Origin of the sequence: Bacillus cereus group sp. BfR-BA-01360 (assembly GCF_022663595.1) — a bacterium.
In the GTDB taxonomy this organism is placed as follows: Bacteria; Bacillota; Bacilli; order Bacillales; family Bacillaceae_G; genus Bacillus_A; species Bacillus_A cytotoxicus.
Genome location: NZ_JAKUFV010000002.1, coordinates 288358 through 346028, shown reverse-complemented (window position 1 = coordinate 346028; position 57671 = coordinate 288358). Strand labels below are relative to the sequence as shown.

Below are 57671 nucleotides of genomic sequence, written 5' to 3'. Positions count from 1 at the left end.
TTATAGATGCAGATTGCTCCGCAACTATTGCCTTAACTTCTCAGTTTGTAAAGTATTTATTTTTACATAAAAATATAAACGATTCGCATCTAGCTGATGAAATTAAAGGGCGTTATTTTGGCTCATCGCAAAAGGCACTACTTGTAGCGTTAAAGGACGCACAGAAAAAATATAATCAGATTGCTGCTTTGTCTACTTCTTCATAGACAAAATCCAGCCGTAAGACGCTTTTCTTATGGCTGGATTTTTTTATTGGACAAAGAGGAAAGGGTGGGAAATTTGAAAATTATAGATGTAAAGGTAAAGCGCCGATTGATTGAACTTCATACTCCGTTTAAAACAGCGCTGCGCACTGTAACAGAGATTGAAAGTATTGACGTTTTTCTCCATATAGATAATGGAATGGTAGGAAGAGGAGCTGCTGCTCCAACTCCGGTTATTACAGGTGATTTTGCAAGTGGAATTGAAGAGGCGATTTTAGGACCGATTCGCTCTAGTTTAATAGGAAAAGAGATTGAGCAACTTCATTCCTTATTATCATATGTTCAAAAGAGTTGTATTGGAAATACGAGCGCGAAGGCAGCAGTAGATATTGCTTTATATGATGCGTATTGTCAATTTCATAACATCCCGCTTTATGCCTTATTGGGTGGAAAGAAGGAAATTTATACAGATATTACGGTAAGTGTTGATGATCCTATATCGATGGCAAAAGAAGCGAAAAAGCATGTGGAAAAAGGATTTCAAACGTTAAAGATTAAAGTTGGTCAATCCGCTCGGTTAGATTTAGAGCGAATTGAGGCCATTAAAAATATCATACCGAAGGATATTGCGCTTCGGTTGGATGCCAATCAAGGATGGGAACCGAAAGAGGCCGTTTCCATTATTAAAGAAATGGAAAAGAGAAATGTAAATATCGAATTTATCGAACAGCCTGTTCATGCGCAAGATTGGGAAGGACTGAAATATGTCAAGAATCATGTATATATACCAATTATGGCTGATGAAAGTATTTTTTCAGCGGAAGATGCATTAAAGCTTGTTCAAGGACATTATGTTGATTGCATAAACATTAAATTAATGAAATGTGGCGGGATACGCCAGGCGTGGAAAATTGCTGATGTCGCAGAAGCGGCAGGTGTGAAATGTATGATTGGCAGCATGATGGAATCATCGCTTTCTGTAACAGCCGCAGCGCATATAGCGGCTGCGCATCCGAATATTCATTATGTTGACCTTGATGCGCCGTTATGGCTAATGGAAGAGCCAGAAGGAATCAGTTATAGCGGAGCGAAGGTAAACTTACAATTTTAGAAGAGTTATTGTTTCAAAGAATGATAAACTAGCAAATGATTTTTTTAAGGAGGATTTGTATGAAAAAAGTGGGGACTACATTATTAACAAGTCTATTTCTCTTTTCATCTTTCTCAGCAGTAAGTGCGAAAGAAAGAATAGGAAATACAGCTTTCATTGATGTTGCCGCTGCAACGCTATGGACTGGTCCGAATCTACTTCGTCCCATTGATGAGCCGAGCGCAAGCAATCCTGTGGATCTATGGAAGTGGACGAAATCTATGACACTTGATGAAAAGCTTTGGTTAACAAATACAAATAAGCTGGAAACACAAGCGTTATTAGGGCAGGAAGTAACCGTTATTGAAAGGCAAGAAGAATGGGTGAAAGTCATTGTACATGGACAACCGACGCCAAGAAATGAACAAGGTTATCCAGGATGGATGCCAGAAAAACAACTAACGTATCACCAAGAATTTGCGGATAAGAAAAATCAGTCCTTTGTTTTAATTACAAAACCTACAGCCATCTTATATATCAATCCTTCCGACAAAAACAAATCGTTAGAGGTCAGTTATAATACACGTTTGCCACTTGTAAGCGAAGATACCATTTCATATCGTGTTCTATTACCAAATGGTCAAAAAGCTTGGTTACGTAAAAAAGATGGTACGGTATACCATTCACAAAATGATATACCGACGCCAACAGGGGACGATTTAGTGAATACAGGTAAATTATTTTTAGGACTGCCATATATATGGGCTGGTACAAGTGGATTTGGATTTGATTGCTCTGGATTTACACATACGATTTACCAATCACATGGTATTACCATTCCGCGTGATTCAGGCCCACAGTCAAAAGCTGGCATGGCGGTAGAAAAAGAACAGTTACAAAAAGGAGATTTAATTTTCTTTGCTCATGATGGTGGAAAAGGAAATGTTCATCATGTAGGAATGTACATTGGGGATGGAAAGATGATTCACTCTCCGAAAGCGGGAAGAACGGTTGAGATTATTCCGGTAGACACACCTGGATATATCGAAGAATATGCCGGAGCTCGGCGTTATTTACCATAATCAAAAATGATAGGAGGATGGAAATGAATCAGGTTATTCGTATTTCATTCATTAGTATGTTACTGGCTTCTTCCTTTTTAGTTGGTTGTAGTGCAGAACAATCAACGACGAATTCGAAAGAAGAGAAGAAAGTATTACAATTAACGGAAACAGGAGAAATCCCATCATTGAACTCAGGAAAAGTGACAGATGCGATTTCGTTTAACGTTTTAAACAATGTGATGGAAGGGCTATTTCGATTATCAAAAGATGATGAAGTCATTGCAGGAATGGCTCAAAATTATGAAGTGAGTCAAGATGGTAAAAGATATACATTTCATTTGCGTGAAGCAAAATGGTCAAATGGAGACCTTGTCACAGCACATGATTTTGTTTATGCATGGAAACAAGTGATCAATCCAGAAACAGCTTCACAATATGCTTATATTATGTATGATGTGAAAAATGCAGAAAAGATCAATAAACAGCAATTAGGATTAGACGAACTAGGGGTAAAAGCAATAGATAATAAAACTTTTGTTGTAGAATTAGAGCATCCTGTGCCGTACTTTACGAAGTTACTTTGTTTACCAACTTTTTATCCAATTCATGAAAAATATGCAAAGGAACAAAGAGAGAAATACGGTTTAGAAGCTGATAAAACTGTATATAATGGCCCGTTCACATTATCGGAGTGGAAACATGAAGCAAGTTTCACTATGAAAAAGAACAATCAATATTGGGATAAAAAAGAGGTAAAACTAGATGAAATCAACTATCAAATTGTAAAAGACATTTCAACTGTCGTGAATTTATATGAAACAAATAAAATTGATCGAGCTGTTATTTCAACAGAATTTGTTGATAAATATAAGAACAATAAAGAACTGAAACAATTTACGGACCCTATTATGTATTTCTTTCGTTTTAATGAAAGTGTACCGATTTTGAAAAATAAACATGCACGCCTAGCTTTAAGTATGGCTTTTGATAAAAAGGATCTTGCTACATCTTTTTTAAATGACGGATCAGAACCTGCCAATTACTATATTCCAAGTGGCTTCTTATTAGATTCAGATAATAAAGATTTTAGAGAAACGACGATGGAAATTAATAAAACAAATGTGAAACAGGCGAAAGAATATTGGGAAAAAGCAAAACAAGAAACAGGAACAAATGAAGTTACGATTGAGATGTTAAACTACGATTTAGAAAACTTTAAAAAAGTTGGAGAGTACATTAAAGAGCAGCTTGAAAAGAATCTTCCAGGTTTGACGATAAACGTAAAGTTACAACCTCATTCTCAAAAACTAGCATTAGAGAAAAAGAAAGAATATGAAATGTCATTATCACGTTGGTTACCAGATTATCCAGATCCCATGACATATTTAGAGGTTTTTCTTTCTGAAAATGGAGTGAATAATACGGGATATGCAAATCCAGAGTACGATGCATTACTGAAAAAGATAAAACTAGAGTTAGGAAATGATGAACAGGCACGCTGGAAAGCAATGCAAGATGCGGAAAAAATGTTGCTTGAAGATGCGGTCATTGCACCGGTATTTCAGCACGGATTATCGTATTTACAAAAGCCATACGTTAAGAATTTATACGTACATCAATTTGGACCAGCAACAACTTTAAAATGGACCGATATTAAAAAGTAAAGGTTATGATTTAAAGAGCAGACTTCGTTTTATACGATAGTCTGTTTTTATTTATAGATATACTTTCTCATTGCAGTGATGAAGGAGTTAGTATGGTATAATTTACTAATCTATCAGATAAAAGGGGAAATATACTTATGAGGAAGGATATAGAAACAAAGAGGCTATATATGAGACGACCAAGCATGGAAAATCGGGATGAGTTCTATGAAATCGTCAAACAAGAGGAAGTAGGTAAGTGGCTAGCAGTCGCAAGGGGAATGTTGCGAGAAGAAGCTGAGCAGTATATTGATCAACTCATTTCACATTAGAAGCAGAATGGATTTGGTGTATGGTTTTTATTTCATAAAATAAGCGGAGAATTACTTGGGCATTGCGGATTAAGATACATAGATGGAACAGAAGAGGTAGAGATTATGTATTTGCTTAATCCGAAGTTTTGGGGGAAAGGTTATGCGACTGAAGCAGCTTATGCAGCCATTCAATATGCTATTTATGATTTGAAGCTTACTACATTAAAGGCACGAATTAAAACGAAGAATATGAAGTCAAGAAATTTGTTAGAAAAGATAGGGTTTACGTATACGCATGATAGGAGGAAGAATGGGGATACATTATTACGCTTTGAGTATAAATATGTAGATTAGTGATAAATATTTTTCGGCCTAGTATATGTGTATGAAGTTGTGTTCGGAAAAAATAGGACTGGTAATAAGCTAATTTTTGTCAAAATTTTGATAGAAACAGTTTAAAATGGGGGAATTCAGATGGAGAAGTTATCACAAGAAATTATCAATTGGGTTCGAACAGAGGATAAACGAGTTGTAATCGGTATTGCAGGACATGGTGCTGCGGGAAAAACGACATTTGCGAATAAACTGAAAGAGCAATTTATGTCAAAAGAAGTAAACTATATTAATACAGATCCATATATTGTGAGTTCGAGTATTCGAAAGCACGCAATCATTCATTATACATATGAAAATAAAGAGCATCATTATAAAATGACAGCTTGCCATCCAGCTGCACATCATTTGGAATCTTTAGAAAGAGATGTTCAAATGGTTCGAGATGGACTGGATTTCTATACTATTGATACGCATTATATGGAACGTGAATTCATTTCTTCGAATCGTAAAGTGACGATTGTAGAAGGAATGAGTGTCGCATTTCTTAATTCCGATCTATTTGATTTGAAAATTTACTTTTATACAGATGGAGAAACAGAACTTATGAGAAGGACAAGTCGAGATGTTGCAGAAAGAGGGATGGACATTGAATATTTAAGGCAATCTCATGAGGAACGTCGCATACAGTATGAAGTATTCATGCACCCGTATCATGAGCGTTTGATATAATTATTAAAAATTCCGCTGAAGGATTTTGCATAGAAAAAAATACATCTGCAATATGAATAGAAAATAGGAGCAATTCTGCTCCTATTTTTGTATGGTCTTTATAAAGAGCTAGAAGAGCGAATCATAACAATGATAGCATATTTAATACACTTGTTGGGTACATATTTGATTCATGTTGAAGATAGACAATGTAGTCATCATGTTATTGGTTAGCTTTGTATTACGATAAAAAAATTATTGGTTGTTATTTTGTCTTTCATCTTGTTCTCGTTGTTCAGAAGGTTCCTCGGTTGGATCTGGTTCTTGTTCATCCTTCACGTTATTGCAACCAAATAATAGTCCTGAAGATATAACAGTAGCCATTAAAGCAAATAAATACTTTTTCTTTTTCATGGAATCGTCCCTCCTTTTTTAGTGTACTACTAGTAATGTTTCCTCAGAGATTTAAGACTATGTAAGTTTTTTATTAAAATGATTTTTTTATTTGAAATATAGGTTTGTCACAATGATAAGAGAAGGGCGTTATGATAGCGTGAATGAATTATTTTTGGAAGAGAAGAGTAATGGTTAGAGCTCAATCTGAGAATACAGATATTTTTATTTACATTTGAATGGGTTTTTGCTATACATAGAAGCAGAGGCGTATATCTTGCTCCTCTGCTTACGGTTTTACATCTAAGTTTTGTAAAAACAATGTTGCGGAAACGTATCGTTTTGCTAACATTTGTACATATGCAGTATGTACAGAAAGCGTCGCGATAATAATGGCGTTACGAATTGCTTCGCGCTGTTCATTGTTGATTTGATCAAATTGGCTGGCAATTTTGTCAGCTTTCTCTTTTACTATATTTTCAATTGTATGGATAGTGTCCGTTGCGTTTAATTGTAAACAGTTCCCTTGATTTAACTCTTCAAATAAAGAAGAGTACGCAACGTATAAATGAACGGGATTAATTAAATCATCGCTGCGGTCTGCTGGATCATTGACAATGAGTCTAAGCAGTTTCCGAATAGATTCAAAATCAAGTGCTGTTTTTAAATCTTCGACAATGAAAAGCAAAGCAGCTTGCTCAATGGAGTATTTTTTTCCCTTTTGCGGGGATCCAATCATTTCTTTTATATCGCGTTTTACCCAGTTTTGCATTGCAGTTACAGAAAAACTGGTATTTTCAATTTGATTACCAAGTGCAACGATTTCATTTAAAGAAAAGCCAACATCAGTATCTTCAATTTTTATCAACTTTTCGAAAATAGGTGAAAGTGCGGTTGTGATAAAAGCAGTTACGCTTTGTCCGCTTTCAATATCTTTTTTATGTGATTTTGCCCAAGCTTCTTGTAATATGCTAAGAGGCTTTTTTGTGTTCCATCCTCTTAAAGAAAGGAGGAGTGCTGCCATTTCGTTTCGTGTGAGATGAAATGTTTCCATCTTTTCACCTCCAAAATTATAAAAGTTCTTATGACCTTATAATATGTGTTGTTTTATGCAAAGTCAATTCCATTTTGTTTCATTTTTCCTTTGTTCTACAAAATATTAAGTAAATAACTTGCTTATTTCAAGAAAAGTTCATATAATAAGTTCATAAGAACTCTTTATATGAGTTTAAAATAAATCTATCATTCTTATTTTCAAGAAAGATAGATTTCACATATATCTATAGTAAAAGGAGAATGGATATACTATGTTGAAAAAACTCGTTTCAGTAATGACTGCATTCATGGTGATCTTTGGAGCTAGTAGCTTTGTTTTTGTAGATCATGCAGCAGCGAAAAGTTACAAATCTGGTAAAAAGTCATTTACACCAAGTTCTGGACAAAAGTCAAAAGTGAATTTAAACAAAAAAGATTCTAACGTAAATTCACAAAAGACAAATCCAGATACAAAAACGAAAGCTACAAATACAGCGCCCAAAAGTAATAAAGGAAGCTTTATGAAAGGGTTATTACTTGGTGGTTTAGGTGGGCTATTAATGGGAAGCCTATTCTCAAATATGGGCGCACTTGGTTCTATATTGGCGTTCATGGTAAATATGTTAGTAATGGCTGGTATCGTGATGTTGGCGATTCGAGCATTTAAATATTTTAAAGATCAGCGTAAGAAACAAGCGGAGGAAACAGCATGGAGAGGTTAAAGATTTCTGAACAGGAGCTAATTAATGCACTATGTGTATACATTGCTGAAAAAAGACAAGTTGCTCCTGAAGCTGTTTTAGTTGAACTGATGTACGATGATGACTATGGATTCTCCGCTGAAGTAGAAGTAAACGGTCGTCAGCAAATTTTAATCCAAGCGAATTTAATTGAAGCGCTTCGTCTATGGCTAGATCGAGAGTACAATCTCAATCCTTACGCAGCAAGACTACAGCTTGAATTAGATGATGAAGAAGGTATTATCGCATTGGCGAGTGTTAATCATTCAGATAACTAGAGTAAAAAGCTGTTGAGAGCAATCTCAACAGCTTTTTTAGTATGCACAATTTGCAAATTATTTCTGCTTAAAATGTAAGAGGGAGTGTTATTAAGTTTCGCTCGTATAAAACTGAAAAACGGGAAGTTTGAAAGGAATGATATTTTAAAATATTGTTAAAAGAACCTCGTATTTAAATGTTTTTAAGGAGTAAGTAAAATTCTTCCGCTAGTCTCTCTTCGTTCAACAGCTTCATGGGCGAGGTCAGCATCTGCAAGGGAGTAAGTTCGATCAATTTTAATAGAAAGTTTTCCGCTTTGAACCCATGTAACAAAATCGCGAATATATTGAGACCAATATTTCATATAGGGAAGACCATTTGTTCTTGTTATAAAGAGAGAACCTTTTTCTTGAAGTGTCATTAAATCGATAGGAGGAACATATCCGCTAGATTGTCCATAGTTTATCATATATCCGCCAAGAGCAAGACTATTTAAACTCGCGTCAAAAGTATCTTTACCAACACCATCATAGACAACATTTACACCTTGCCCGTTTGTAATGCGTTTTACTTCTTTTACTATATCCGACTGTGTAGAAATGATCACTTCATCAGCACCAGCCTCCATTACATAACGAGCCTTTTCTTTTTTTGATGTAACACCAATCACATGGCCACCGCGTATTTTTGCCATTTGGCATAAAAAGAGTCCGATTCCACCGGCTGCCGCATGAATTAAGCACCAATCTTCTTTTTTGATCGGATAGGCATAGTTCGTAAATGCCCAAGCTAGAAACCCTTGGATTAATCCTGCAGCTGCATGTTCAAAACTGATTTCATCTGGAATAGGGATTACTCTTTGAGATGAAATTAAAACATGACTCGCATAAGTGCCGCTTCCTCCAGCACAGACTACGCGATCTCCAACTTGAATGGTCTCTACATTTGGACCAATTGCTTCGACAGTACCGACGCCTTGACTACCTAAAGTAACGGGGAAGGTATGGGAGATTCCGCCCTTTTTTTGATAAAAATTTTGTGTTACTAAATCACCCCGCCGATGTTGAATATCTAAAAAATTGACGGAAGCAAATGCAATTCGTACAATTACTTCTCCAGAACCGGGAATGGGAATTGCTTGTTCTTCTAATTTCATAACTTTTGAAGTACCGAATTCGTACATACATACTTTTTGCATAACATTATTTTTAATCATATGTTCATCTCCTTTAACATTATTGTTTCCAAGAAACATTTAAGTTTCTTGGAAACAATAATAAATATATATTCAAGTTTTGTCAAATTGTTTCTCGGAAACTTTAATCTTCTACCCCTTCTTGATATACTAATAAAAACACAAATGTAAAGGAGTTTTTTTATGGCATCGGCTTTTAACAATGATAAAAATATATTAATAAAGCAAATCGTGAACTTAACGGGAGAACTGGCTAAAAAGTGGGGACAGGAAGAGGATGAGGAGAGAGAATGGTTACTTCAAAATTGTAAAAATCCTCATATTGCTACATTGTTAAAAGAAGTAACAGTAAAAATGCTTCATGTTCTTGATGCGATTGGAAAGCATGAACCGGTTAATGGAATTACAATCGCATCTGAAACGGGGATTCCAAAGGGGAGTGTATCGAAAATGACTCGCCGATTAATGAATAAAAATTTGATTGTGACAGAAACCATTCCAAATAATAAAAAGGAAATTTTATTTAAAACAACTTCTTTAGGAAAAGAGTTATTTCATTTACATCAAGCATTACATCAAGAAATAAATAAAGGGGTTGTACAATTTTTAAGTAGATACACACAGGAAGAACTGCAATTTGTTACCCGTTTTTTAAGTGATACTTTAGAAGCATCATGGGTAACAATGGAAGAGAATCTAGTGGATGAAAATAAAAATCATAAAGGTTGAGCAACTTTTGTTTGAGAAAGTTTAATTTCGGTTCTATGGACAAGTTCCCTTCGTTTATACTTGATGTAGAGAAGATGACTAGGCAACTTAAGCAGAGTTATTTTCGTTTATGGATAGGGAGGGAACCGCGTGATGAAAAAGAAAAAATGGCAAAGTATGAAGAAAGTTATTCTCAGTTGTGGAATTATACTAACAGGAGTGATAACATTTGGTTTTGCAGAAAAGGCGTCTGCACATGGGTATGTGGAATCACCTTCTAGTCGTTCGTATTTATGCAGCAAAGGTGTAAATGTAAATTGTGGTCCAATTCAATATGAACCGCAAAGTGTAGAAGGAGTAGGGGGATTTCCGCAATCAGGTCCAGTTGATGGACAAATTGCGGGTGCTGGAAATTTCCCGAATTTAGACGTCCAAACCGCTGAGCGATGGAAAAAAGTAACGATTCAAGGGGGAAAGAATGAATTCAAGTGGAAATTAACTGCTCCGCATAGTACGAAAGAGTGGAAATATTATATAACGAAAAAAGATTGGAACCCGAATAAGCCATTGTCACGTTCTCAATTAGATTTAATACCATTCTATGTGAAAAATGATGGGGGAGTAAAACCAGGAGTAACAGTAACGCATGAAGCAAATGTACCAACTGATCGCAGTGGATACCATCTTATTTTAGCTGTTTGGGAAATTGCGGATACAGGGAATGCCTTTTATCAAGTAATGGATGTAAATCTTGTTAATAATGGCGTTACGTCTATCATGCATCATGCTTCACACGACAATTAAATCAAATAAAGAAAGGTCATTTTTGTATAGAATGACCTTTCTTCACGTCTGACTGGAAGCGAATGTTTTCGACACAGCAACTACTTCTTTGGCATAGCATTTTGCTTTGTACGCTAACATGGTTCTAAATTGTGAACATGATGCTTCGCTAATTTGTGATTCTTGAGCACATTTGACACTTGCAAATCTTCCATACAAATCACACCGTAGTTTTTGATGATGTCAGCAGAGACTTTATGCAAGTAATCCGCCTTTAAATTCATCATTTCCTATCATTTTATTACATATTTGATTCTATTTTTATTTGAAAAGAAGAGAAACTTGATTTTATTTATAAAAAAATCTGCTTAAAATATTGTCATATTTGCTTCTTTAAGATATCCTTTTGATGAAGAGGTGGAAATCATGGAAAAAGTACTAGTTTTCGGGCATAAAAACCCAGATACAGATGCAATTTGTTCTGCAATTGCTTATGCAGAACTAAAAAAAGAATTAGGAATGAATGCTGAGCCTGTACGTTTAGGTGAGATCAGCGGTGAAACTCAATTTGCGTTAGATTATTTTAAAGTAGAAGGACCGCGTTTTGTTGAGACAGTAGCAAACGAAGTGGACAACGTTATTTTAGTTGACCATAACGAACGTCAACAAAGTGCTAACGATATCGAATCTGTTCGTGTGTTAGAAGTTATCGATCATCATCGTATTGCTAACTTTGAAACGAGCGATCCTTTATACTATCGTTGTGAGCCAGTTGGTTGTACAGCTACAATCTTAAACAAAATGTACAAAGAAAATGGCGTTGCAATTCGTAAAGAAATTGCAGGTTTAATGTTATCTGCAATTATCTCAGATTCTTTATTGTTTAAATCACCAACTTGCACAGAACAAGACGTAGCTGCAGCTCGTGAATTGGCTGAAATCGCTGGCGTTGATGCAGAAAGCTACGGCTTAGAAATGTTAAAAGCTGGTGCAGATTTAAGTGGTAAAACAATGGAGCAATTAATTTCTCTTGACGCAAAAGAATTCCAAATGGGTAACGCGAAAGTTGAAATTGCACAAGTAAACGCTGTTGATACAAACGACGTTCTTGTACACCAAGCAGAATTAGAAAAAGTTATTTCTGCAGTAGTAGAAGAGAAAGGATTAGATTTATTCTTATTCGTTGTAACAGATATCTTAACAAACGATTCTGTCGGCCTTGCGATCGGGAAAGCAGCAAATGCTGTTGAAAAAGCATACAACGTAACATTAGAAAACAACACAGCTACTTTAAAAGGTGTTGTATCTCGTAAAAAACAAATCGTTCCTGTATTAACAGAAACATTCCAAGCTCTATAATAGTAGGGATGGATGAAAAGAAGGACAAGTAACCTATGGTTTGCTTGTCCTTTTTATATAACCTTTCTTTGTACACTGTCGATTGTGACAGTTTTTTTGATGAAGTAAAAGTATTATGATTGAAATATGGAAAAAGATATAAGATGAGGTAGCAGTTGATGATGAAACGATTATGTATTATTCCCTGTGGGAAAAAGAAAATTTGGGATAAGTACCCAAGTCAAGGTCCAACAAAAGCGAAAGACGTTTATATTAGCTCGTTTGGAAAAGCATGTCAGGCATATGCGGGAATGTTTTTTGAGGATTGGGTAATATTATCGGCAAAGCATGGATTTTTAAGACCAAATGACATTGTAACAGAAAACTATGATCTCGCTTTTGACTCGAAGAGTGACGAGATTGTTAATGTAGAGCAACTCAAAAAACAAATGGTGGATAAAGGATTGCTAGAGTTCGATGAAATTGTTCTACTAGCGGGAAAGAAACATAAAAAAGTAGTCACAAAACTATATCCAGAAGATAGGATTACATATCCATTAGCAGGATGCAAAGGGATTGGATATATGCTTCAGAGATTGAAAGGTGCTGTGGAAAAGGGAGAAGAGATTTAGTGTTTTCTCTTTTGCATTTTGCCTAAGATTGCTAGAATTATACTTGAGTCTTTGCGGTAGGAAATCATCGGCTAATAAATCTTCATTTCATCAAAAAGCTGACTTGCTATATTAAAAGTCAGCTTTTTTCATTGTTATTAATTATAAGGAGTTGTTTTTTATACATATAGAGTGGAATAAAGAAGAAAATTACTAGTACTCGTGAAGTTAAATTATCTGATAATTATTTCTCAATATAAATCAGGAATTAATATGCTCTTTAGCTGGAGTGTTCATGGTAAAATTTAGATAATATTCTTGAAAAAGGAGGTCTCGTATGGGAATAAAGACTATCGCCGACAAAGGGTATGATTTATTAGACGAATGGTACCAGAAAATGCTTTCTCAACAATTAGATCAAGCAATGGTTCTAAAAAAAGCGATGGATGATAAATTTAATAATATGAAGAAGCATACAGATTCTTTTATTTATTACTCTTTATTAAACTTTAGATATCAGATGTTAACCGGCGATTTCGAAAAAAGTCTTGAAGGATTTGACTACATAAAAGATATGCCAGATTGCTTTTTGAAATATTATTATCATTTCTTTCATTTTATTTATCACACTGAAACTGGAAACTATAATTGTGCAGAATACCATCGGGAACTCGCAGCTAATCTACTGGATATGATGCCAAATGAAGCTGAAACAGCGGAGTACCATTATCGGATTGCCCTATACCATTATTATTTATCACAACCAACATTAGCGATTCATTACGCTACAAAGGCCCTTGAGTATTTTTCAAGTCAAGAAGGCTACGAAACAAAAGTTGGAGCATGTAAAAATACTTTAGGCATGGCTTGCGTTACATTAGAACAATTTGAGATGGCAGAAGAATATTTGATTGCTGCTTTAAATATTCTTGAACGAAATAATGAAGAAAAAGCAGCTTTGACCGTTCGTTATAACTTAGGTTTATTCTATGCCGATCAAAATCTTTCAGAATTAGCAGTGCGGCATCTTACAGATGTATTTGAAAAATTTACTTATCCAAGAGCACCCTATCAAAAAAGAGGGATGTATGTGTTAGCACGTGAACACTTCAAACTAGGAAATCTAGCAGAGGCTCAATTTTATATCCATGAAGGCCTACAGTGTTGTACAGAAGAATACGATCATCATTTTACAATCTTAAAAACGATGATTGAAAATAAATCAATTACAAATCTAGAGAAATGTATTTTAGAAGGGATTTCTTACTTTAAAAAACAAGATTTATGGAAAGATGTACAGATTTATAGCGAACTATTAGCTATCAAATGGTATAATATGGGTATGAAAGAAAAAGCAAGTGACTATTATCATATGAGTCACGAAGCTAAAAATTTATTAAAAGAAAAGGGGCGTTTAAAATGAAAAAGATTAAAATTGCATTGTTAGGTTTAATGAGTGTTGCAGTAGTATCATTTGGTTTAAATAGTCCTATTACAAAAGATAATGCTTCTTCTGAATTAAAGTATGAAACAGTATCATACATGTCAGAACATGGTGGTGGAATCTAATAAATAAATGCATTTACCCTCACAAGTATTTGACTCGCTATAAAGTCACATAGTATTAGATGGTGACAAAAAGCAACTCTAAAAAATCTAGAGTTGCTTTTTTATATTATTTTAGAACACGAATCTTTTGTTGGGAATGAAGAAGGGACAATATAATTCTAAACATTCCGAAGCATGAAAGGGACAAGAGTGATATCAAGAATTCATATAAGGGAAGATAAATTGTTGATGTATAAAAAGAGGGGGAGAAAAAGATTCCCCCCTTACTTATAAAAGAATCGTTTATGATATACTAGAAAATATTATCTATCATGTATGACTTGTTTCATAAGCTGTCTAATCTCTTTAACTGGTGGCTTTTTATCATATAGATCAATGTGTGAAAAATAGTAATTTAAATTTCTAACGAGGCCTTTTCCTACTTTTGCGCTTAGGAAAGGGAATACTTGTCCGGTATAGTCGTCGAGCGATTTACAATAATATTTTTCATCTAAGTAAATACTATATTTACAGGTTAATTCTACGAGCGGATTTCCTTCAGAATCATAAACTTCTTTTGATTCTAAAATATCTATTAGTGCAAACCTATCATTTAAATAAACTCTTTTTTTCTTCTCTAGCTTATTAGAAAGAATAAAGGCGAGACCTATGGCGTTAATCAATCTGTTTCCTCCCAAAAAATATAAAAAGATATTAATAAAATATATGGTTATACGTGAAATGTAAAGGAGAAAATGTAAGTATCAAAAAGCTAATAAGTCATGTTGGAGAGAACAAAGAAAAGAAGATTCGTACCTATATAGAAACAGATGCAAGAAATTTCAAAAAAGTCAAAGAGACCTACTTCCCGCAGATAGGTCTCTTTAACTAGATAATGTTGACGAGTCATAACTCATCTGGAGTACTTTGATTATAACAAATTGAAAGAAGGTTTTGTATTGAGAAAAAAATGAACATAAATGGATTAGCACAACCTATATACATGGAAAAACATAAGAGTGAAATCAAAAAAGACCCGCAAATACAAATACATTACGGGTCGTAAGAAGGGGTTTTGTATCCAACAGATTAATTACATATTAACGATTGCAAAGTGTGAAGTCTATAAGGATGATGTTGAGAAAGTTTTTAATTATGTCCATAACTGTTTGATCTTTTTTAAAAAGAAATAAACAATCTTTTTGTATGAAAATAATGGTTCATATTTATAATGTGACTCATCTTTCCATGTGTTATCATACGAGGATTTTCTTTGTTTATTTGAAAGCGGAAACGCAATTACATTATTTTTTTGTTTCATATATAAACCTCCCTTATAGTAATGCGTATCGTTTTAGGGAAGGAATATTCTAATTTTTATGTTGCACATGTTTCTATGTACCACTTAATTGTGAATGGATTGCGCTACGTTTATATAATGAGCACAATAAAAACTACCGAATAGCACACGTATGAAAATAATGATAAAAATAAGTGGATTTCTTCATTTTTACATGAAGGTTTTGCAATGATATAGAAATATAAGGCGAAATAGTGAGAGCGACACTGATGGAAAATTGATGATATAATATGAGCTAGATGAAAGATTAAGAAAAGCAGGTGAATTTTTGTTGTTTACAAAAGCACAAGAACTTTTATCCTCTTATTTTGGCTACTCGTCATTTCGCAGAGGACAAGATGAAACAATTAAAAATGTATTGGATGGGAAAGATACAGTTTGTATTATGCCAACAGGTGGCGGGAAATCGATTTGTTATCAAATTCCTGCATTGGTATTTGAGGGGACGACTTTAGTGATTTCACCTTTGATTTCACTTATGAAAGATCAGGTAGATACACTTGTACAAAATGGGATTTCAGCCACATATATTAATAGTTCTATTTCGATAACAGAAGCGAATCAGCGTATACAGTTAGCGAAGCAAGGGCATTATAAATTGCTTTATGTTGCACCGGAGCGTCTCGATTCGATGGAATTTGTGGATCAATTAATCGATATGAAAATACCGATGATCGCAATTGATGAAGCCCACTGTATTTCACAATGGGGACATGATTTCCGTCCAAGTTATTTACATATACATCGCATATTAGATTACTTGCCAGAAAAGCCAATCGTGCTCGCGTTAACTGCAACTGCAACGCCGCAAGTACGAGAAGACATTTGCCGTGCATTAGACATTGATCCTACTCATACGATCATGACAACGTTTGAGAGAGAAAACTTATCATTCTCTGTTATAAAAGGACAAGATCGCAATGCATATTTGAAAGAATATATTCGGCAAAACCAAAAAGAATCTGGAATCATTTATGCGGCAACGCGAAAAGTCGTAGACCAGCTATATGAAGAACTAAGTAAGGCCGGCGTTTCTGTTGCGCGCTATCACGCTGGGATGAGCGACTATGAACGTGATGAACAACAAGAACGTTTTTTGCGAGATGAAGTCAGTGTCATGGTCGCAACATCGGCATTTGGTATGGGAATTGATAAATCGAATATAAGATATGTAATTCATTATCAACTTCCGAAAAATATGGAAAGCTATTATCAAGAAGCAGGTCGTGCTGGTCGTGATGGATTAGATAGTGAATGTATTTTGTTATATTCCTCTCAAGATGTACAAGTGCAACGTTTTTTAATTGATCAATCGACGGGAGAGTCACGTTTCTCAAATGAATTAGAGAAATTGCAGTACATGACCGATTATTGCCATACGGAACAATGTTTACAATCTTTTATTCTAGATTACTTTGGCGAAGTGCCAGAAGGGGATTGTGGCCGCTGTGGAAATTGTACAGATGAGCGTGAAAGTATTGATGTAACTAGAGAAGCGCAAATGGTTTTATCCTGTATGATTCGAACGAATCAACGCTTTGGAAAACAAATGATTGCACAAGTGTTAACAGGATCAAAAAATAAAAAAGTGCTTGAATTTCGTTTTCATACACTTCCAACGTATGGGCTTTTATCAGATCGCAGTGTAAAAGAAGTGAGTGAATTTATTGAGTTTTTAATTTCGGATGAATTAATTGCGGTAGAGCATGGAACGTATCCAACATTAAAAGTAACCGCAAAAGGAAAAGAAGTATTGCTTGGAAACGAACGTGTACTGCGTAAAGAAAGAGTAGAAACAAGACAAATTGTACAGGACCATCCGCTTTTCGAAGTGCTTCGTGAAATTCGAAAAGAGATTGCACAAAGCGAAGGGGTACCGCCATTTGTTATTTTTTCTGATCAAACGTTAACAGATATGTGTGCGAAAATGCCGAAAAACGAGACAGAACTCCTGCAAGTAAAAGGAATAGGCGAGCATAAACTGGCGAAGTACGGTTCTCACTTTTTACAAGCAGTGCTTCATTTTATGGAAGAAAATCCGAATTACGAAGAAACATTAAAAACAGAAGTTGTGACTGAGCGAAAAAAATTAGGGAAAGCTTCTAAAAACTCTCATTTAGAAACGTATGAAATGTATGAGCGGGGCACTGAACTCAGTGAGATTGCAAAAGTAAGAGGGTTATCGCGTCAAACGGTAGAAAATCATTTAATTCGTTGTTCGGAAGAAGGGATGAAAGTAGAGTGGGAAAGCTTTGTGCCAACAGAGTATAAATCACTTATCGAATCAGCAGTTCAACATGCAGAGGGCGGTTTAAAGTCAATAAAAGAACAGCTCCCAGATGAAGTGAGTTATTTTATGATTCGGGCTTATTTACAAATAAGAAAGTAGAGAAAATATAAAGGGGATTGTTGTCATTTTATAATATTATGAGTATACGCACATAAATTAACAAGGTGTTTCATGGAACAAGGATTACAAAAATTATGTTAGTCATTATGTTTTGATGATAAAGGTTAGGGTGTAAGAATAGAGGAGAAGTTGTTCTTGAAAAATTCAATATAGATACAGAAGTTACTCCTTCGAAATTATATGAATTAAATTAGGTTATACATAATGATAATTAACACCTCTTTAGAAATAAAAAAGGAGCGAATGATTTCGCCCCTTTTTATCGTTTGAATTCTACGTAAAATTTATTATCAATTATTCCGAAAGCAACTTTACTGTGCAGAGAGAATACAGTTGTTTCATTTACAATAAAGTCATTAAAAAAATAATATAATTGTTTAAAAACCTTTCTTCTACTAACGGAGTAAATTAGCTCAATAAGGAATCAAAAGAAGAACTTGTAGTTTCTGAAGAAATGGAAAAAAAGAAAGATTTTAAATACAAAGTAGGCTCTGTTATACATAGGTAGAGAGAGAGTATAATTCATTTGTGATAAACTAGGAATAGTTTGAATTTTTTGGGAATGAGTAGAGGATTATAAAGTGTGTTTTTTTTTGCCAATTCCTATGTGTCTTATTCTATGGAGGAAATATGCTTGAAAATAATTTTAAAATTCGTAATATTCCTGTGATTTTATGGGGAGATAAGAGTGAAAAATTTTTTATTGCAGTACATGGAAATATGTCAAATAAGGAAGATGCAGTTATTCAAATATTAGCTGAAGAAGCCAATCAAAAAGGTTATCAAGTGTTAAGCTTTGATTTACCTGAGCATGGAGAAAGAAAAAATGATACTACTCCTTGCAAAGTACAGTTTTGTGTCAGCGAATTATCTATAATTATGAATTACGCAAAAGAACATTGGAAAGAAGTAAGCGTGTTTGCATGTAGTATGGGAGCTTATTTTAGCCTTTTAGCCTATCAAAATGATTTGTTAGAAAAGGCATTATTTTTATCACCAGTAGTTAATATGGAACGAATTATCGAAAATATGATGAAATGGTTTCATGTAACACCAGAGCTTTTGCAAAAAGAAATGACTATAGAGACACCCATTGGTCAAAAGTTATATTGGGATTATTTATGCTATGTAAAAGAACATCCTATTCATACATGGAATACAGATACATATATTATGTATGGAGCCAAGGATAAACTGTGCGAATTTGAAACTATTAACTATTTTACAAAAAAACATCGTTGTAAATTAGAAGTCATAGAAACAGGTGAACATTATTTTCATACTGAAGAACAGTTAAAGATATTTAAGCAGTGGCTACAAAAACATATTTAGTGCAATAAGAATGAAACAACTTTATTAATGATTTTTGAGTGCAAATACCTTAAAAATTTTATTATGATTCTCGATGTAACAAAAATAAGAATATTTTGATGGTTATTTAGTTAAGAAAAGAGGCGGAAAGCTATCAAAAGGGGGATTATACGTATGGCTATAAATCACGAATTCGGTATAATTCATAATATCAATAATCAAAAGACTTACAAGAGTTACAATCCAGATGTATATAACTGTATTTCTGTAAATGATGATATTCTTACAAACTTATTTGAACCTTTATCGATAATGAAGACATATTTTCATACGTTAGATCGTCCTAAATATGGTTTGGCAAATTGGGGGATTACGATTATTCCACCTGAATCATTATCTCAATTTTTAGATATAGTTATATCTTCCAAAGATATGAAGAAATCGATTGAACTGAACGAATTGGCTAACAAAATTATTCAAGCAAAAGAAGAGAATAAATATATGATTCACTTTGGAATTTAAAAAGGAGAGAAAGAAATTGAGTACTATCACAAAAGTTATGAAAAAAGAAGATTGGGAAGCAGCACAAATAAGCGGGGAAATTAAGGAGGCATCACTTGCAGAAAAACACTTTCGTACTGAAAAGGAATTAGTCTTACTTTTAATAGATTCCACACGTGTTCAAGCAGAAACAAAATATGAAAAATCATCAAATGGTCAAGAGTATCCACATGTATATGGAACTATACATATCGATGCTGTTATAGATGCTATTCCTTTTTATCGAGAACATGGTGCATTTATTTTGCCAAACAGCATTTTGTTGAATTGATAGGGAAAACTTGAAAATTAATGATTGGATGTTGAAAAGTGCTAAAAAGAAAATGAGAAGGAGAACATGTATTGAAATTTACACAACAAAATAATGCAAGTGAGTATATAAAAAATAAAGTTATTCAATATAATATGTCCGTTCTGCCAGATGAGGTAAAACAACCGATGGAACAGGTAAGCTTTCTATTTAAAAGACGATGTCGGAAAAACATTGGGAGGAATAACGGGAACGATTTATTTTTATCATCTTCATATCGATTTTTTATGGGTGAATGAGTCGATTCATCATGATGGATATGGTGGTAAGTTGTTATATAAAATAGAAGAAATCGCAAAGGAAAAAGGATGTCGTCTCATCTTGTTTGATTCATTTAGCTTTCAAGCACCTGCATTTTATAAAAAACATGGCTATCGAGAATTTGGTGTTGTAGAAGAGCATCCTAAAGGTATTGTCAGCACTTTTTTGAGAAACGACTATAAGTTAAATGTAATATCATTATGTAAACTATGTAGGGAAGTAAGAGAGAATAAAAGTTCACTATAATACTTTCGGATTAAAAAGGGACTAACATGAAGAAGAGGCTGCTGAAAAAGTTCACTTCATAGTAAAAAGGAGTCCGTCACCCACTATATAGATGATGGGCTCCTTTGTATTCTTAGCATTCCGATAAAATATGTGTTATCTTTTCAAAATCAGCGCGTTTCCAATGCCTTTTATGGAAAGGATCTTGTCATGTTTAGCATGATAATTCTTTTGTCATTAAAATATGAGGGATTCCATCTTCCATAAAAACATCGGAAGAAGGCTGATAGTGTAATTTTTTATAAAACCCTTCAGCCTGTGTTTGGCCATGTAGTTTTACTTTGTTGGCTCCTTTTTCATAGGCAATTTCTTCTAACGTTTGAATGATGACTTTTCCAAGTCCATATTTCCGGTAAGGCTGTAAGATACAAATTCTTTCTAGTTTCCCCATGTTGTCAACAAAGCGAATTCGGCCCGTTCCTACCGGTATTTCGTTATAATAAACTAAAATATGCTGGCATAACTCACTTAACGTGTCAAATGTATCGAATTCATCCTCAAGAGGAACTCCTTGCTCTTTTACAAATACTTCTTTCCGAATTTGAAAGGCGATTTCTAAATCTTTCATTTCTTGAATTCTTTTCGATTTCAATTGATTCAACCCTTTCTAATATAATAGTGGATCATTTATACATATATTACATTATAAAACATGTAAACTTCTTTCAATAGTTATAAGATCATCCAAGCATTCTATGAAATATTACATATCTATTTCAAAATTCAGCAAAAGTAAAGGGGAGGGAGGAAGAGGCCCTCCATTGATTAAAGGGAAAGAATCATAATTCGATGATTCCATTTTCAGTCCCAATGATCACTTTATGTACCATATTAATAAATAATCCAGTTTCAATAACACCCGTTATCATTTTTAAACGATGATGCATTTCAAGTGAGGCTGTAATTTGATTTGGAAACCTGCAGTCTAAAATGAAATTACCATTGTTTGTAAGGAAGGGCGCCCGTTTTTCATGCGTAACATAGTTTGACAACCGAGCGATTGAATCTTTTTTCTGTTTGATTATAGGCAAATGGAATGATTTCAATTGGTAGAGGGAACGTACGTACCTAACTTTTCTACTTGCTTTGATTCATTTGCAATTATAATCAATCTTTGAGAGGAAGAGGTGACTATTTTCTCTCGCAAAAGAGCACCACCTCCACCTTTTATTAATTGTAAATTGGGATGGATTTCATCTGCGCGTCCATTGTGAGATCAAGATAATCTATTGTATTGTAAGGGTGTAATGGGATAGACAGCTGAGTTGCTAATTTTTCTGTTTCGATTGATGTAGGTACAGCTTCAATCGTAAGACATTCTTTGACAAGGTGTCCTAATCGTTGTACCGTCCAATACACAGTAGATCCTGCACCAAGTAAGTCCGATTTTCATCCCATCTTTTACAAAAATGCACAGCGTATTCACCAGCTAAACGTTTTAGAGTCATGATACACTCCGCCGCCTTATTCTGCAGGACGCGGTCCAGCATCTAAACCTGAATTTTCGACCGTTAATATGGGCCGGATAGTTAAATCTTTATATACCCGCATTTGACATGATAATCGTAAGTGGTCTTCAATGCCTTTCTCTGTCATTGCATGTGTTTCTTTAGGCGTAGGCTCACAGAAATCTCCTGCGATGACTTCAACTCTACAAGTTGTACAGCGAGCTTTCCCGCCGCAACGATGAAGAATTGGAACGCCGTTATCTTTAAGAGCTAACACTAATTTTGTTCCTTCTTCAATATCAAAAGTACCAGTGCCGATTACAGTTAATTTTGGCATTTGATAGCCTCCTTGTGTAAAATTCTACATAAGATATTTATGACCGCACATTGAAAAACATAAACCTTAAAAATTTTTTATTTCCTTCGTAACTTTTTTATCCCTTCAATCGTTCATTAAGTAAGCGCTGAAAAGGAGTGGTTATTTTGTGCACAAAAGTAATGCCATTGTTTAAAAACCCTATCGATATGGATTATTCAAATAAAAATTTTCTTATTGAGAATTATGCCGAATTAAAAAGATACTGCATGTTTTTAACAAAAAACAAATGGGATGGTGAAGACCTAGCGCAAGAAGCGGTTTGTAAAGTACTGCAAAAATATAAGGAGGAAGATATTTGTATGACGCTTCTATATAAAATTGCGCGAAATCAATGGTTCGATCAATTAAAAGTAAAATCTGTTCAAGAGAAATTAGAGAAGGAAGTAACATTTGAAACACCACATGAAATAATTGCTGATTTGCATGAGATGGCGGAAAAAGTAGTCACTTCGCTAAATGCCCAGCAAGCTGTCATTTTTCTGTTAAAAGATGTCTTTCAATATCATCTATCTGATATTGCGAAAATATGCTCGATATCAGAAGGAGCAGTGAAAGCTTCGTTATTTCGGAGTAGAAATAAATTGAAAATGAGAAATGAAGAAGATGGTAACTTAGCTTGGCAAGATGATGCCAAGGTAGTCGTAACAGCGGTTCGTGAACAAAAACCAGAATTATTAACAAAACTTCTTCCAACTATTCATTTTACACATGTATCTTCTAAAGAGCCGATGCTATTGTTCAGTGCGAAAAAATCTTCTTCTTACAATTTTATGTTATGTGCAGCTTAACAATAAGATGGAGGGATTATGATGAATACAATTCCATATGTTGTGGAACAAACAAAGTTAGGAGAACGCTCCTATGATATATATTCTAGATTATTAAAAGATCGTATTGTGATGATTGGTTCAGAAATTAATGATCAAGTTGCAAGTAGTGTAGTGGCGCAGTTATTGTTTTTAGAAGCAGAAGATGCAGAAAAAGATATTTTTCTTTATATTAATAGTCCAGGTGGTTCGACGACAGCAGGATTTGCGATTTTAGATACAATGAATTTGATTAAGCCAGATGTACAAACGCTTTGTATGGGCTTGGCAGCATCATTTGGGGCACTTTTGTTGCTTAGCGGAACAAAAGGAAAACGATTTGCGCTCCCAAATAGTGAAATTATGATTCACCAGCCGCTTGGCGGAGCAAAAGGGCAAGCAACAGAGATTGAAATAACAGCAAAGCGGATATTAAAGTTAAAACAAGATATTAACAATATTATATCTGACCGAACAGGGCAACCAATTGAAAAAGTAGCGCGTGATACAGAAAGAGATTACTTTATGACGGCAGAAGAAGCAAAAACATACGGGATTGTTGATGCGGTTATTACAAAAAAATAATGGAAAGCAGGCTAGGAACATAATTTATTTCCTAGCCTGTTTTTATACGGTGCATTATTCTTTCATCCACTCATTCACAAGTCTTTGGTTCTTTTTAATCCATTTTCGTGCCGCTTCTTCAGGATCTTTTATTTTATTTAACATAACCATTAAAGTACCAAGTTGTTCATCATTCATTTTCCATCTATCAAAATATTTCACAACATCTGGATAATCTTTTTCAAATCCTTTTCTTACAGAGTAATAAATGTCGTCTTTTTCACCATATACTTTCTTAGGGTCTTTTAAATATTTTAAATCAAATTCTGAAAAGCCCCAGTGTGGATTCCAAAGCGTCACAGCGATGGGTTTCTTTTGTGTATATGCTTTTTTTAATTCACTCATCATGGCCGCTTCTGAAGATTGGACAAGTTTTAACTTTACATCATATTCTTTCATCGCTTTATTTGTTAAATTCATCAAGCTACTACCTGGTTCAATACCGACAATTTTATTACCGAATTCTTCTTTATGAGCATTTAAATCTTCGATGCTGTTAACGTCTCTCATGTAAGAAGGAACAACTAAGCCAAGTCCCGTTCCTTCATACCATTTTGCTTTTAAAACGATATCATTTTTATACCGATTATTTAACGGTTTATCGGTAACTGGAAGCCAAACTTCTAAATTTGCATCTATATCACCACGAGCAACACCAGTCCAAATGGCTGCTTTTTCTAAATACATTGGCTCTACTTTATATCCTTTTTGTTCTAGCAAAACTTTCCATAAATTTGCAATTGCAATATTTTCTTTCCAACTTGTAACACCAAGTTTAATTTTTCCTTTTGTATTTGCGTTTGTTGCATTACAAGAAGTAATAATCATACTGATAAATAACAAGATGCTAATAAGCCATATTTTTCGTTTCATTGAAATCCTCCCGTTTCATCACTAACATTTGTATACAAATAAATGTATAGGTGAACCTTCTTATTATGAACGGAAAATAAAGATTTTAAGAAAGCTTATTTCTGTTATTTCTATGTAATATTTCTGTTTAAAATCGCTACACTATGTGAATAGATGGGCAGAAAAGGAGTCGTTTTATGAAAAATACAAAAGTACGTGTGGAAAACGTGACAAAAGTATTCGGGAAAAATCCTCAACGAGCAGTTGCTTTATTAAAAGAGGGGAAAAGTAAATCAGAAATCTTGAAAGAAACAGGAATGAATGTTGGTGTGAAAAAAGCAACATTTGAAGTATATACAGGAGAAATATTTGTGATTATGGGACTTTCAGGAAGCGGAAAATCAACACTTGTTCGTATGCTTAACCAACTTATAAAGCCAACAGCGGGGCATATATACATAGATGAAGAAGATATCGCAACAATGGGGAAAGAGGCGCTTCGCAAAGTACGAAGAACGAAGATGAGCATGGTATTTCAAAAATTTGCTTTATTCCCACATCGAACTGTGATTCAAAATGTAGCGTATGGTTTAGAAGTACAAGGGGTACCGGTAGAAGAAAGAGAAGCAAAAGCGTTAGAATCTCTCAAGTTAGTTGGATTAGATCATCATAAAGATAGTTATCCAGGACAATTAAGCGGTGGGATGCAGCAACGTGTTGGAATTGCAAGAGCGCTTACGAATGATCCAGACGTGCTTCTAATGGATGAGTCATTTAGTGCATTAGATCCATTGATTCGAAAAGAAATGCAGGATGAATTATTAGAGCTGCAAGATAAAATGGAGAAAACAATTATTTTTATTACGCATGATTTAGACGAAGCGCTTCGAATTGGAGATCGCATTGCGCTGATGAAAGATGGAGAAATTGTCCAAATTGGAACACCTGAAGAAATTATGATGAGCCCAGCAAATGAATTTGTAGAGAAATTTGTTGCTGATGTGAACTTAGGAAAAGTCATTACTGCTGAATCTATTTTAAAAAGACCAGAAACATTACTGATTGACCGCGGACCACGCGTAGCTCTGCAAATTATGAGAAATGCGGGGGTATCTACTGTATATGTAGTCAATAAAAAACATGAGTTTTTAGGAATTTTAACGGCTGATGATGCAAGTAAAGCAGTGCAAAAACAATGGCCAATTGCAGACTTGTTAATCACAGATCTTCCTCATGTATATGTAGATACATTACTAGAAGAAACGTATGCAAAAATGGCAGAAATGAAATTTCCTTTACCTGTTATTGATGAAAAAAATAGGCTAAGGGGGATTATTAAACGAGAAAGTGTCATTCAAGCCCTTGCCGGAAATATTGAAGATGAGGTGAATGACAATGAATAATATTCCGCGTATTCCGTTAGGTGAATGGGTCGATACGTTTGTAGCGAGTTTATATGAGCATTTTGAAAATATATTTAGAGGATTTTCTTATGTGATTGGTGGTTTTGTTGATTTACTGACAAATTTTTTAACATTCATTCCAGCTTTTTTAATGATTGTCATTGTTTGCTTTCTCATTTGGTATACAGCAAGGAAAGTCTCTTTACTTATTTTTACATTGATTGGCTTATTATTTATTTTAAACATTAACTATTGGGAACAAACGATGCAAACATTGGCGCTTGTTCTGACATCCGTTATTATTTCTATCATTGTTGGAATCCCTATTGGCATTTTAGCATCGCAAAACGAACGGTTTTCGAAATTTTTAAAACCAACATTAGATTTTATGCAAACAATGCCGGCATTTGTGTATTTAATTCCTGCCATTACATTCTTTGGAGTTGGGGTAGTGCCAGGGATTATCGCGTCGGTTATTTTTGCGATGCCACCAACGATTCGCTTTACAGACCTTGGAATTAGACAAGTACCGGAAGATTTAATTGAAGCTGCAGATGCATTTGGATCTACAGCATCACAAAAGCTATTTAAAGTACAATTGCCACTTGCGACAGGAACGATTATGGCCGGGATTAATCAGAGTATTATGCTATCATTGTCGATGGTTGTGACTGCATCACTTGTAGGAGCGCCAGGACTTGGTGTAGATGTATATCGCTCTGTAACACAAGTGAATATTGGAATGGGGTTTGAAGCTGGGTTAGCCATTGTCGTAATCGCTATTATATTGGATCGAATCACACAAGGGTTTCATCGAAGAAAAAGAGGGTAGGACAGAACAGTTTCAGTAAAATAATCAAAAAAGATATTTTTCAAGAAGTTACAATGAATTTTTTGTGAAAAATTCATTGTAACTTTAAATAAACTTCATATAAAACACATATTGAAAGTGTATGATATAGATATCGGATATGAAGTAAGATTTATATTTAATTATTTTTATATAGAATAACAATAAATAAGTTACAGGGGTGGCATTCACTTTCTCTGAATGCCTTTTATAGAAAAAGAAATGCAACAAAAAAGGAGAGATTCTCATGGCAATGAAAAGTAAAGAGATAAAAACACAAATTACAGAAGAAGATGTAGATATTTTAAAAGTGATGGCACATCCAGTACGATTACAAATTGTTAACGAGTTAAAAAATAGAAAAACTTGTAACGTATCACAGCTAACCGAAATTTTAGAAATCCCGCAATCCACTGTATCTCAACACTTATCGAAAATGAAAGGAAAAGTGCTACGTTCCGAACGAAAAGGATTGGAAATGTATTATTACATTAATAATGCAAAGGCAAGTGAGATTGTTGGCATTTTAGGCTGTGTAAATTAATAAAAATATAAGAAGATTACAAAAAACATCTCTACATCATAATGTAGGGATGTTTTTTTATGTGAATTCATGATAAAAAATAGCTTTCATGAGTTATATTTGTGCTAGATTTAATTTGAAACAGCCAGTCTTCTTTAACTTATTATATATCCGTTACATTCTTTTGAAGTTTTTATGAACTAGAAACTCCCACCATTTCCATGGAATCAGTTTTTTTACAGTCATCATTAGTTTTACGCCTTTTCCAATGGGATAACGAAAGGATGTCTTTTTTGCTTCGGCAACCGCTACAATCTTCTTAGCAACATCGATTGGATTACCGAATGTATCACTCCCGTTATTTATATGTTGTTGTATTTTCTGCATATATTCTATATAAGGAGAAGTGTTTTCTGAGTACTGTTTCGCTAGCGATTTTCCAACTTCCCATATGTTTGTGTTATAAGAACCAGGCTCAATTAAACAAACATCGATTCCGAATTGTTTTACTTCTAAGCGGAGGGATTCACTCCAACCTTCTAATGCATGTTTAGAAGAAACGTAAGGAGATAAGCCAGGAAAGCCAATTTGACCACTAATACTACTTACATTCATAATTTTTCCGCTTTTTTGCTTTCTCATATAAGGTAATACAATTTGTGTGATGGAGATTGCCCCAAATACGTTCGTTTCAAATTGTTTACGATATTCTTCTATAGGAATGTCCTCTACAAAACCACCGCTTGCATATCCGGCATTATTGATGAGAAGGTCTACTTGGTCTAATTCTCTTAAAAACAATTGAAAAGTATGGATTGAATTTGGATCGGTAACATCCAGTTGATGAATTTTGATATGATGTTGCAAATGCAATGCGGCAGCTTGCGATAATAAATTTTCTTGTTTATTCAGATCACGCATGGTAGCGATGACAGTATAATCTTTTTTAGCTAATTCAATAGTTGTTAATAAGCCAAAGCCACTTGATGCACCAGTAATAATCGCGATTTTCTTCATCTTTTGCTCACTTTCTTTTTTCTTATATCATAACGATTTTTATATCGAAAATCTATGATTCTCTTTCTCGCAAGGTATACATTTGTTGTATTACTCAAACAAAAGTTTAATGAGTTAGAGTTGTTCGTTTTTTACAGTGGTTTTTTGAGGGAGAATTTATTTATATTATCGCTTACATGCTTATCTGATATATGTACCTTCTTTAAGAGAAAGAAGGGAAGATATACCGTATTTTATAAAAGATTTTTGTGAAAGAAGTGGAATATTCGAGAGTTATTAAATATATTAGAGCACCTATGTATTCTTTCACAAGGGAAGAATATAAATTTCACTCATATTACAATCTATGCAAGGAGATCAAAAAGATTTCTGGAAAGAAACAAAGGATATGAAGAAAGAACATAAGTTAACTTTCCATGAAAAAATACAACGTGATGGAATGATTAAAGCATTACAAAAAACAAAGGGACATGTATCACTTACAGCAAAACTATGAAATGTTTCGCACAGTACCTTTTATAAACGAATGCAAAGGTTTCAATATGTAATATGGAAGAGAGCAACGAATACAATATCATTGACGTTACAATAGTTATAATGTTATATTTCAATTAGTTAGAATAAACAGAAAATTAAAAAGAAGGTGGAACTATGGATCAAAACCCATTTGAGGCATCTTATGAGTATGCAATCCAAAGTGATAAACAGGATGAACTTGCTGCTTTTCAAAATGAATTTTATAAAAAAGCAGATACAATATATTTAGATGGAAATTCATTAGGATTATTATCTAAACGAGCTGAAAAGTCATTACTTACTATGTTAAATTCATGGAAAGAGCATGGAATTGATGGATGGACAGAAGGAGAGTATCCGTGGTTTTTTCTATCGGAACAATTAAGTGAACATATCGCACCGCTTATTGGTGCATTGTCTGAGGAAATAATTGTAACCGGTTCCACGACGACGAATATTCATCAGGTGATTGCGACATTTTATGAACCGAAAGGGATTCGTACAAAGATTTTAGCAGATGAATTAACATTTCCATCAGATATATATGCTTTGCAAAGCCAAATTCGTTTAAAAGGATTAGACCCAAATGAACATCTTGTTCGAGTGAAAAGTCGAGACGGCAGAACGTTAGATGAGGAAGATATTATTGCTGCTATGACAGATGATATCGCTTTAATTTTATTGCCAGCAGTTTTATATCGAAGCGGACAAATTTTAGATATGAAGCGATTGACGGCTGAAGCACATAAGAGAGGGATTCATATCGGATTTGATTTATGTCATTCAATCGGGGCGATTCCGCATCAATTTCAAGAGTGGGGTGTTGATTTTGCGGTATGGTGTAATTATAAATATTTAAATGCAGGTCCTGGTAGTGTTGGCGGATTATATGTAAATAAAAAACATTTTGCTCGTTTGCCCGGTCTTTCCGGCTGGTTCAGTTCAAGAAAAGATAAACAATTTGATATGGAACATACATTAACAGCAGCTGAGCATGCTGGAGCGTATCAAATTGGAACACCACATATATTCAGTATCGCACCATTAATTGGCTCACTTGAGATCTTTAAAGAGGCGGGCATAGATCGATTACGTCAAAAATCATTACATATAACACGGTATATGCTACATTTGATTGATTATGAATTAACAGATAAAGGATTTACAATTGGAAATCCTTTAGAAGACGAAAAACGAGGAGGACATATTTATTTAGAGCACCCAGAAGCTGCTCGTATATGTAAAGCGTTAAAAGCAAATGGAGTAATTCCTGATTTTCGCGCGCCAAATGGCATTCGCCTTGCACCAGTTGCTTTATATAATACATATGAAGAAGTGTGGAAGTCCGTTCGAATTTTAAAGAAAATTATGACAAACGAAGAGTATAAACAATTTGAAAATAAACGAGGGGTTGTGGCGTAAGATGAAGGCATCTGAATGGATCGATATTTCACAGCCATTAAATAATGAGATTGCAACTTGGCCAGGAGATACACCTTTCTCATATGAAGTGTCTTGCACGAAAGAGCAAAGTGGGTCCGTTAATATTGGAAAGGTAACGATGAGCATTCATACAGGGACACATATTGATGCACCGTTTCATTTTGATAACGATGGAAAGAAAGTCATAGATTTAGATATTCATGTGTATGTGGGACCAGCGCGTATTATCGATGTTTCAAGTATGGATTCTATTGGAGTAAAAGAATTACAACAGTTCAATTTAGAAGGTGTGGAGCGGTTATTACTGCGCACTTCTTCACATGGGAACGCACAAAAGTTTCCAGACACAATCCCATTTTTACGTGCGGAGATTGCACCATTCCTTTCAAAAAAAGGAGTCCGATTAATTGGAGTAGATGTACCTTCTGTAGATCCACTTGATGATAAAGAACTAGCAGCGCATCATCAATTATTTCAGCACGGTATTCATATTTTAGAAAATGTCGTATTAGATCATGTACAAGACGGAGATTATGAGCTGATTGCTTTACCACTTGCCTTAACAGAAGCAGATGGTAGCCCAGTTCGTGCTATAATTCGACCATTATAACAGGGGATGCATGATGCATAGAAGGGGTGTTACATAACGATGACAGAAAATGAAAAAGTAATTATGGAAAAGGGGATTTATACAGATTTCAAGGAGAATATGACATATGGAGAGTACTTGCAGTTAGATCGCTTATTAGATAGTCAAAAAAGATTATCTAATCATCATGATGAAATGCTGTTTATTATTATTCATCAAGCAAGTGAACTTTGGATGAAACTGATTTTACATGAATTAAATGCAGCGATTGAATCTATTCAAAATGAAAAGATGGCACCTGCATTTAAAATGTTGGCAAGGGTGTCGAAAATTCAATCACAAATCATTCAATCGTGGGATATTCTTGCCACATTAACGCCGTCTGAATATATTGAATTTCGCGATTCACTCGGTCAAGCATCAGGTTTTCAATCGTATCAATACCGAATGATTGAATATGCACTTGGCTATAAAACACCGCACGCATTAAAAATTTATGAAAAAGATCCAGAACTACATGCTCGATTGCATACAGCGCTTCATTCACCAAGCCTTTATGATGTAGCAATTCAGGCGCTTGTAAAAGAAGGATTTCCAATCAATAAAGACGTACTAGGTCGCGATATTACGCAGCCTTACGAAGAGGATTCGACAGTTGAAGCGGCTTGGTTAGAAGTATATGCCGATGTGAAAAAATATTGGGATTTATATCAGCTTGCAGAAAAATTAATTGATATAGAAGATTGGTTACAACAGTGGCGATTCCGTCATATGAAAACGGTAGAACGTATCATTGGTCATAAAATGGGGACAGGTGGTTCGTCTGGTGTATCTTATTTAAAACGTGTGTTGGATCAGCGATTTTTCCCAGAGCTTTGGAATGTACGAACGAAATTATAAAAAAAATCAGCATCTCTTAGGAGAGGCTGATTTTTTTATGAAAATGTTAAGGTGAAGTTAGAAATATTTCTTTGTTTTGAGTAGAATAGTAAGAATAAAAATATATATGTGGAGGGACAGATGGTGGACTTTTGTAAACTGGAGGATGTATTTCGGCATAAGAAAGTACATGCATTTCTTATATATCAAAAAGGTGAATACATAACAAAGTATTACAAGGAAAAAGAAAATGAAAATCATGTATATAAAATAAATTCTATTACAAAAAGTATTTTGTCTCTCTTAATTGGTATAGCAATTGATAAAGGATATATAGAGGGTATACATATTCCGATAAGACAGTGGGTTGAACATGTCCCAAAAGATAAGCAACAATTAACGCTTTATCATGTATTAACTATGACAACTGGAGAGGAGTGGAAAGAATTTGGGGATGGCGTTGTATTTCCAAATGATTTTGTTGAATCGGACCATTGGATTACATACGTTTTACAACGCCCACTCGTAGAAGCGCCAGGGACAAAAATGAACTATAATTCAGGATCCTCTCATTTGTTAAGTTATATTTTACAAATCGCAACGGGAATGACAACAGCGGAGTTTGCAAAACGATATGTATTCGATCCTTTAGAGATTACTGAGTATGAATGGCAACAAGATCCACAAGGAATTTATGTTGGTGGATTTGGCATGAAAATGAAAAGCGAAGACTTATTGAAATTAGGAATTTTATGTTTAAAAGAAGGGATTTGGAATGGGAAACAGATTGTATCATCAAGCTGGATAAAAGAATCAACGATTCCGCGTTATCAAACATATGAGCATGTGGGAGCGTATGGATATCATTGGTGGATTGTAGATTACAAAAGATTTCACATACCGTACTGTATATATTTTGCAATGGGATACGGAGGACAATATATATTTGTTGTTCCCAAATTAGAACTTGTTGCTGTTATAAGCAGTAAGATGCCAAAGCGTGGATTAGTTCCGTTAAAACAGTTTGTTGCTCATTTGCAAGAAAATCTATATGTATAGAAGAGCGATGGCTAGAGTACAACTCCCGCTACTTAAAATTTTATTTACGATGTTGCTCATATACGATACAGTAGAACTAGAGGGAGATGAAATATGAAAAGAAAGAAATTAATGGGTAGCATGATGTGTAGTGTATTCCTATTCGCAGCATGTGATATATCAAATGATGAAATTGAAACAAAAGCACAAGATTACGCGAAAGCAGAATACGGAATTTCCGTTAAATTAAATCGAGTTGAAACACACGGGAACGGAAAGGATTTTTTTGGTCCAGATCTTCGTACCGCTTATGTGCAGCAAGTTGATGAACCGCACGTGCAATTTCAACTCGATTTTGAGGGGGATTTTTCTCCTAAAGTAAAGAATGATAACTATAAGGTAAAGAAACAAGCAAATGATGTGCAGGAGAAATTCCATACATATTATGAAGAAACAGGCGATCATACACGATTTACGTTTCTTCAAATTCAGACGGGAGATACTGTTTTTGATAAAAAAACTGAGAAAGAAATCAAAAAGAAAAATCAGAAGATGTATGTTACCGGAGTGTTTCAAAGTAATAGCTTTTTAGACCTAAACAATTCTGAGCATATGGAAAAATTAGCGGAAGTTGCAAGAAGAGTTCAATCATTTAATAAAACTATTGAAAATAATAAGATTGTTATAGAGGATATTACCATTTTGCTTCCAAATGCTAAACAACATTTACTCCAAAATATTCCTGTAGACTACATATTAACTGCAGAATATGCGAAACAGACGTTAGAAAAGAGACATGAGTATAGGAAAGCTTTGCAGCTGACAAAGTAAAAAAGGAAACCTCGTAAGGTTTCCTTTTTTAAATGCATATACATTATTTGTTAATGAAGATTCGTTTTACCTACTCGTTTTTTGAAAGGTGATCCTCAAAAGTTTCTCTGTTTTCGTCTCAAATTCTATATGAACAAAAACACCATATTCTTTTCCATTCTCACGCAACCAAAGTTTAAACTTTTCGACGGTCACATGAACAGTCTGTGGCTTTCTACCGATATGAAGATAATCAACAATCTTTGCTTTCGGATATTTTTCTTTCGTTTTTTCTACTGCTAGTTTTCCCCATTTTGCATAGGACGGCTGTGCATGAACGATAGATAATCCATCGTATGTATGAAAAGATGTCAATAAAAGTACAATACTTAAAATGAAATATGTGCAAAGTCGTTTCATAAATAAACTCCTTTTTATTTTTTTTCTATTGTTTGCATAGAACAAAAAACATATAACTGTAGATTTTTTTGTATTCTTTACATAAAAGCGCTCCGTTTACAAAACATAACTATGAATTCATTACTGTCTTTAAGGAGGGAAATATATGCGTAAAATCAGTATTTTAAAAATACTCCTTTTACTTGTATTGATTGGTATATCCATCATCGTAAGTAGTGAACAAACAAAAAATGTACAGGCCTTTTCTAATCAAGTCATTCAAAGAGGCGCATCTGGGGAAGATGTCATCGAATTGCAATCACGCCTGAAATATAACGGATATTATACAGGAAAAGTCGATGGTGTATTTGGGTGGGGTACATATTGGGCACTGCGAAACTTTCAGCAAAAATTTGGGTTAAAGGTTGATGGGCTAGCGGGGCCAAAAACAAAACAAATGCTTATAAAAGCAACCAAATATGAGAAATCGACTGGTGGCGGCGGACAAAGTAGTAAGCCGGCGCAAAACAAAGGAACCAATGTTCCAAATGGTTATTCTCAAAATGATATTCAATTAATGGCCAATGCGGTCTATGGTGAAGCAAGAGGAGAGCCGTATATCGGACAAGTTGCAGTTGCAGCGGTAATTTTGAACCGTGTAACGAGTCCATCGTTTCCTAACACAGTTTCGGGTGTTATTTTTGAACCGCGTGCCTTTACAGCAGTCGCAGACGGACAAATTTATTTAACGCCGAATGAAACGGCGAAAAAAGCAGTATTAGATGCGATAAATGGCTGGGATCCAACTGGAAATGCTCTTTATTATTTCAATCCAGATACTGCAACGAGTAAGTGGATTTGGAGTCGTCCACAAATCAAAAAAATTGGTAAACATATTTTCTGTAAATAGAGCGGAGGTGGAAAGATGTTACGAGGTATTATCATTGTACTATTAACAATTGGTGTCGTGGGGACAGGATATTGGGGCTATAAAGAGCATCAAGAGAAGAATGCGGTATTGATTCGAGCAGAGAACAGTTATCAGCGAGCATTCCATGATTTAGCATACGAGGTCGATTTATTACACGATAAAATTGGAACAACTCTAGCGATGAATTCACGCTCTTCTTTATCGCCAGCACTGGCGGATGTATGGCGTCTTACATCTGAAGCACGATCAGATGTTGGACAGCTTCCTTTAACCTTATTACCCTTTAATAAAACAGAAGAATTTCTGGCGAATATTGGTGACTTTAGTTACCGCACGGCTGTTCGTGATTTAGAAAAAGAGCCACTCAATGACCAAGAATATAAAACGTTACAAAGTTTATATGCCAATGCAAAGAATATTCAAGATGAACTTCGCAAAGTACAGCATCTTGTATTGAAAAATAATTTACGCTGGATGGATGTAGAGCTTGCGCTTGCATCAAATAAAGATCCAGCCGATAACACAATTATCGATGGGCTGAAGACAGTTGAAAAGAATGTAACATCATATGCTTCAACAAATTTTGGACCTACTTTTACGAGTTTGCAGAAAAAAGAAAAAGGTGGGTTTCAAGCTGAAGGAAAACCAATTTCAAAAGATGAAGCAGTAAAAATCGCAAAACGATTTTTAAACTTAAAAGGAAATGAAAAAGTGGAAGTTGAGAAAAGTGGAAAAGGCGCAAAAGAATCTTTTTATAGCGTGAAAATTAAAGTTCCAAAAACAAATAATGAGTTTTATATGGATATTACCGGAAAAGGTGGATATCCAATTTGGGTCATGAATAACCGTGAGATTAAAGAGCAAAAGATTAGTTTAAATGAAGCAGGAAATAAAGGGTTAGCGTTTTTGAAAAATCATAAGTTTGCAAATATAGAACTGTATGATAGTTCACAATATGATAATGTTGGCGTATTTACGTACGTAGTAAATGAAAATGGGGTGCGGATTTATCCTGAATCTATTCAAATGAAAATTGCATTAGATGATGGATCAATTGTTGGTTTTTCAGCAAAAGAATATTTAGCATCTCATCAAAAACGAACCATTCCAACCGCAACATTATCAGCTACTGAGGCAAGAAAAAAAATCAATCCAGATGTGAAGGTAATGGAAGAACGTAAAGCGGTTGTTGTAAATGATTTGCATAAAGAAGTACTTTGTTACGAATTTGTAGGGACATTAGGGAAAGATACGTATCAAATCTTTATTAATGCAAATGATGGAACAGAAGAAAGAGTGAAAAAGATGCAAGCTGTGGAACACATGTATGATTAAACATCAAGAATAAAAAGTGGTGAACAGAATGAAAAAGTGTATATATATGCTGATGATTTGTTTCGCTATCGCTGGCTGTAGCGTAGGGACAAAAGATAATGCCAGAGAAAAGCCAGAGAAAAGAAATGTATCTATGCGTAATGTGACCTATACTGATAATAATAAACCAAATGAAAAAGTGGCGGATCATCTTGCTTCTTTAGCGGCAAGTATACCAGGCGTGCGAGATGCAACGGCTGTTGTTATCGGTAAATATGCTGTTGTTGGTATTGATGTTAAGGCAAAGTTGGATCGTTCTCGCGTTGAATCCATTAAATATTCTGTCGCGGAAAGCTTAAAGCATGACCCAAAAGGTGCAAATGCGGTTGTTGTCGCAGATGTTGATACGTATGAACGACTGAAACAAATGGGAAATCAAATTAGACATGGTAAAGCGGGAGAAGGAATTCTTGATGAACTTGCCGCCATTGTCGGCCGTGTCATGCCGCAAGTGCCAAATGATATGATTGAAAATAAAGAAACAGATCCAATAAAAGATAATGATAAGCAGTTGCCGAAAAACGAAGAAAATGAGTTAAAAAAGGAACAGAAAGATCAATCGAATCATCACTTGCAAAGATAAGAAAAATCCCGCGTGTGGAAAGCGCGGGATTTTTCTTATCAAATAAATAGTGAAAATTCAGTTTGTTACTAAAGGGATATATGGTTTAATAAAAATAAGGAGAGAAAAAGGAGAGGTTTATAAAATAGAAAGAATGGGGAAATGAAAATGAGCATACATACAGAAAACATTAAACTTGTTCCTTACAAAGAGGAATATAAAGAAAAAATCGCAACATTCACTTTACCTAGCGAACAAGTTCAGTTTACAGCGAATCCAAGTGACTTACTTGAAAAAGCAAAAGAAGACATTACAAAACATGTCGTTGTGATTGTAGATCAAGATGTTCCAGTCGGTATTTTTGCACTTCAAACGGGAGAAAGAGTTACGGAATATACAAATAACCCCAATGCGTTATTATTAGTTTCTTTTTCAGTTGATTATGAAAAGCAAGGAAAAGGCTATGCGAAAAGAGGATTGCGTTTACTACAAGAATATGTCACAGCGTACTTTCCAGAAATAAATGAAGTTGTTTTAGCTGTAAACGAACGAAATATTCCAGCACAAAAAGTATATTTAAAAGTTGGTTTTGAAGATAGAGGACAAAGAAAAATGGGACCGATTGGAAGGCAACTTATTTTATACTTATCAATAAAAAAACAGGAATGAATTGTGTAAAAAATGAACTTTTTAGGAAGTCCTTTTAAAGCTGTTAGTTAAGATATTTCATGAAAGGGTGTGCCAAATATGTCTATGAGTATTATTGCCTGAGTATCCATACTATTATGGGGGGCAGTGACACATGAACTAAGTAAACCTTCAAAAAAGCAAAATAACAGAAAGATTATAACTTTAACATCTTTAGGGTGTTTATCAACACTCGTTATCACTATTTCACTGATTCAAAACATTTCATTTTAAAAAAGAAAAATATATCGAAGGTTTTTATCTCATATATTTGTTGGTATGCAATTAAGTGCAGTGTTGGAAAAATATGTTAATTTAGGCAATTTTATTGTTATGTATTTCGGGGAAAATGAAATCACTATTTAAAATACCGTTCTAATGATTTAGCAAAGCATAAACCAGATGATTACCATCATCATTTTGCAAGTGAAGCTATCATCTTATTTGAAGTATTATCAATTCATGACATGTTAGAAAGAGCGAGTTTGTAAAAAATATGGAGAAAAAGAAGGAATTCCTCTGTAAAAGAATTCCTTCTTCTTTATATCCTTTATTCTGTTACCCCAATTGATGAGGGTTTTTAATCAGTGGGGATGGAGCCTTCCTACTGATTAAACATTCACTTTATTGATGTCGTTTTGAAACAATATATTCAACAAGTGGAATCACAATAAATGACGAGCAAAGCGCAAGGAACAAAGGAAGGTTTTGAATGCTATCGAGTGAATAGAAAGCAGAAAACTCTTCTGTCCAAATCGATAAAAGAAACAAAATAATGACTAATACGAAATATCCAATTTTGAAGCTTTTATATGTAATATGTTGTCCTTTTTCATCTTAACTTTCTTTTGAAACACCATTTGGGTCTCCCCATGTTATATGATTTATCAAATAGCTAAGTATTAAAGAACCAGCAAAAATGGTACTGCCACCAATGATACCTCTGGTTATATATTGATGTATGGCATATGCAAGTATACTAAGCAACGAGAATATAATAACCAAGAAAATCAACTTACTCCGATTCATCGTATGCACCTCTTTTTTGAACAACAAAAGTTATCGCATTTGTTTTTTACTGAATGGATTTTTCATTACGAGTGATGTCATAGGAGCATTCTTTTACTTTCATATGTATTTTCTTCCAACCTTTATAAGTGTTTTTCAATATATCCAACATTGTTTCAGTAGGAAGATTGACTTCTATTAATACGTCTCATTCTTCATTTGTTTTCATATCAAATTCTTGAACATTAGAATTTATAACGAAGCCATTGATTCCGTTCTAATCTCATCTATTCGCTCCATCTTTCACCTCTACTTTTATGATCGAATTGGCATATTATTTGAAAAGTTATGACTATGAAAAAGAAGATCATTACTTATTCATTACAAATCTAACTTATATATTCGCCACAAAATAGTATACACTTTGCATTTTTGGGAAATTTCACAATTGAAACTTAAAAAACAATAGTTTAAGGTTAGGAAATTGGAGTTTACAAGTTTTTGAGATAGGTGGAAAGAGGAAAAGAAGAATTCTATATGTAATTATATCATAATAATGATTAGAACTATGAGGAGTAGTGAAATGTATCGTATAGGAAACGAACTAATCCAAATGATTAACAATTCCGTTTAAGCTACTCCTTATACAGATTATTTTAAACTTCATCAAGATGTCATTCAGGCGGCGTACGAAAATGTAAAGAATCATATGGAGATATTCGGAAGTTACCACAAAATATAAATATATAATTGAATTATTCGAAAATATCCAGTATACTAAAAACAAATAGTTAAGCGCTTTCCTAATCTACCTATGTATGGAAGGTTGGTTAGGGATATGTTAAATGTTGGAGTTATAGGTGTAGGAAGAATCGGAAAGCTTCACATCGAAAATTCAGTTTATATACCGGAAATGAATGTTGTAGCTATTTCAGATGTAAATATTGACGCACTTCATGGCTGGGCAAAAGAAAAAGGAATAAATAAAGTAACGAATAATTATCATGACATTTTACAAGATGATAACATACAGGCTATATGTATTTGTTCCCCAACAAATACGCATGCAACTCTTATAAAAGAAGCTGCATTAGCAGGAAAACATATTTTTTGTGAAAAACCAATTAGTTTTATAGAAAAAGAGACGAAGGAAGCATTAGAAGTAGTTGAAAAGAGCGGTGTAAAACTACAAGTTGGCTTTAACCGTCGCTTTGATCATAATTATAAACGCGTGCGTGATCTTATCATGTCTGGCGAGTTAGGAGAACCACATATTTTAAAAATCACTTCCCGTGATCCAGAGCCACCAAATGCAAATTATATTCAAACTTCTGGTGGAATGTTCATGGATATGACCATTCATGATTTTGATATGGCTCGTTTTGTGATGAACAGTGAAGTAACTGAAGTATATGTACAAGGTGCGAATTTAATTGATCCTATATTTTCTGAATATGAGGATATCGATACTGCTATTATTACATTAACATTCGCAAATGGTGCGATTGGAGTTATTGATAACAGCCGCAAAGCAGCATATGGTTATGATCAAAGAATAGAGTTATTTGCGGAAAAAGGGTGTATAAGCACAGAAAATGATTGTCCATCAACTGTCCGCATTTCAACAGCAAACGGTGTCATGCAAGACAAGCCGCTACATTTCTTTTTAGAGCGCTATAAAGAGGCTTATATTACAGAGATTCAATTGTTTGTGCACTCTATTTTAAATGATGAAGTTGTAATTTGTAGTGGAAACGACGGGTTACAAGCAGAGCGCATTGCCCATGCAGCAAAAGAATCACTGCGATTGAAACAACCTGTTAAAATCAACCATCCATTACTATTGAAGAAATGAGGGAGATGAAAGTTATGGCAAATTTAATCGTAAGCCCGCATGAAAGAGAAGAAAATGGACGCATTGTATCTGTAACACCAGAATCAGCAGGATGGAAATATGTTGGATTTGAATTGTTTTCTTTAAAGCAAGGAGAGACTTTGCAAGAAGTAACAAATGATAAAGAGGTTTGCCTTGTTCTATTAAGCGGAAAAGCAAATGTTGCGACGAAGGAAGAGCGTTTTGAAAATATTGGAGAGCGCATGAGTGTTTTTGAAAAGATTCCACCATACTCAGTCTATGTACCAAATCAAGATCAATTTCATGTCGAAGCATTAACAGATGTAGAATTAGCTGTTTGTTTAGCTCCGGGAAAAGGTACATATAAAGCGCGTCTTATTGCGCCAAATAATGTTGGTGTACAAGACCGAGGTTATGGACATATGACACGGAAAATTCATAATATTTTACCAGAAGATCAAGAGGCAGATTGTTTATTAGTTGTAGAAGTATATACACCAGAAGGGAATTGGTCTAGTTATCCACCTCATAAACATGATCAGGATAATTTGCCTCACGAATCCTATTTAGAGGAAACATACTACCATGAAGTAAATCCAAAACAAGGATTTATTATGCAACGCGTATACAATGATGATCGTACGCTTGATGAAGCATTAATTGTGAAAAATCGCGATGTTGTACTTGTACCAGAAGGATACCATCCTGTTTCAGCGCCTCCAGGCTATGAGTCCTACTATTTAAATGTAATGGCAGGACCGGTGCGTACATGGAAATTCCATAATGATTCAGACCATGAATGGCTATTTGAAGGTGTCATGAAATAAATTGTATGTACCCCTTTTTTAACACTATACCGTTTATAAGCAGTATGTCTATGCATAGGCATACTGCTTATTTTTGTAAGAAGAAAGAAGATATGTGCAGCTGGAATGAAGCGAGTTCCGCTCAAGATGAAAAATTTAAGTTTCGTATGATATACTGAAAGGAAGATAACGTTATGAGAAGAGAAGTGGGAGACAATGAAAACGACTATTTATGATGTGGCGAAAGAAGCGGGGGTTTCAATTGCAACCGTTTCAAAGGTAGTGAATGGTACTGGGAAAATTAGTGAAAAAACAAAAAAACATGTATTAGAAGTAATGGATCGCTTGCATTACCAACCTAGCGTTGTCGCTTCTGCATTAACTGGAAAAAAAACGCATACGATCGGCCTTCTAGTTCCAGATATTGCAAACCCGTTTTTTTCGGAAGTTGCACGCGCATTAGAAGACTCCGCTGAAGAAAAGGGATTCAATGTTATTATGTGCAGCACGGACAATAACGATGAAAAAGGAAAGAAATATATTTCTTTATTATTGAGAAAGCGTGTAGATGGTTTAATTATTGCTACAAGCTTTCAAGATACAACACACATAAAAAAACTTGTTGAAAAACATATTCCCGTTGTATTATTTTCAACAGATATACCAGCATTATCTGTTGATATGGTGTCGGTGGATGATTATAAGGCTGCTTTTCAAGCGATGGATTATTTATTATCCCTCGGGCATAAGCGGATTGGCCTAATTGCTGAACAAACAACAAGTAGTAAATATCGTATTCAAGGTTACAAAGATGCATTAGAAGCAGCTGGGGTGAATGTGGATGAAAATTTAATTCATTATACAGAAGCCGCAACGATACAAAATGGAAAGCAAATTACGAAATTATTATTTGAGGAAAAAGATCGCCCTACAGCAATTTTTGCTTGTAATGACATATTAGCTGCGGGTGTCATGCAAGGGGCGAAAGAAGAAGGAATACGAATTCCAACAGAACTTTCGATTATTGGTTTTGATAATACTATCTTAGCGGATATTTGTTATCCTCCATTAACAACAATTGCACAGCCCATTCAAGAGATGGCTGAACAAACGACAAGTTTATTAATTCAACAAATTGAACATAAAGATAAACCTAAACAGCGGATATTATTAGTACCAGAATTAATGATTCGAGAGTCAACGACAAAAATGTCATAAATTTAATATTTTGTACCATAATATTTTAACGTATATACATATCATGGTTTTAGTCTCTATTTTCTTCTAAATAAAATAGAGGCTATTTATTTGGGAAAAATAGAGGGATTTACATGTATTTTTTGTTTGTGCGTATTATCACAATGAATTTTATTAATAAAATAATTAATGAAAAAATTTAGAAAATAAGAAAATATGTATTTATTTTTTTGAATTTATTCGTTATAATTCAATCAAGGGAAAGCGCTTAACTAAAAATACTTTCTCTACTACGTGCATTAGTAACATTTTATTTAAGGATTTATTAAATAAAATGTTTTTTATTAGAATAAAAAGAAAGCGGTTACTTTAATGGAGGGAAGAGATAGTGGACATGTTACAAATCGCAAACGATCGACCTCTTGATTTTTTAGCGTTAGGAAGAGCGTGCATTGATTTAAATGCAAATGAGATCAATCGTCCGATGGAAGAAACAATAACATTTACAAAATATGTAGGCGGTTCACCGGCGAATATTGCTGTGGGAACAGCTACGTTAGGCTTAAAAAGTGGATTCATTGGAAAAGTAGCAGATGACCAAATGGGACGCTTTATTACAAACTATTTGAAAGAAAAGAAAATTGATACAGAGAATGTCGTTGTAGATAAAACAGGTGCAGTTACAGGATTAGCATTTACTGAGATTAAGAGTCCGGAAGAATGTAGCATCTTAATGTACCGTGATAATGTGGCAGATTTGAAGCTTGAAGTAAAAGAAGTTTCAGAGAAATATATAGCACAGGCAAAAGCACTCCTTATCTCAGGAACAGCTCTTGCAGTAAGTCCTTCACGTGAAGCCACTTTTGCAGCATTACATTATGCGAGAAAACATAACGTTGTTGTATTTTTTGACTTAGATTATCGACCATATACGTGGACATCTGAAGCAGATACAGCCATGTATTACAACCTTGCAGCTGAAAAATGTGATGTGATTATTGGTACACGAGAAGAATTTGAAATGATGGAAGGAATCATAGGAGATGCGAAAGCTAAAGATGAAGTGATTGCTCAAAAATGGTTTGATCATCATGCGAAAATGGTTGTCATCAAGCACGGTTCGGAAGGGTCTATTGCTTATACAAAAGATGGTCATGCATATAAAGGAAGTATCTTTAAAACAAAAGTATTAAAAACTTTCGGTGCTGGTGATTCATATGCCTCTGCTTTTATATACGGATTGATGAAAGGCTGGGACGTGCCAAAAGCGATGGAATTTGGAAGCGCTTCAGCGGCAATAGTCATTTCGAAGCATAGTTGTTCAGATGCAATGCCGACAGTAGAAGAAATTCAGCAGTTTATTACAGAAGCAAAAGAAACATCTATTTCTTAATCATGAAGGAGGAAAATAAAATGACTCAAGTAGCAGTTCAAACAGTAAAAAATTATATCGATGGTGAATGGAAAGAATCACATTCCTCTAAAACAGAACCAGTATACAATCCAGCAACTGGAGAAATTATTGCACATGTTCCACTTTCTACAAAAGAAGAAGTAGATGAAGCTGTACAAGTTGCTAAAAAAGCATTTCAAATATGGTCAAAAACGCCGGTACCGAAACGTGCAAGAATCATGTTTAAGTATCAACAATTGCTAGTTAAACATTGGGATGAACTAGCAAAAATGGTAACAATCGAAAACGGGAAAAGCTTTAAAGAAGCATATGGAGAAGTACAACGCGGTATTGAGTGTGTTGAATTTGCAGCCGGTGCCCCAACATTAATGATGGGAAAACAACTTCCTGATATTGCAACGAATTTAGAATCTGGTATGTATCGTTATCCAATTGGAGTAGTTGGCGGAATTACACCATTTAACTTCCCGATGATGGTACCTTGCTGGATGTTCCCATTGGCGATTGCTTGTGGTAATACATTTGTATTAAAACCATCTGAACGCACGCCATTATTAGCTTGTCGCTTAGTAGAATTATTAGAAGAAGCTGGTCTTCCAAAAGGGGTATTAAATATTGTTCATGGTGCTCATGATGTAGTAAATGGCTTATTAGAGCATAAGCATGTTAAAGCGATTTCATTCGTTGGTTCACAACCAGTTGCTGAATATGTATATAAAACAGCTTCTGCAAACTTAAAACGAGTACAAGCGTTGGCAGGTGCGAAAAATCATTCAATCGTTTTAAATGATGCAGACCTTGATTTAGCAGCAACACAAATTATAAATGCAGCATTCGGTTCGGCGGGTGAGCGCTGCATGGCGTGTTCTGTTGTAGCCGTACAAGAGGAAATAGCTGATAAGCTGATTGAAAAACTTGTTGAAGCATCTAATACAATGCAAATTGGTAACGGTTTAGAAGAAGATGTTTTCTTAGGCCCTGTAATTCGTGATGGTCATAAAGAACGTACACTGCAATACATTGAAACAGGTATCAAAGAAGGAGCAACTCTTGTTCGCGATGGCCGAAATGATGCGGAGGTAAATGGAGAAGGGTATTTTGTTGGACCAACAATTTTTGATCATGTAACACAAGAAATGAAAATTTGGCAAGATGAAATCTTTGCACCAGTTCTATCTATTGTACGTGTGAAAACATTAGAAGAAGCAATTGAGCTCACAAATGAATCAAGATTTGCAAACGGTGCTTGTATCTTTACAAATGACGGTGGTAAAGTTCGTGCATTCCGCGAAAATATAGATCCAGGTATGTTAGGAGTAAATGTCGGTGTACCAGCTCCAATGGCATTTTTCCCATTCTCTGGTTGGAAAGATTCATTCTATGGCGATTTACATGCAAATGGTTCAGACGGTGTAGAATTTTATACAAGAAAGAAAATGATTACAACTCGCTGGGCGTAATAGAGGTAAATAGCAGAGAGTATCATTTCTCTCTGCTATCACTTCCCTTTGAAAGAAAGCGCTTAACTTTAAGGTAAGGCAGGTTGAAAAGAATGGATACAATTCGTTTAACGACAGCACAAGCGTTAGTTAAATTTTTAAATCAGCAATATATACAGTTTGATGGGGGAGAAGAAAAATTTGTGAAAGGAATTTTCGCAATCTTCGGTCATGGTAATGTATTAGGAATTGGGCAAGCTTTGGAAGAAAATGGCGGAAGCTTAGAAGTATATCAAGGGAAAAATGAACAAGGAATGGCGCAGGCTGCGGTAGCATTTGCAAAACAAAAACATCGGAAACAAATTATGGCTTGTACATCTTCAGTAGGGCCAGGGGCGGCAAATATGATTACAGCAGCAGCAACAGCAACAGCGAATAATATTCCTGTTTTGTTATTACCTGGAGATACATTTGCATCTCGGCAGCCAGATCCAGTGCTTCAGCAAATTGAACAACTTCATGATGCGTCCATTACAACAAATGATGCATTTCGCCCAGTAAGTAAATATTGGGATCGCGTCAATCGTCCGGAACAATTAATGACAGCGATGATTAACGCGATGCGAGTATTAACAGACCCAGCTCATACAGGTGCAGTTACCATTGCACTCCCGCAAGATGTACAAACAGAATCATACGATTATCCAGTATATTTCTTTAAAAAGCGTGTACATCGCATTGAAAGACGTATGCCGACTCAAAGTGAAATTCATGATGCTTCAAGGCTTATTTTAAAGAAGAAAAAACCAATCATAATTTGCGGGGGCGGTGTACGTTACTCTGAAGCGGGGGAAGTACTGAAACGTTTTTCCGAGAAATTCCGCATACCGTTTGGGGAAACGCAAGCTGGAAAAAGTGCTATCGAAAGCGGTCATGCAATGAATTTAGGAGGTATTGGCGTTACTGGAAACTTAGCTGCCAATCGTATTGCGAAAGAAGCAGATTTAGTAATTGGAGTTGGAACACGCTTTACTGATTTTACAACATCATCAAAAGCGCTTTTCCAAAATGAAGATGTTGAGTTTCTAACGATTAATGTGTCAGATTTTCATGCTGGCAAATTAGATGCAACTAAGGTTGTCGCAGATGCGAAGGTTTCGTTAGAAGAACTTGAAAACGTATTGGAAAGTAAGGAATATCAATCTAGTTACATAGACGAAATTGATGCGGTGAAACAGTTATGGAATCAAGAATTGAAGAGACTTTATCAAATCGATTATAAAGAAGATGGATTCAAACCAGAAATTAAAGGCCATCTAGACGAAGCACTACCAGAATTTTATGAAACAGTGGGCTCTTGCCTTACACAAACGAAAGTGATTGGGGAAATCAATAGATTACTTGATGAGGATGCTATTATTATTGGCGCAGCAGGAAGTCTTCCAGGTGACTTGCAGCGCATGTGGATGAGTAAAAAGCCAAATACGTACCATATGGAATATGGATATTCTTGTATGGGATACGAAATTTCTGGAGCGCTTGGTGTTAAAATGGCTGAACCAAATAAAGAAGTATATGCGATGGTTGGAGATGGAAGTTATTTAATGCTTCATTCAGAACTTGTAACTAGTATACAAGAAGGTAAAAAAATCAATGTTCTTTTATTTGATAATGCCGGATTTGGTTGCATTAACAATCTTCAAATGTCAAATGGTATGGGAAGTTTCGGTACAGAGTTTCGTCATAGAGAAAATGAAGTTGGAACGCCAGCAGGAAGATTTATGAAAATAGATTTTGCACAAAGTGCAGCTGGTTATGGCGTGAAAACATATCGTGTAACAACGATAGAAGAGTTAGTAGCTGCTCTAGAAGATTCGAAAAAACAAACGATCTCTACACTCATTGATATAAAAGTATTACCTAAAACGATGACAAATGGATATGACTCTTGGTGGAATGTTGGTGTTGCTGAGATAACTGAAAATAAGAAAATTCAAGCGGCTTGTGAAGAGCGAATGAGCCATTTAAAACAAGCAAGACAATATTAAAATGCCTTTCTTATTTAATAGAAGGCAATGAAGCAATTTGTTTCATTGCCTTTTCTAAAGGGAAAAAGGAGCTGAACAAAATGTTTAAAGAAGGAACTGTAAAACTTGGCATTGCACCAATTGGGTGGACCAATGATGATATGCCTGAATTAGGAAAAGAAAATACATTTGAACAATGTATTAGTGAAATGGCGTTAGCTGGTTTTACTGGTACTGAAGTTGGCAATAAGTATCCAAGAGATGTAGACGTTTTAAAGAAAGCGTTATCGCTAAGGAAGATGGAAATCGCAAGTGCGTGGTTTAGCGCTTATGTAACAACAAAGCCGTTACATGAAACAGTGAATCCATTTATAGAACATTGCGATTTCTTGCAGAAAATGGGAGCGAAAGTCGTTGTTGTATCAGAACAAGGACATAGTATTCAAGGGCTGATGAATACACCTCTTTTTGAGAAGAAACCGATTTTTGATGAGGAAAGTTGGCAAAAGCTTGCGGAAGGCTTAAATATTTTAGGAAAACTAGCTCAAGAGCGTGGACTTTATCTTGTTTATCATCATCATATGGGAACGGGAGTACAGACAACGGCAGAAATTGAAAAATTGATGTCTTTAACAAATCCAAATGTTGTTCATTTACTCTATGACACGGGGCATCTCGTTTTTTCTGGTGAGGACCCAATGTATATATTAGAAAAGTACATGGACCGCATCAAACATGTACATTTAAAAGATGTGCGCTTAAATATTGCAGAGAAAGTAAAACAAAATAAATTAAGCTTTTTACAAGGAGTGAAAGAGGGAGTATTTACAGTTCCAGGTGATGGCAGTATTAACTTTGAACCGATATTTAAGAAATTAGCTAAAAAGCATTATACAGGATGGCTATTAGTAGAGGCAGAACAAGATCCAGCAAAAGCAAATCCCTTTGAATATGCAGTAAAGGCGCGAACATACATAAATGAAATTTGTAATTTAAAAAAACAAAATAGGTAGGTGTTTTTCATGAAACGTGTAAAGGTTGGTATTGTTGGGTTAGGGAGACTTGGGAAAAAACATGCAGAGAATCTTGCATTTCATATTCGCAACTGTGAGTTAACAGCAGTATGTAGTGTAATTGAAGAGGAAGTAAAACAAGCGCAGAAAGAATGGGGCATACCATACGGTTATACAGATTATGATGAAATGCTGCGAAATGAAGAATTAGATGCAATCTTTATTGCTTCGCCATCTGGGTTTCATTGCGAACAGATTGAAAAAGCATTAGAAGCAGGGTTTCATGTTTTTAGCGAAAAACCACTGGGACTATATTTAGAAGAGGCTCTTCATGTAGAAAAAGTAGTACAAAGGCATCCCGATCAAGTATTTATGCTTGGATTTATGAGACGCTTTGATAAATCTTATATGTATGCAAAAAGAAAAATTGAAGAAGGCGTAATCGGTAAGCCAGTTTTAGTGCGGTGCTATGGTATAGATCCGACAAAAGCTCTTGGTAGTTTTGTGAAATTCGCAAAGAGCAATTATAGCGGGGGCTTATTTTTAGATATGGCCATTCATGATTTAGATTTAGCAAGGTGGTATTTAGAATCAGAGGCAAAACAAGTATGGGCAATTGGAGGAGCATTTGCTTGTCCTGAATTTAAGGAATTTAACGATGCAGATACTGGAGCGGCACTCATAAAATTTGAAAATGATACAATGGGTATTTTTGTCGCAGGGCGAAACTGCATACATGGTTATCATATTGAAACAGAAATTATCGGTACAAAAGGATCGCTTCGCGTTGGTACAGTTCCAGAAAAAAATGCCGTGACTGTTTTTGATCAAACAGGTGCAGTTCGCGAGTGTTCAGAGGGATTTTTAGAGCGTTTTGAACAAGCATATTTAAGTGAAGTAGAAGAGTTTATTCAATGTATTATCGAAAAACGTAAGCCAGCCATTACTGTACAAGACGGAGTAAAATCAACAGTGATCGGATATGCATGTAAAGAATCATTTGAAACAGGTGAACTTATTAATGTTCGGAACTTTCGGTCAAATAAAATTCATTCGTAATATACTTCTAGATTATAAGATGGGGTAGGTAGAGAGCTTCTATAATACAAAATAAAGAAGAAGAGGGCGCCCTACCCCCTTTTAGAGAAATAGATATCATTTGAAAGGGGTTTATTGCTCCATGGCATTTGTAACAGTCATTACATTTTTAGTATATACGATTTTCATTGCCTGGTTTTCTTGGTATAAGACGAGGCATATTAATTTAGATAGTTCAGATGGTTATTTTTTAGGTGGTAGAAGTTTGACTGGTATCGTTATCGCAGGATCACTTGTATTAACAAACTTATCGACAGAACAAATGGTAGGGCTAAATGGACAAAGCTATGCAACTTCAATGGTCGTTATGGCTTGGGAGGTAACCGCTCCTTTAGCGCTCATTTTTATGGCATTTGTCTTTTTACCTCGTTACTTAAAAAGTGGAATTACAACAATTCCTGACTTCCTAGAGCAACGCTACGATTTACGAACAAGACAAATTATTTCCATTCTATTTTTATTAGGCTATGCCATCGCTTATTTACCAACTGTATTGTATTCCGGTGCGTTAGTACTTGATAGCATCTTTAATATTTCACAACTATTTGGGCTTAGTAATTTCACAACAATTATGGTGATTGCGCTTATCATTGGTATGACTGGTATTGCCTATGTTGTATTTGGCGGCCTACGTGCATGTGCGATTTCAGATACGCTAAATGGAATTGGTTTAATTATTGGAGGATGCTTAATTCCAATTCTTGGTCTTCTTGCACTTGGAAAAGGGAGTATTATGGATGGTGTAAATCTTTTATTACATTCTCATCCAGAAAAATTGAATGCAATTGGAGATTCGCAAGATTCTGTACCTTGGACAACAATTTTCATGGGCTTATTGTTTAATAACTTATTTTATTGGTGTACCAATCAAGCTATTGTCCAACGTGCACTCGGGGCAAAAAATTTAGCAGAAGGACAAAAAGGAGTATTGTTGGCAGGATTATTTAAAGTATTTGGAGCATTGTATTTAGTGCTGCCAGGAATCATTGCCTTCCATTTATTTGGCGATCAATTAAAAAATGCTGATATGGCTTATCCGATGTTAGTAATTAAGATTTTGCCTATCGCATTATCAGGCTTTTTTGCCGCTGTATTGTTCGGTGCTATTTTAAGTTCATTTAACGGTGCATTAAATAGTTCGATCACTTTATTCACACTGGATTTTTATAAACCCATTTTCAAGAAAGAAGCAAGCGAAAAAGAGTTGGTGAAAGTAGGACGTATTTTTGCGATTACACTCGGTCTCATTGCGGTTATCGTATCACCATTTATTTTATATGCACCTTCTGGATTATATAACTACTTACAAGAAATGTTTGGTTTTTACAATGTACCAATTATCGCCGCTGTTGTCGTAGGATTTTTTAGTAAAAAAGTACCTGCAAGTGCTCCGAAAATTGCTTTAGTCTTTCATATTATTTTGTATGCGCTCTCAAAAGTGTTTTTAGGATCTATTAATTTCTTATATATTCTTAGTGTACTATTCCCAGCATGTGTAATTGTGATGCTAGTGATTGGAAAATTAAAACCAAGAGAAACAGACTTTGAACTTTTCGATGCTAATAAAGTTGATTTAAAGCCATGGAAATATGCAAAGGTATTTTCAATCTTCCTTATTATATTCATGCTAGGTGCCTATGTATTATTCTCGCCTGTTGGGTTAGCCGCACAGTAATGATGTTTTTTATATCAATATACTATATAAGTTTGGATAATTGACAATTCTCTAAATTATGTTATGATAACTATCAAAACTATATAGTTCTCATCTATCCACTAGGGGTGCCGATATTGGCTGAGATTAAAGTTTATCTTTGAGACCCTTAGTACCTGATCTGGTTCGTACCAGCGTAGGGAAGTGGAAATGACAAAATAAAAGCCACTTTCTTTACCTACTAAGGAAGTGGCTTTTATTTTGTACATGTCTATTTTTTCGTTAGATGTTAGCTGAGTGTAGCATATATGAGGAGGGATATAAATGTCATTTTCACAGTTATTACGTCAAGAAGTTGCTCCGATTTGGCAAGCGAGTTTTGAGCATCCATTTATTAAAGAACTAGGTGAGGGAACACTAGATTTAGCTAGCTTTCGTTACTACGTTTTACAAGATTCCTACTATTTGAGTCACTTCGCTAGAGTACAAACATTAGGGGCAGCGAAGGCGATCGAATTGAAAACGACAGCTCGCATGGCACATCATGCACAAAATACATATGAAGCAGAATTGTCATTGCATGAAAATTTTGCGGAAAAATTAGGAATCACTGAAGAAGAAAAAGCATCCTTTATTCCAGCACCGACAGCTTATGCATATACATCCCATATGTATCGCGCTGCTTATGAAGGGCATTTAGGTGATATTATTGCAGCCATTTTACCGTGTTATTGGCTATATTATGAAATTGGCGAGCGTCTTAAAGAGTGTAAGCCAGAAGAACCGATTTACCAAGCATGGATTTCAGCATATGGTTCGGATTGGTTCCGCACATTAGTAGAAGAACAAATTATGCGATTAGATCAAATTACGGAAACAGTAACAGAGTCGGATCGTAAACGTATGAAACAGCATTTTATCATTAGTAGTCAATATGAATATTCGTTCTGGGAGATGGCTTATACGTTAGAGAAATGGCCTGTTGAAGAAAAAATAGCAACCCGGTAGATATTCATTTTATTTCGTCATTTTTCATAATATATTATGAAAAAATTATATAATTAAAAGAGAAATAGGAAAGATAAAGAGGAGGTAGAACCCTCCTCCTTTTTTTACTGTTTTTTAACAAAAAATGGATTTTAATGATGGTATAATAAAAGTAAAAAGGGGGGTGGAATCTGTATTTTGTTTCAAAGTTTAACAGTCTATTGATTTTGGATTTTATGTAAAATAACGAAAAAAGAGAGGAAGTATTTACTTTATGGAAACGATACAGTTGTTAGCCTTTAAAGATGTAATAGATCCACTTTTTGAGCAAACAGTATTTTATGTGCAGTGGCCAAAACATTGGTCAAGTTTGTTATTAGAGCACAATAGACCATACGAATTAATAAAAAAATTTAAACTTTTAAATAAAAGATTGTATATTATGTTTTCGGATATTTTATTCATTGAGCACGACCCATATAAGTTAGCAGAAGATAGCCTATGGATTATATGTTTAAAACCTCTTAGCTCTGAACAGTTAGAATATATTTGTCGTCAATGGTATGCGTATATTCATAACTGGAAACCGACCGAAATGCCTGGAGAAGTTTTATTAGAATGGCAACCTAGTGCGATTTCAAAGTTGTCGTTACTACATGATAAAAAAACATTTTATATATGGGTACCAGCATTAATTTCACATTTGTTTTGTGAACGCGCGCTGCATCTATCTATAGGAAATAAGCAATATGAAGAAGTTCCTTTTTACCCGCTTCGAGAGCAAAATAGATGTGAAGCGATGTCTGAGCCTATTCAGGATAAAAAGACAAAAGAATATTTTTCTTATATATATCGGTTTGAGCTTATCACTCGTGGAATTGAAAATATGTTTCTACTTAAAGTTTCTATTGGTAAAAGGCGTTTTTATCAAACAGCAAATCAATATGCAAATTATATGATTATGAAAAAAAGAAAAGGAACTGTACTAGTCTCTAACTGCCATAATGAAAAGGATAAGTTTGTTACACTCAAAATAGAAGACGCGCGATTTGGAGTGAATTGGTCCAAAGCTTATCGGGAATTACAGAATGTTTTTATGCTTAAGAAACAGTTAGATTTAGTTAAGATTATGCAAAGTCCAAAAAAATATATAAAAGGGAAAAGGATACGAGCACTTGTTATATATGATGAAAATATTTTTAAAGTTCCCGGTACGAAAATAAAACGTGGGATCAGTAGAAGAGAGAAAGAAGTACTCTTACAAGCATTTCATCAGCGATTTCCTCATTGTACATATATTCCGCTATGTAAAAATATAACTATAAATCAAAATGATGAGTTATTTCCACTTTATATAAGAGAAGAAATGAAAGAAATCACACTAGAACTATGGTCTTCTCAAAGACTTACAGAAATAGAAAGAATATTATTTGAAGAAGGACTAATTTTAGAGAAGAGGGCAAACCATTCTTATATATTAAATTCTAAACCGCAAATTATACTAAACATCGTAACGTATAATCCCAAAATTATTAAACAGCACCCATATCGAATGGATTATTGTCATAAGTATAAAGAAGATCGTATCCAAAGTGTGATCCGAGCAATATCTTCTATACCAATCCAATCATTTCAAACATCGTTGTCTTTAATAGAAGTCGAAAAGTGTGATGGTCGTGAAAAAATCGATCCGAAACAAGTGATTCGAGAAGCATTTGCAAGGACAAATCGCATTTCACAATTTATCGAACGATTAGACGGAGAGGAGATAAAGAAGGAACATATAGTAAGAGCCATTTTTAGTTTATTAGAAAAGATAGGATTTCGTAAACGAAGCTGGGAGAGTATGCATCCATCACATACATATGTTAGTTTATCAATAGAAGAAATCTATAACAATCAATTTGTACCTATTCTATCCAAAATAAACGAGGGAGAAATTGTATATAAATTATATGGGAGTCATGAGTGGCGAGACTTTACATCTATCCTCTTAAACGTAAGTGCACACGAAACGTTCTTACCGCAACCGTCAAAGCGAAATGATATAGGAATTCAATTTAAAAAATATATAACGGAAGAATTAACAGCAATCGCAGAAGAAGCTAAAAAGGAAAATAAGCAAGTGTATTTTCTTATAGACGCAAGTATGAGAGAGTACTGGATTGAAAGTTTGCAAAATGAACACATGGACTTACATGATCTACCTTATATCAGTGAGGAATTCCAATCACTTTCTAATGTAACAGCCATTCGTATTAACAATCAGTATGATGTTCCGAACTATATAATGCCGTTAGAAAAGGAGTGCGATGAAACAGAGTTATATGTGGACCAAAGCGGACTGTATTATAGTGTAAATATCTATCCTCTAAACGATACGGGATGGAAGGAACAGCGCATATTAGAAATTGTAGTACTCGGAGCGAAGCAAGAGGAACGAGATCAGATTGCTAAAATAATCACTTATATGTGCAAAATGAGCATCATACCTGGGGAGCGTCCGTTTATACCATTTCCGATGCAAATGGTAAAACTAATAAAAAAGTATATAACAGATATTGACTTATGGCAATCAAGTGATGAATTGGATACAGATTGGCTGATAGAGAATGAATAAGGATAGGTGGTGAGAAATTATGAAGAAATGAAAGACGATTGTAATCTGTACATGGATCATAGCGATTCTTTTACTGAGTTTTACATGGCTTGAATTGGTGTTATTACAAATAGTAGGGCTACAATATGAATCGAATTAGGCTCTCATTATGTTCTTTATCGTGTATATATTCACTAATCTTCCACTTTCACTCATTGTGGACAATATACCAAAAGCTTTGAAATCTCTTGATTTGATTCAAACAAGCAAAGGATGGATTCCGTTTCTATTCGATGCAGGAAAAACATATATTCTCATTATGACAATTGATTATTTTATGGAGTCTATTACGATTTCGTGGCAAGGTGTTTTTCTATTTGCTATCATAAGGGGATCTATTGGATTAAAAATAAAGAAGGATGATCCAGAACCCCCTTCGTATTCAGAAGTAACAAAATCATTAAAAAATAACGAATAATACTTCTAAACATATGACAAATCCCATTTGTCTCAAAAACAAGGATTTGTCATTTCTTCATAAAAGTGTAGGGAGCGATTGTCAATTCTAATTTTGTTTTTTGTATTTACTTTTCATGCAAGCAGGATTAAGATGTCTTTTAGGAATAATAGTTATGAAAACATGAAACATGCTTTTATATGGCATGGTCTGATAAAATAACAACATTTCCTTTGCAAAATAGAAAGGAAAGAAGTTTTGAAAGGGGTGGAACATTGTGAAGAAGCTTGATGTATTGTTAATGCTGCTTAGCGGTTTGTTCCCGGTTGCGGGGATTATGAAACAAATCCCGCTACCATTATCACTCATTCTAGGTGGATTATTGTTTTTTACGAGTTTTGGTAGTTATTATACAAAACAAACGAGTTCTCGTGTTTGTAGTTGGCTAGCTTATACTATATTTATTACATTCTTAATGGGAATTTGGGATCAATACGTAACAATGAGCTCGTTACTAGCAAACGCGAAAATTGCTGCATGTATCGCTTTACTTCCAGCCATTCTTTGCTTCCGTACATATGGAATTACGTTTGGATTACTTGCGCTATGGGGAGCATTATTATGGGATGTAAAAGAAGTACAATCACTAGCTGTTTTAGGACGCATGATGAATTTACTCACAACAGAAAAAATGTATTTACTATTACTCATAGCGGGCTTTTTAGTAGGTGGTTTATTCGCAAATGGATTTCGTCGTAAAAATGATAAGTTTAAACAAGAAACACCAAATGTATTAAAACAAAAAAAGAAACGAATGAGACCTACATTTCACATTCGCATTCCACGTTTACCGAAACTGAGAATGAAAATGTTAACATTCGGAAGAACACCTACTCAATCAAAAGACAAGCGTCCATATGAATCAATGCGTGAAGAAAATATCCACGCAATACAACAAGAACCGCAACATGAACAACAAGAACCGACAACACTAGGTCAAACAAGAATGGAACGAAGACGGAATCGGTATCATGTTTAGATAGGGGAGTTGAAAAGAAACAGTTTTTAAGTTGGTGAACAACTAAAGGGTAATATTAAAATAATTTGATATTTAATCTATTTTCATGTTTACTTTTCCATAAAAATGTAATATAATGTATACAGCGGTTTGAGGAAGCCGCTGTATCATATCATACCAAGATTTATAGAGTTATTATGGTAAGGCAATATGCCGTGGCGTTGGGGATCGCCTAACTCCGATTTTATCGGATTCCCCTAAAAAATGACTAACTTCGTTTAGTCATTTTTTTATATATAAAACACAGAATTTTCTAAAAGAGGTGCTAGTAAATGAAATATAGCATTGGACTAGATATAGGAATTGCATCAGTTGGTTGGGCAGTTATTAATGAAGATATAGAAAGAATTGAGGACTTAGGAGTACGTATTTTTGATGTTGCTGAGCAACCGAAAACAGGCGCTTCTTTGTCAACTCCAAGAAGACTAGCTCGTTCTACTAGAAAACGCTTAAGAAGAAGGCGACACCGCGTGGAGAGAGTTCGTAAATTTATGATTCAAAAAGGTTTACTAACACAAGTTCAAATGGAACAATTATATGACTGGAAAGATGGTGACTTAGATATTTGGCTTGTACGTGTAAATGCTTTAGAAAGAAAATTGTCAGATCGTGAGTTTGCACGTATATTAGTTCACTTTGCAAAAAATCGTGGATTTCAATCTAATCGTAAAAGTGAATTACAAGAAGAAGATAATGGCGCCGTTCTATCAGCAGTTCAAGAAAATAAGCGATTGATGGAAGAAAAAGGGTATCAAACAATTAGTGAAATGCTTCTGTATGATGAGAAATTTGAAGGTACTAAGCGTAACAAAGGTGGGGAATATACTCATGTTGTTGCACGAAGTGATTTAAAAAGAGAGATACAGCTTATTTTTGAAAAGCAAAGAGCATATGGACATGCTTTCGCAACTATGGAAAATGAAGATAAATTTCTTCAAATATGGTCATCACAAAGACCTTTTGCAACAAAAGATGATATAGCGAAAAAAATTGGGAATTGTACATTTGAACCGAAAGAGAAACGAGCACCAAAGAGCACATATACATTCGAACGCTTTCGAGCTCTTGATAAATTAAATCGTTTAAGAATTCTATCAGGAACTTCTCCTGCAAGATCACTTACGCAAGAAGAGCGAGATCTTATTTTGAACTCTCTTTTTTCAAAGAAAGAAGTAAAGTATAAAGAGTTGAGAAAGCTATTAAAATTAAATGATGAACAACGATTTAATGAAATCTTTTATGATCCAAATGAAAAAATAGAGAAAAATGAAAATAGAACATTCCTTTCTTTAGAAAGTCAATATAAAATCAGAAAAATATTACAAAAAATCGAAGGGAAAAGCTTGAATGATACATACCGTCCAGTTGATTTAGATACAATCGCTTATGCTTTAACTGTATTTAAAGACGATCAAGATATTCGTGACTATTTACAAAATCAATA

The 57671-nt window shown here is 34.7% G+C and carries 54 protein-coding genes, 9 pseudogenes and 1 riboswitch (2 of these 64 only partly in view); of the genes and pseudogenes, 49 read left to right on the top strand and 14 right to left on the bottom strand.

What is annotated here, in order from left to right; genetic code table 11:
- The 6 genes and pseudogenes from MR056_RS03600 to MR056_RS03575 form a co-directional block, all read left to right on the top strand.
- Positions 1-206, top strand: partial view of a DUF3870 domain-containing protein gene (locus tag MR056_RS03600; RefSeq protein WP_048723041.1) — the 3' portion only. 121 nt of this gene lie to the left of the window's left edge; 206 of the gene's 327 nt are visible here — the last part of the coding sequence; its start codon lies off the left edge, out of view; its stop codon occupies positions 204-206.
- 73 nt (positions 207-279) lie between these two features.
- The gene (locus MR056_RS03595) at positions 280-1314 is read left to right on the top strand and encodes a dipeptide epimerase (protein WP_048723107.1); all 1035 of its coding nucleotides are present in this window, start codon (positions 280-282) and stop codon (positions 1312-1314) included.
- A 59-nt stretch (positions 1315-1373) separates the two neighbouring features.
- Positions 1374-2375: a C40 family peptidase gene (locus MR056_RS03590; protein WP_012094413.1), complete on the top strand. Its 1002-nt coding sequence runs from the start codon at positions 1374-1376 to the stop codon at positions 2373-2375.
- 23 nt (positions 2376-2398) lie between these two features.
- Entirely contained in the window at positions 2399-4021 is a 1623-nt protein-coding gene (locus MR056_RS03585) for a peptide ABC transporter substrate-binding protein (protein WP_048723040.1), read from the top strand.
- Positions 4022-4158: 137 nt separating this feature from the next.
- Positions 4159-4668: pseudogene (locus MR056_RS03580) on the top strand (GNAT family N-acetyltransferase).
- Between the two features lie 120 nt (positions 4669-4788).
- Positions 4789-5435, top strand: a pseudogene (locus MR056_RS03575) (uridine kinase family protein).
- 178 nt (positions 5436-5613) lie between these two features.
- Here MR056_RS03575 and MR056_RS03570 read toward each other — a convergent pair.
- Together MR056_RS03570 and MR056_RS03565 are read right to left on the bottom strand one after the other, a co-directional pair.
- The gene (locus MR056_RS03570; protein WP_012094410.1) at positions 5614-5772 is read right to left on the bottom strand and encodes a hypothetical protein; all 159 of its coding nucleotides are present in this window, start codon (positions 5770-5772) and stop codon (positions 5614-5616) included.
- Between the two features lie 268 nt (positions 5773-6040).
- A complete protein-coding gene (locus tag MR056_RS03565) occupies positions 6041-6805 on the bottom strand; it encodes a DUF1836 domain-containing protein (RefSeq protein WP_012094409.1) in 765 nt (254 codons plus the stop codon).
- 253 nt (positions 6806-7058) lie between these two features.
- Between MR056_RS03565 and MR056_RS03560 the strand changes: the two genes are divergently transcribed.
- Positions 7059-7508 carry a hypothetical protein gene (locus MR056_RS03560; protein WP_012094408.1) on the top strand — a complete coding sequence of 150 codons (450 nt, stop codon included), beginning with the start codon at positions 7059-7061 and terminating at the stop codon, positions 7506-7508.
- Positions 7496-7804, top strand: a complete 309-nt coding sequence (locus tag MR056_RS03555) for a YxcD family protein (RefSeq protein WP_012094407.1) — start codon at positions 7496-7498, stop codon at positions 7802-7804. Before MR056_RS03560 ends, MR056_RS03555 begins: the two co-directional genes overlap by 13 nt.
- Before the next feature lie 182 nt (positions 7805-7986).
- Here MR056_RS03555 and MR056_RS03550 read toward each other — a convergent pair whose 3' ends face one another.
- Positions 7987-9000: a quinone oxidoreductase family protein gene (locus MR056_RS03550; RefSeq protein ID WP_048723038.1), complete on the bottom strand. Its 1014-nt coding sequence runs from the start codon at positions 8998-9000 to the stop codon at positions 7987-7989.
- A gap of 162 nt (positions 9001-9162) precedes the next feature.
- Between MR056_RS03550 and MR056_RS03545 the strand changes: the two genes are divergently transcribed.
- Together MR056_RS03545 and MR056_RS03540 are read left to right on the top strand one after the other, a co-directional pair.
- Positions 9163-9708, top strand: coding sequence for a MarR family transcriptional regulator (locus tag MR056_RS03545; RefSeq protein WP_012094405.1), 546 nt, complete (start codon positions 9163-9165; stop codon positions 9706-9708).
- A gap of 132 nt (positions 9709-9840) precedes the next feature.
- Complete coding sequence (locus MR056_RS03540; RefSeq protein WP_012094404.1) at positions 9841-10491, top strand: lytic polysaccharide monooxygenase; 651 nt, start codon at positions 9841-9843, stop codon at positions 10489-10491.
- Between the two features lie 48 nt (positions 10492-10539).
- Here the strand turns inward: MR056_RS03540 and MR056_RS03535 are convergent.
- A pseudogene (locus tag MR056_RS03535) lies at positions 10540-10751 on the bottom strand (IS200/IS605 family accessory protein TnpB-related protein); the annotation flags it as partial.
- A gap of 145 nt (positions 10752-10896) precedes the next feature.
- Here MR056_RS03535 and ppaC point away from each other — a divergent pair.
- From ppaC to MR056_RS03515, 4 genes are all read left to right on the top strand, one after another.
- Positions 10897-11829 carry a manganese-dependent inorganic pyrophosphatase gene (gene ppaC, locus MR056_RS03530; RefSeq protein ID WP_012094402.1) on the top strand — a complete coding sequence of 311 codons (933 nt, stop codon included), beginning with the start codon at positions 10897-10899 and terminating at the stop codon, positions 11827-11829.
- Between the two features lie 161 nt (positions 11830-11990).
- The gene (locus MR056_RS03525; RefSeq protein WP_041810389.1) at positions 11991-12440 is read left to right on the top strand and encodes a DUF6884 domain-containing protein; all 450 of its coding nucleotides are present in this window, start codon (positions 11991-11993) and stop codon (positions 12438-12440) included.
- Between the two features lie 316 nt (positions 12441-12756).
- Positions 12757-13842, top strand: a complete 1086-nt coding sequence (locus MR056_RS03520; RefSeq protein WP_012094400.1) for a response regulator aspartate phosphatase — start codon at positions 12757-12759, stop codon at positions 13840-13842.
- A complete protein-coding gene (locus MR056_RS03515) occupies positions 13839-13988 on the top strand; it encodes a Phr family secreted Rap phosphatase inhibitor (protein ID WP_012094399.1) in 150 nt (49 codons plus the stop codon). The genes MR056_RS03520 and MR056_RS03515 overlap by 4 nt, the downstream gene beginning before the upstream one ends.
- Before the next feature lie 302 nt (positions 13989-14290).
- On the opposite strand, the gene MR056_RS03510 is transcribed toward MR056_RS03515, so the two are convergent.
- Both MR056_RS03510 and MR056_RS03505 read right to left on the bottom strand, forming a co-directional pair.
- A complete protein-coding gene (locus MR056_RS03510) occupies positions 14291-14650 on the bottom strand; it encodes a hypothetical protein (RefSeq protein WP_012094398.1) in 360 nt (119 codons plus the stop codon).
- 470 nt (positions 14651-15120) lie between these two features.
- The gene (locus MR056_RS03505; RefSeq protein WP_164468628.1) at positions 15121-15288 is read right to left on the bottom strand and encodes a hypothetical protein; all 168 of its coding nucleotides are present in this window, start codon (positions 15286-15288) and stop codon (positions 15121-15123) included.
- A gap of 310 nt (positions 15289-15598) precedes the next feature.
- On the opposite strand from MR056_RS03505, the gene recQ reads away from it, so the two are divergent.
- The 5 genes and pseudogenes from recQ (at position 15599) to MR056_RS03480 (ending at position 20362) form a co-directional block, all read left to right on the top strand.
- Entirely contained in the window at positions 15599-17716 is a 2118-nt protein-coding gene (gene recQ / locus MR056_RS03500; protein WP_041809749.1) for a DNA helicase RecQ, read from the top strand.
- A 651-nt stretch (positions 17717-18367) separates the two neighbouring features.
- The gene (locus tag MR056_RS03495) at positions 18368-19069 is read left to right on the top strand and encodes an alpha/beta hydrolase (RefSeq protein WP_048723031.1); all 702 of its coding nucleotides are present in this window, start codon (positions 18368-18370) and stop codon (positions 19067-19069) included.
- Positions 19070-19222: 153 nt separating this feature from the next.
- On the top strand, positions 19223-19570 hold the full coding sequence (locus MR056_RS03490) for a hypothetical protein (protein ID WP_012094395.1): 348 nt from the start codon (positions 19223-19225) through the stop codon (positions 19568-19570).
- Positions 19571-19586: 16 nt separating this feature from the next.
- Positions 19587-19880, top strand: a complete 294-nt coding sequence (locus MR056_RS03485) for a DUF952 domain-containing protein (protein WP_242136517.1) — start codon at positions 19587-19589, stop codon at positions 19878-19880.
- A 134-nt stretch (positions 19881-20014) separates the two neighbouring features.
- Positions 20015-20362, top strand: a pseudogene (locus MR056_RS03480) (GNAT family N-acetyltransferase).
- Positions 20363-20619: 257 nt separating this feature from the next.
- Here the strand turns inward: MR056_RS03480 and MR056_RS03475 are convergent.
- The 3 genes and pseudogenes from MR056_RS03475 to MR056_RS03460 all read right to left on the bottom strand — a co-directional run bounded on the left by MR056_RS03475 (position 20620) and on the right by MR056_RS03460 (position 22250).
- Positions 20620-21057, bottom strand: a complete 438-nt coding sequence (locus MR056_RS03475) for a GNAT family N-acetyltransferase (RefSeq protein ID WP_012094393.1) — start codon at positions 21055-21057, stop codon at positions 20620-20622.
- A gap of 187 nt (positions 21058-21244) precedes the next feature.
- Positions 21245-21913: pseudogene (rpiA, locus tag MR056_RS22215) on the bottom strand (ribose 5-phosphate isomerase A).
- A gap of 16 nt (positions 21914-21929) precedes the next feature.
- Positions 21930-22250: a 2Fe-2S iron-sulfur cluster-binding protein gene (locus MR056_RS03460; protein WP_087098770.1), complete on the bottom strand. Its 321-nt coding sequence runs from the start codon at positions 22248-22250 to the stop codon at positions 21930-21932.
- 146 nt (positions 22251-22396) lie between these two features.
- On the opposite strand from MR056_RS03460, the gene MR056_RS03455 reads away from it, so the two are divergent.
- Positions 22397-23080, top strand: coding sequence for an RNA polymerase subunit sigma-70 (locus MR056_RS03455; RefSeq protein WP_087098768.1), 684 nt, complete (start codon positions 22397-22399; stop codon positions 23078-23080).
- A gap of 21 nt (positions 23081-23101) precedes the next feature.
- A complete protein-coding gene (clpP, locus tag MR056_RS03450; RefSeq protein WP_041809745.1) occupies positions 23102-23683 on the top strand; it encodes an ATP-dependent Clp endopeptidase proteolytic subunit ClpP in 582 nt (193 codons plus the stop codon).
- A 54-nt stretch (positions 23684-23737) separates the two neighbouring features.
- Here the strand turns inward: clpP and MR056_RS03445 are convergent, their stop codons facing one another.
- Positions 23738-24595, bottom strand: a complete 858-nt coding sequence (locus MR056_RS03445; RefSeq protein ID WP_087098766.1) for a glycine betaine ABC transporter substrate-binding protein — start codon at positions 24593-24595, stop codon at positions 23738-23740.
- 176 nt (positions 24596-24771) lie between these two features.
- Between MR056_RS03445 and MR056_RS03440 the strand changes: the two genes are divergently transcribed.
- The 3 genes from MR056_RS03440 to MR056_RS03430 all read left to right on the top strand — a co-directional run bounded on the left by MR056_RS03440 (position 24772) and on the right by MR056_RS03430 (position 27371).
- On the top strand, positions 24772-25977 hold the full coding sequence (locus tag MR056_RS03440; RefSeq protein WP_087098764.1) for a quaternary amine ABC transporter ATP-binding protein: 1206 nt from the start codon (positions 24772-24774) through the stop codon (positions 25975-25977).
- Entirely contained in the window at positions 25970-26809 is an 840-nt protein-coding gene (locus MR056_RS03435) for an ABC transporter permease (protein ID WP_012094387.1), read from the top strand. Before MR056_RS03440 ends, MR056_RS03435 begins: the two co-directional genes overlap by 8 nt.
- A 265-nt stretch (positions 26810-27074) precedes the next feature.
- The gene (locus MR056_RS03430; RefSeq protein WP_048723025.1) at positions 27075-27371 is read left to right on the top strand and encodes an ArsR/SmtB family transcription factor; all 297 of its coding nucleotides are present in this window, start codon (positions 27075-27077) and stop codon (positions 27369-27371) included.
- A gap of 153 nt (positions 27372-27524) precedes the next feature.
- Here MR056_RS03430 and MR056_RS03425 read toward each other — a convergent pair whose 3' ends face one another.
- Entirely contained in the window at positions 27525-28367 is an 843-nt protein-coding gene (locus MR056_RS03425) for an oxidoreductase (RefSeq protein ID WP_012094385.1), read from the bottom strand.
- A gap of 160 nt (positions 28368-28527) precedes the next feature.
- Between MR056_RS03425 and MR056_RS03420 the strand changes: the two are divergent.
- From MR056_RS03420 to MR056_RS03395, 6 genes and pseudogenes are all read left to right on the top strand, one after another.
- Positions 28528-28863: pseudogene (locus tag MR056_RS03420) on the top strand (sigma-54-dependent Fis family transcriptional regulator); the annotation flags it as partial.
- A 155-nt stretch (positions 28864-29018) separates the two neighbouring features.
- Positions 29019-30305 carry a kynureninase gene (gene kynU, locus MR056_RS03415; protein WP_012094384.1) on the top strand — a complete coding sequence of 429 codons (1287 nt, stop codon included), beginning with the start codon at positions 29019-29021 and terminating at the stop codon, positions 30303-30305.
- 1 nt (position 30306) lies between these two features.
- Positions 30307-30936 (top strand): arylformamidase, encoded by a 630-nt coding sequence (gene kynB, locus MR056_RS03410; RefSeq protein WP_048723023.1) that lies wholly within the window; start codon positions 30307-30309, stop codon positions 30934-30936.
- 39 nt (positions 30937-30975) lie between these two features.
- Complete coding sequence (gene kynA / locus MR056_RS03405) at positions 30976-31815, top strand: tryptophan 2,3-dioxygenase (RefSeq protein WP_012094382.1); 840 nt, start codon at positions 30976-30978, stop codon at positions 31813-31815.
- Positions 31816-31938: 123 nt separating this feature from the next.
- Positions 31939-32853: a serine hydrolase domain-containing protein gene (locus MR056_RS03400; protein ID WP_041810380.1), complete on the top strand. Its 915-nt coding sequence runs from the start codon at positions 31939-31941 to the stop codon at positions 32851-32853.
- Positions 32854-32946: 93 nt separating this feature from the next.
- Positions 32947-33663: a hypothetical protein gene (locus tag MR056_RS03395; protein WP_012094380.1), complete on the top strand. Its 717-nt coding sequence runs from the start codon at positions 32947-32949 to the stop codon at positions 33661-33663.
- A 66-nt stretch (positions 33664-33729) separates the two neighbouring features.
- On the opposite strand, the gene MR056_RS03390 is transcribed toward MR056_RS03395, so the two are convergent.
- A complete protein-coding gene (locus MR056_RS03390) occupies positions 33730-34062 on the bottom strand; it encodes a DUF3889 domain-containing protein (protein WP_012094379.1) in 333 nt (110 codons plus the stop codon).
- A 145-nt stretch (positions 34063-34207) separates the two neighbouring features.
- Between MR056_RS03390 and sleB the strand changes: the two genes are divergently transcribed.
- The 4 genes from sleB to MR056_RS03370 all read left to right on the top strand — a co-directional run bounded on the left by sleB (position 34208) and on the right by MR056_RS03370 (position 37577).
- Positions 34208-34951: a spore cortex-lytic enzyme gene (sleB, locus tag MR056_RS03385; protein ID WP_012094378.1), complete on the top strand. Its 744-nt coding sequence runs from the start codon at positions 34208-34210 to the stop codon at positions 34949-34951.
- Positions 34952-34966: 15 nt separating this feature from the next.
- The gene (ypeB, locus tag MR056_RS03380) at positions 34967-36307 is read left to right on the top strand and encodes a germination protein YpeB (protein WP_048723020.1); all 1341 of its coding nucleotides are present in this window, start codon (positions 34967-34969) and stop codon (positions 36305-36307) included.
- A 28-nt stretch (positions 36308-36335) separates the two neighbouring features.
- Positions 36336-36929 carry a YhcN/YlaJ family sporulation lipoprotein gene (locus MR056_RS03375; RefSeq protein ID WP_012094376.1) on the top strand — a complete coding sequence of 198 codons (594 nt, stop codon included), beginning with the start codon at positions 36336-36338 and terminating at the stop codon, positions 36927-36929.
- Positions 36930-37076: 147 nt separating this feature from the next.
- Positions 37077-37577 carry a GNAT family N-acetyltransferase gene (locus MR056_RS03370; protein WP_012094375.1) on the top strand — a complete coding sequence of 167 codons (501 nt, stop codon included), beginning with the start codon at positions 37077-37079 and terminating at the stop codon, positions 37575-37577.
- 642 nt (positions 37578-38219) lie between these two features.
- On the opposite strand, the pseudogene MR056_RS03365 reads toward MR056_RS03370, so the two are convergent.
- Both MR056_RS03365 and MR056_RS03360 read right to left on the bottom strand, forming a co-directional pair.
- Positions 38220-38624 (bottom strand): annotated as a pseudogene (locus MR056_RS03365) (hypothetical protein).
- A gap of 46 nt (positions 38625-38670) precedes the next feature.
- Positions 38671-38877 (bottom strand): annotated as a pseudogene (locus MR056_RS03360) (hypothetical protein); the annotation flags it as partial.
- A gap of 363 nt (positions 38878-39240) precedes the next feature.
- Here MR056_RS03360 and MR056_RS03355 point away from each other — a divergent pair.
- From MR056_RS03355 to cas9, 15 genes and pseudogenes are all read left to right on the top strand, one after another.
- Positions 39241-39345: pseudogene (locus MR056_RS03355) on the top strand (class II aldolase); the annotation flags it as partial.
- A 96-nt stretch (positions 39346-39441) separates the two neighbouring features.
- The gene (iolG, locus tag MR056_RS03350) at positions 39442-40458 is read left to right on the top strand and encodes an inositol 2-dehydrogenase (protein WP_087098762.1); all 1017 of its coding nucleotides are present in this window, start codon (positions 39442-39444) and stop codon (positions 40456-40458) included.
- A 14-nt stretch (positions 40459-40472) separates the two neighbouring features.
- On the top strand, positions 40473-41285 hold the full coding sequence (iolB, locus tag MR056_RS03345) for a 5-deoxy-glucuronate isomerase (RefSeq protein WP_087098760.1): 813 nt from the start codon (positions 40473-40475) through the stop codon (positions 41283-41285).
- Positions 41286-41480: 195 nt separating this feature from the next.
- Positions 41481-42482, top strand: a complete 1002-nt coding sequence (locus tag MR056_RS03340) for a LacI family DNA-binding transcriptional regulator (protein WP_087098758.1) — start codon at positions 41481-41483, stop codon at positions 42480-42482.
- 367 nt (positions 42483-42849) lie between these two features.
- Positions 42850-43854: a 5-dehydro-2-deoxygluconokinase gene (gene iolC / locus MR056_RS03335; protein WP_375293706.1), complete on the top strand. Its 1005-nt coding sequence runs from the start codon at positions 42850-42852 to the stop codon at positions 43852-43854.
- A gap of 20 nt (positions 43855-43874) precedes the next feature.
- Complete coding sequence (locus MR056_RS03330) at positions 43875-45335, top strand: CoA-acylating methylmalonate-semialdehyde dehydrogenase (protein ID WP_087098756.1); 1461 nt, start codon at positions 43875-43877, stop codon at positions 45333-45335.
- 92 nt (positions 45336-45427) lie between these two features.
- The gene (gene iolD / locus MR056_RS03325) at positions 45428-47362 is read left to right on the top strand and encodes a 3D-(3,5/4)-trihydroxycyclohexane-1,2-dione acylhydrolase (decyclizing) (protein WP_087098754.1); all 1935 of its coding nucleotides are present in this window, start codon (positions 45428-45430) and stop codon (positions 47360-47362) included.
- Between the two features lie 80 nt (positions 47363-47442).
- Positions 47443-48354: a myo-inosose-2 dehydratase gene (gene iolE, locus MR056_RS03320; RefSeq protein WP_087098752.1), complete on the top strand. Its 912-nt coding sequence runs from the start codon at positions 47443-47445 to the stop codon at positions 48352-48354.
- 9 nt (positions 48355-48363) lie between these two features.
- The gene (gene iolG / locus MR056_RS03315; RefSeq protein ID WP_087098750.1) at positions 48364-49413 is read left to right on the top strand and encodes an inositol 2-dehydrogenase; all 1050 of its coding nucleotides are present in this window, start codon (positions 48364-48366) and stop codon (positions 49411-49413) included.
- Positions 49414-49534: 121 nt separating this feature from the next.
- Positions 49535-51127, top strand: a complete 1593-nt coding sequence (locus MR056_RS03310) for a solute:sodium symporter family transporter (RefSeq protein WP_087098748.1) — start codon at positions 49535-49537, stop codon at positions 51125-51127.
- Between the two features lie 93 nt (positions 51128-51220).
- Positions 51221-51326, top strand: a riboswitch (TPP riboswitch).
- A 104-nt stretch (positions 51327-51430) separates the two neighbouring features.
- Positions 51431-52114, top strand: a complete 684-nt coding sequence (gene tenA / locus MR056_RS03305; RefSeq protein WP_087098747.1) for a thiaminase II — start codon at positions 51431-51433, stop codon at positions 52112-52114.
- A gap of 253 nt (positions 52115-52367) precedes the next feature.
- Positions 52368-54713 (top strand): pPIWI_RE module domain-containing protein, encoded by a 2346-nt coding sequence (locus MR056_RS03300; RefSeq protein ID WP_087098745.1) that lies wholly within the window; start codon positions 52368-52370, stop codon positions 54711-54713.
- Between the two features lie 232 nt (positions 54714-54945).
- Positions 54946-55170, top strand: a complete 225-nt coding sequence (locus tag MR056_RS03295) for a hypothetical protein (RefSeq protein ID WP_375293705.1) — start codon at positions 54946-54948, stop codon at positions 55168-55170.
- Positions 55171-55426: 256 nt separating this feature from the next.
- Positions 55427-56188 (top strand): DUF3959 family protein, encoded by a 762-nt coding sequence (locus MR056_RS03290; protein ID WP_012094370.1) that lies wholly within the window; start codon positions 55427-55429, stop codon positions 56186-56188.
- A gap of 311 nt (positions 56189-56499) precedes the next feature.
- Positions 56500-57671, top strand: partial view of a type II CRISPR RNA-guided endonuclease Cas9 gene (gene cas9 / locus MR056_RS03285; RefSeq protein WP_048723014.1) — the start only. It continues 2062 nt past the right edge of the window; only the first 1172 of its 3234 coding nucleotides appear in the window; it begins with the start codon at positions 56500-56502; its stop codon lies off the right edge, out of view.

Bases quoted from the DNA above. Each gene is read 5' to 3' on its own strand.
- MR056_RS03590 (WP_012094413.1), top strand. From the start codon at position 1,374: ATGAAAAAAGTGGGGACTACATTATTAACAAGTCTATTTCTCTTTTCA.
- MR056_RS03585 (WP_048723040.1), top strand. From the start codon at position 2,399: ATGAATCAGGTTATTCGTATTTCATTCATTAGTATGTTACTGGCTTCT.
- MR056_RS03570 (WP_012094410.1), bottom strand. From the start codon at position 5,772: ATGAAAAAGAAAAAGTATTTATTTGCTTTAATGGCTACTGTTATATCT.
- MR056_RS03565 (WP_012094409.1), bottom strand. From the start codon at position 6,805: ATGGAAACATTTCATCTCACACGAAACGAAATGGCAGCACTCCTCCTT.
- MR056_RS03560 (WP_012094408.1), top strand. From the start codon at position 7,059: ATGTTGAAAAAACTCGTTTCAGTAATGACTGCATTCATGGTGATCTTT.
- MR056_RS03555 (WP_012094407.1), top strand. From the start codon at position 7,496: ATGGAGAGGTTAAAGATTTCTGAACAGGAGCTAATTAATGCACTATGT.
- MR056_RS03550 (WP_048723038.1), bottom strand. From the start codon at position 9,000: ATGATTAAAAATAATGTTATGCAAAAAGTATGTATGTACGAATTCGGT.
- MR056_RS03545 (WP_012094405.1), top strand. From the start codon at position 9,163: ATGGCATCGGCTTTTAACAATGATAAAAATATATTAATAAAGCAAATC.
- MR056_RS03540 (WP_012094404.1), top strand. From the start codon at position 9,841: ATGAAAAAGAAAAAATGGCAAAGTATGAAGAAAGTTATTCTCAGTTGT.
- ppaC (WP_012094402.1), top strand. From the start codon at position 10,897: ATGGAAAAAGTACTAGTTTTCGGGCATAAAAACCCAGATACAGATGCA.
- MR056_RS03525 (WP_041810389.1), top strand. From the start codon at position 11,991: ATGAAACGATTATGTATTATTCCCTGTGGGAAAAAGAAAATTTGGGAT.
- MR056_RS03520 (WP_012094400.1), top strand. From the start codon at position 12,757: ATGGGAATAAAGACTATCGCCGACAAAGGGTATGATTTATTAGACGAA.
- MR056_RS03515 (WP_012094399.1), top strand. From the start codon at position 13,839: ATGAAAAAGATTAAAATTGCATTGTTAGGTTTAATGAGTGTTGCAGTA.
- MR056_RS03505 (WP_164468628.1), bottom strand. From the start codon at position 15,288: ATGAAACAAAAAAATAATGTAATTGCGTTTCCGCTTTCAAATAAACAA.
- MR056_RS03495 (WP_048723031.1), top strand. From the start codon at position 18,368: ATGCTTGAAAATAATTTTAAAATTCGTAATATTCCTGTGATTTTATGG.
- MR056_RS03490 (WP_012094395.1), top strand. From the start codon at position 19,223: ATGGCTATAAATCACGAATTCGGTATAATTCATAATATCAATAATCAA.
- MR056_RS03460 (WP_087098770.1), bottom strand. From the start codon at position 22,250: ATGCCAAAATTAACTGTAATCGGCACTGGTACTTTTGATATTGAAGAA.
- clpP (WP_041809745.1), top strand. From the start codon at position 23,102: ATGAATACAATTCCATATGTTGTGGAACAAACAAAGTTAGGAGAACGC.
- MR056_RS03445 (WP_087098766.1), bottom strand. From the start codon at position 24,595: ATGAAACGAAAAATATGGCTTATTAGCATCTTGTTATTTATCAGTATG.
- MR056_RS03440 (WP_087098764.1), top strand. From the start codon at position 24,772: ATGAAAAATACAAAAGTACGTGTGGAAAACGTGACAAAAGTATTCGGG.
- MR056_RS03435 (WP_012094387.1), top strand. From the start codon at position 25,970: ATGAATAATATTCCGCGTATTCCGTTAGGTGAATGGGTCGATACGTTT.
- MR056_RS03430 (WP_048723025.1), top strand. From the start codon at position 27,075: ATGGCAATGAAAAGTAAAGAGATAAAAACACAAATTACAGAAGAAGAT.
- MR056_RS03425 (WP_012094385.1), bottom strand. From the start codon at position 28,367: ATGAAGAAAATCGCGATTATTACTGGTGCATCAAGTGGCTTTGGCTTA.
- kynU (WP_012094384.1), top strand. From the start codon at position 29,019: ATGGATCAAAACCCATTTGAGGCATCTTATGAGTATGCAATCCAAAGT.
- kynB (WP_048723023.1), top strand. From the start codon at position 30,307: ATGAAGGCATCTGAATGGATCGATATTTCACAGCCATTAAATAATGAG.
- kynA (WP_012094382.1), top strand. From the start codon at position 30,976: ATGACAGAAAATGAAAAAGTAATTATGGAAAAGGGGATTTATACAGAT.
- MR056_RS03395 (WP_012094380.1), top strand. From the start codon at position 32,947: ATGAAAAGAAAGAAATTAATGGGTAGCATGATGTGTAGTGTATTCCTA.
- MR056_RS03390 (WP_012094379.1), bottom strand. From the start codon at position 34,062: ATGAAACGACTTTGCACATATTTCATTTTAAGTATTGTACTTTTATTG.
- sleB (WP_012094378.1), top strand. From the start codon at position 34,208: ATGCGTAAAATCAGTATTTTAAAAATACTCCTTTTACTTGTATTGATT.
- ypeB (WP_048723020.1), top strand. From the start codon at position 34,967: ATGTTACGAGGTATTATCATTGTACTATTAACAATTGGTGTCGTGGGG.
- MR056_RS03375 (WP_012094376.1), top strand. From the start codon at position 36,336: ATGAAAAAGTGTATATATATGCTGATGATTTGTTTCGCTATCGCTGGC.
- MR056_RS03370 (WP_012094375.1), top strand. From the start codon at position 37,077: ATGAGCATACATACAGAAAACATTAAACTTGTTCCTTACAAAGAGGAA.
- iolG (WP_087098762.1), top strand. From the start codon at position 39,442: ATGTTAAATGTTGGAGTTATAGGTGTAGGAAGAATCGGAAAGCTTCAC.
- iolB (WP_087098760.1), top strand. From the start codon at position 40,473: ATGGCAAATTTAATCGTAAGCCCGCATGAAAGAGAAGAAAATGGACGC.
- MR056_RS03340 (WP_087098758.1), top strand. From the start codon at position 41,481: ATGAAAACGACTATTTATGATGTGGCGAAAGAAGCGGGGGTTTCAATT.
- MR056_RS03330 (WP_087098756.1), top strand. From the start codon at position 43,875: ATGACTCAAGTAGCAGTTCAAACAGTAAAAAATTATATCGATGGTGAA.
- iolD (WP_087098754.1), top strand. From the start codon at position 45,428: ATGGATACAATTCGTTTAACGACAGCACAAGCGTTAGTTAAATTTTTA.
- iolE (WP_087098752.1), top strand. From the start codon at position 47,443: ATGTTTAAAGAAGGAACTGTAAAACTTGGCATTGCACCAATTGGGTGG.
- iolG (WP_087098750.1), top strand. From the start codon at position 48,364: ATGAAACGTGTAAAGGTTGGTATTGTTGGGTTAGGGAGACTTGGGAAA.
- MR056_RS03310 (WP_087098748.1), top strand. From the start codon at position 49,535: ATGGCATTTGTAACAGTCATTACATTTTTAGTATATACGATTTTCATT.
- tenA (WP_087098747.1), top strand. From the start codon at position 51,431: ATGTCATTTTCACAGTTATTACGTCAAGAAGTTGCTCCGATTTGGCAA.
- MR056_RS03300 (WP_087098745.1), top strand. From the start codon at position 52,368: ATGGAAACGATACAGTTGTTAGCCTTTAAAGATGTAATAGATCCACTT.